The organism is Halorubrum sp. CSM-61, assembly GCF_003781945.1.
In the GTDB taxonomy this organism is placed as follows: Archaea; Halobacteriota; Halobacteria; order Halobacteriales; family Haloferacaceae; genus Halorubrum.
Genome location: NZ_RJJW01000006.1, coordinates 167,120 through 224,313, shown reverse-complemented (window position 1 = coordinate 224,313; position 57,194 = coordinate 167,120). Strand labels below are relative to the sequence as shown.

Annotated in this window: 52 protein-coding genes and 2 pseudogenes (1 of these 54 cut by a window edge); 23 read left to right on the top strand and 31 right to left on the bottom strand. The window is 65.6% G+C overall.

What is annotated here, in order from left to right:
- On the bottom strand, positions 1-587 hold the beginning of the coding sequence (dnaG, locus tag EDM04_RS12410; protein ID WP_123622546.1) for a DNA primase DnaG. It extends 985 nt beyond the left edge of the window; only the first 587 of its 1,572 coding nucleotides appear in the window; it begins with the start codon at positions 585-587; the stop codon falls past the left edge of the window.
- Positions 588-763: 176 nt separating this feature from the next.
- Here dnaG and EDM04_RS12405 point away from each other — a divergent pair, with 176 nt between their 5' ends.
- Positions 764-1,030, top strand: coding sequence for a DUF3311 domain-containing protein (locus EDM04_RS12405; protein ID WP_123622544.1), 267 nt, complete (start codon positions 764-766; stop codon positions 1,028-1,030).
- Positions 1,027-2,511: a sodium:solute symporter gene (locus EDM04_RS12400; RefSeq protein WP_123622542.1), complete on the top strand. Its 1,485-nt coding sequence runs from the start codon at positions 1,027-1,029 to the stop codon at positions 2,509-2,511. Before EDM04_RS12405 ends, EDM04_RS12400 begins: the two co-directional genes overlap by 4 nt.
- Before the next feature lie 80 nt (positions 2,512-2,591).
- On the opposite strand, the gene hemA is transcribed toward EDM04_RS12400, so the two are convergent.
- From hemA to EDM04_RS12370, 6 genes are all read right to left on the bottom strand, one after another.
- On the bottom strand, positions 2,592-3,935 hold the full coding sequence (gene hemA / locus EDM04_RS12395; RefSeq protein WP_123622540.1) for a glutamyl-tRNA reductase: 1,344 nt from the start codon (positions 3,933-3,935) through the stop codon (positions 2,592-2,594).
- Positions 3,932-4,624, bottom strand: coding sequence for a bifunctional precorrin-2 dehydrogenase/sirohydrochlorin ferrochelatase (locus EDM04_RS12390; protein WP_123622538.1), 693 nt, complete (start codon positions 4,622-4,624; stop codon positions 3,932-3,934). Before EDM04_RS12390 ends, hemA begins: the two co-directional genes overlap by 4 nt.
- Before the next feature lie 31 nt (positions 4,625-4,655).
- Positions 4,656-5,741 carry an Lrp/AsnC family transcriptional regulator gene (locus tag EDM04_RS12385; RefSeq protein WP_123622536.1) on the bottom strand — a complete coding sequence of 362 codons (1,086 nt, stop codon included), beginning with the start codon at positions 5,739-5,741 and terminating at the stop codon, positions 4,656-4,658.
- Positions 5,742-5,828: 87 nt separating this feature from the next.
- A complete protein-coding gene (locus EDM04_RS12380) occupies positions 5,829-6,296 on the bottom strand; it encodes a hypothetical protein (RefSeq protein ID WP_123622534.1) in 468 nt (155 codons plus the stop codon).
- 13 nt (positions 6,297-6,309) lie between these two features.
- Entirely contained in the window at positions 6,310-6,708 is a 399-nt protein-coding gene (locus EDM04_RS12375; RefSeq protein ID WP_123622532.1) for a 30S ribosomal protein S6e, read from the bottom strand.
- A gap of 104 nt (positions 6,709-6,812) precedes the next feature.
- Complete coding sequence (locus EDM04_RS12370) at positions 6,813-7,526, bottom strand: lipoate--protein ligase family protein (RefSeq protein ID WP_123622530.1); 714 nt, start codon at positions 7,524-7,526, stop codon at positions 6,813-6,815.
- A 128-nt stretch (positions 7,527-7,654) separates the two neighbouring features.
- Between EDM04_RS12370 and EDM04_RS12365 the strand changes: the two genes are divergently transcribed.
- From EDM04_RS12365 to EDM04_RS12355, 3 genes are all read left to right on the top strand, one after another.
- Positions 7,655-9,337: a histidine kinase N-terminal 7TM domain-containing protein gene (locus EDM04_RS12365; protein ID WP_123622528.1), complete on the top strand. Its 1,683-nt coding sequence runs from the start codon at positions 7,655-7,657 to the stop codon at positions 9,335-9,337.
- Positions 9,338-9,422: 85 nt separating this feature from the next.
- Positions 9,423-10,310 carry a hypothetical protein gene (locus EDM04_RS12360; RefSeq protein ID WP_123622526.1) on the top strand — a complete coding sequence of 296 codons (888 nt, stop codon included), beginning with the start codon at positions 9,423-9,425 and terminating at the stop codon, positions 10,308-10,310.
- 243 nt (positions 10,311-10,553) lie between these two features.
- Positions 10,554-11,015, top strand: coding sequence for a PaaI family thioesterase (locus tag EDM04_RS12355; protein WP_123622524.1), 462 nt, complete (start codon positions 10,554-10,556; stop codon positions 11,013-11,015).
- Here EDM04_RS12355 and EDM04_RS12350 read toward each other — a convergent pair.
- From EDM04_RS12350 to EDM04_RS12340, 3 genes are all read right to left on the bottom strand, one after another.
- A complete protein-coding gene (locus tag EDM04_RS12350; protein WP_123622522.1) occupies positions 10,985-12,979 on the bottom strand; it encodes a molybdopterin biosynthesis protein in 1,995 nt (664 codons plus the stop codon). The genes EDM04_RS12355 and EDM04_RS12350 overlap by 31 nt on opposite strands.
- Positions 12,976-14,220, bottom strand: coding sequence for a gephyrin-like molybdotransferase Glp (gene glp / locus EDM04_RS12345; protein WP_123622520.1), 1,245 nt, complete (start codon positions 14,218-14,220; stop codon positions 12,976-12,978). The genes EDM04_RS12350 and glp overlap by 4 nt, the downstream gene beginning before the upstream one ends.
- Before the next feature lie 73 nt (positions 14,221-14,293).
- Positions 14,294-15,214 (bottom strand): PHP domain-containing protein, encoded by a 921-nt coding sequence (locus tag EDM04_RS12340; protein ID WP_123622518.1) that lies wholly within the window; start codon positions 15,212-15,214, stop codon positions 14,294-14,296.
- A gap of 81 nt (positions 15,215-15,295) precedes the next feature.
- Between EDM04_RS12340 and EDM04_RS12335 the strand changes: the two genes are divergently transcribed.
- Positions 15,296-15,820, top strand: a complete 525-nt coding sequence (locus tag EDM04_RS12335; RefSeq protein ID WP_123622516.1) for a nucleoside deaminase — start codon at positions 15,296-15,298, stop codon at positions 15,818-15,820.
- Between the two features lie 30 nt (positions 15,821-15,850).
- The gene (locus EDM04_RS12330; protein ID WP_123622513.1) at positions 15,851-16,867 is read left to right on the top strand and encodes a carbohydrate kinase family protein; all 1,017 of its coding nucleotides are present in this window, start codon (positions 15,851-15,853) and stop codon (positions 16,865-16,867) included.
- Between the two features lie 27 nt (positions 16,868-16,894).
- On the opposite strand, the gene EDM04_RS12325 is transcribed toward EDM04_RS12330, so the two are convergent.
- Positions 16,895-17,722, bottom strand: coding sequence for a BtpA/SgcQ family protein (locus EDM04_RS12325; RefSeq protein WP_123622511.1), 828 nt, complete (start codon positions 17,720-17,722; stop codon positions 16,895-16,897).
- Positions 17,723-17,841: 119 nt separating this feature from the next.
- Between EDM04_RS12325 and EDM04_RS12320 the strand changes: the two genes are divergently transcribed.
- On the top strand, positions 17,842-18,300 hold the full coding sequence (locus EDM04_RS12320) for a hypothetical protein (protein ID WP_123622509.1): 459 nt from the start codon (positions 17,842-17,844) through the stop codon (positions 18,298-18,300).
- A gap of 57 nt (positions 18,301-18,357) precedes the next feature.
- On the opposite strand, the gene EDM04_RS18565 is transcribed toward EDM04_RS12320, so the two are convergent.
- Positions 18,358-18,519: a hypothetical protein gene (locus EDM04_RS18565; protein WP_164471126.1), complete on the bottom strand. Its 162-nt coding sequence runs from the start codon at positions 18,517-18,519 to the stop codon at positions 18,358-18,360.
- Positions 18,520-18,659: 140 nt separating this feature from the next.
- On the opposite strand from EDM04_RS18565, the gene EDM04_RS12315 reads away from it, so the two are divergent.
- The 3 genes and pseudogenes from EDM04_RS12315 to EDM04_RS12305 all read left to right on the top strand — a co-directional run bounded on the left by EDM04_RS12315 (position 18,660) and on the right by EDM04_RS12305 (position 22,001).
- Complete coding sequence (locus EDM04_RS12315) at positions 18,660-19,760, top strand: NADH:flavin oxidoreductase/NADH oxidase (protein WP_123622507.1); 1,101 nt, start codon at positions 18,660-18,662, stop codon at positions 19,758-19,760.
- 106 nt (positions 19,761-19,866) lie between these two features.
- Positions 19,867-21,086 (top strand): annotated as a pseudogene (gene eis, locus EDM04_RS12310) (enhanced intracellular survival protein Eis).
- Between the two features lie 69 nt (positions 21,087-21,155).
- Positions 21,156-22,001, top strand: coding sequence for a hypothetical protein (locus EDM04_RS12305; protein ID WP_123622505.1), 846 nt, complete (start codon positions 21,156-21,158; stop codon positions 21,999-22,001).
- Positions 22,002-22,030: 29 nt separating this feature from the next.
- On the opposite strand, the gene EDM04_RS12300 is transcribed toward EDM04_RS12305, so the two are convergent.
- Together EDM04_RS12300 and EDM04_RS12295 are read right to left on the bottom strand one after the other, a co-directional pair.
- Complete coding sequence (locus EDM04_RS12300; RefSeq protein WP_123622503.1) at positions 22,031-22,780, bottom strand: sugar phosphate isomerase/epimerase; 750 nt, start codon at positions 22,778-22,780, stop codon at positions 22,031-22,033.
- A gap of 138 nt (positions 22,781-22,918) precedes the next feature.
- Positions 22,919-24,154, bottom strand: coding sequence for an HNH endonuclease (locus EDM04_RS12295; RefSeq protein ID WP_123622501.1), 1,236 nt, complete (start codon positions 24,152-24,154; stop codon positions 22,919-22,921).
- Between the two features lie 191 nt (positions 24,155-24,345).
- On the opposite strand from EDM04_RS12295, the gene EDM04_RS12290 reads away from it, so the two are divergent.
- The 4 genes from EDM04_RS12290 (at position 24,346) to EDM04_RS12280 (ending at position 28,965) form a co-directional block, all read left to right on the top strand.
- Complete coding sequence (locus EDM04_RS12290; protein ID WP_123619147.1) at positions 24,346-25,512, top strand: ISH3 family transposase; 1,167 nt, start codon at positions 24,346-24,348, stop codon at positions 25,510-25,512.
- Positions 25,513-25,714: 202 nt separating this feature from the next.
- A complete protein-coding gene (locus EDM04_RS12285; protein ID WP_241154906.1) occupies positions 25,715-27,964 on the top strand; it encodes a PAS domain-containing sensor histidine kinase in 2,250 nt (749 codons plus the stop codon).
- Positions 27,965-28,099: 135 nt separating this feature from the next.
- Entirely contained in the window at positions 28,100-28,267 is a 168-nt protein-coding gene (locus EDM04_RS18560; RefSeq protein WP_164471125.1) for a hypothetical protein, read from the top strand.
- A gap of 257 nt (positions 28,268-28,524) precedes the next feature.
- Positions 28,525-28,965, top strand: a complete 441-nt coding sequence (locus tag EDM04_RS12280; RefSeq protein WP_241154905.1) for a hypothetical protein — start codon at positions 28,525-28,527, stop codon at positions 28,963-28,965.
- Between the two features lie 45 nt (positions 28,966-29,010).
- On the opposite strand, the gene EDM04_RS12275 is transcribed toward EDM04_RS12280, so the two are convergent.
- The 3 genes from EDM04_RS12275 to EDM04_RS12265 form a co-directional block, all read right to left on the bottom strand.
- The gene (locus tag EDM04_RS12275; RefSeq protein WP_206424462.1) at positions 29,011-29,832 is read right to left on the bottom strand and encodes a recombinase family protein; all 822 of its coding nucleotides are present in this window, start codon (positions 29,830-29,832) and stop codon (positions 29,011-29,013) included.
- A gap of 496 nt (positions 29,833-30,328) precedes the next feature.
- A complete protein-coding gene (locus EDM04_RS12270; RefSeq protein ID WP_164471124.1) occupies positions 30,329-31,783 on the bottom strand; it encodes a hypothetical protein in 1,455 nt (484 codons plus the stop codon).
- Positions 31,780-32,181, bottom strand: coding sequence for a hypothetical protein (locus EDM04_RS12265; RefSeq protein WP_123622498.1), 402 nt, complete (start codon positions 32,179-32,181; stop codon positions 31,780-31,782). Before EDM04_RS12265 ends, EDM04_RS12270 begins: the two co-directional genes overlap by 4 nt.
- 353 nt (positions 32,182-32,534) lie before the next feature.
- Between EDM04_RS12265 and EDM04_RS12260 the strand changes: the two genes are divergently transcribed.
- A protein-coding gene (locus tag EDM04_RS12260; protein WP_123622496.1) for an IS630 family transposase occupies positions 32,535-33,535 on the top strand; the annotation gives its coding sequence in 2 pieces (ribosomal slippage) (positions 32,535-33,027 and positions 33,027-33,535; 1,002 coding nt in all).
- Between the two features lie 647 nt (positions 33,536-34,182).
- Here the strand turns inward: EDM04_RS12260 and EDM04_RS19155 are convergent.
- Complete coding sequence (locus tag EDM04_RS19155; RefSeq protein WP_123622494.1) at positions 34,183-34,545, bottom strand: deoxyribodipyrimidine photo-lyase; 363 nt, start codon at positions 34,543-34,545, stop codon at positions 34,183-34,185.
- 93 nt (positions 34,546-34,638) lie between these two features.
- On the opposite strand from EDM04_RS19155, the gene EDM04_RS12250 reads away from it, so the two are divergent.
- Positions 34,639-35,463, top strand: a complete 825-nt coding sequence (locus EDM04_RS12250; protein ID WP_123622492.1) for an IS5 family transposase — start codon at positions 34,639-34,641, stop codon at positions 35,461-35,463.
- Positions 35,464-35,684: 221 nt separating this feature from the next.
- Here the strand turns inward: EDM04_RS12250 and EDM04_RS12245 are convergent, their stop codons facing one another.
- From EDM04_RS12245 to rdfA, 3 genes are all read right to left on the bottom strand, one after another.
- Positions 35,685-36,458 (bottom strand): inositol monophosphatase family protein, encoded by a 774-nt coding sequence (locus tag EDM04_RS12245; RefSeq protein ID WP_206424461.1) that lies wholly within the window; start codon positions 36,456-36,458, stop codon positions 35,685-35,687.
- A gap of 120 nt (positions 36,459-36,578) precedes the next feature.
- Positions 36,579-36,785 carry a hypothetical protein gene (locus tag EDM04_RS12240; protein WP_123622488.1) on the bottom strand — a complete coding sequence of 69 codons (207 nt, stop codon included), beginning with the start codon at positions 36,783-36,785 and terminating at the stop codon, positions 36,579-36,581.
- Positions 36,786-38,264: 1,479 nt separating this feature from the next.
- A complete protein-coding gene (gene rdfA / locus EDM04_RS12230) occupies positions 38,265-38,915 on the bottom strand; it encodes a rod-determining factor RdfA (protein ID WP_007992601.1) in 651 nt (216 codons plus the stop codon).
- A 118-nt stretch (positions 38,916-39,033) separates the two neighbouring features.
- Here rdfA and lhgO point away from each other — a divergent pair, with 118 nt between their 5' ends.
- Together lhgO and EDM04_RS12220 are read left to right on the top strand one after the other, a co-directional pair.
- Complete coding sequence (lhgO, locus tag EDM04_RS12225) at positions 39,034-40,236, top strand: L-2-hydroxyglutarate oxidase (protein WP_123622486.1); 1,203 nt, start codon at positions 39,034-39,036, stop codon at positions 40,234-40,236.
- A 291-nt stretch (positions 40,237-40,527) separates the two neighbouring features.
- Positions 40,528-41,994 (top strand): acetyl-CoA hydrolase/transferase C-terminal domain-containing protein, encoded by a 1,467-nt coding sequence (locus EDM04_RS12220; RefSeq protein ID WP_007992605.1) that lies wholly within the window; start codon positions 40,528-40,530, stop codon positions 41,992-41,994.
- A gap of 66 nt (positions 41,995-42,060) precedes the next feature.
- Here EDM04_RS12220 and EDM04_RS12215 read toward each other — a convergent pair whose 3' ends face one another.
- The 8 genes from EDM04_RS12215 to EDM04_RS12180 form a co-directional block, all read right to left on the bottom strand.
- Complete coding sequence (locus tag EDM04_RS12215) at positions 42,061-42,294, bottom strand: hypothetical protein (protein WP_123622484.1); 234 nt, start codon at positions 42,292-42,294, stop codon at positions 42,061-42,063.
- Positions 42,291-44,282, bottom strand: coding sequence for a TRAP transporter fused permease subunit (locus EDM04_RS12210; protein ID WP_123622482.1), 1,992 nt, complete (start codon positions 44,280-44,282; stop codon positions 42,291-42,293). The genes EDM04_RS12215 and EDM04_RS12210 overlap by 4 nt, the downstream gene beginning before the upstream one ends.
- Before the next feature lie 155 nt (positions 44,283-44,437).
- Positions 44,438-45,529 (bottom strand): TAXI family TRAP transporter solute-binding subunit, encoded by a 1,092-nt coding sequence (locus EDM04_RS12205; RefSeq protein ID WP_123622480.1) that lies wholly within the window; start codon positions 45,527-45,529, stop codon positions 44,438-44,440.
- A 167-nt stretch (positions 45,530-45,696) separates the two neighbouring features.
- Positions 45,697-46,125: a universal stress protein gene (locus EDM04_RS12200; RefSeq protein WP_007992609.1), complete on the bottom strand. Its 429-nt coding sequence runs from the start codon at positions 46,123-46,125 to the stop codon at positions 45,697-45,699.
- 59 nt (positions 46,126-46,184) lie between these two features.
- The gene (locus EDM04_RS12195) at positions 46,185-47,006 is read right to left on the bottom strand and encodes a fumarylacetoacetate hydrolase family protein (RefSeq protein ID WP_123622477.1); all 822 of its coding nucleotides are present in this window, start codon (positions 47,004-47,006) and stop codon (positions 46,185-46,187) included.
- A gap of 7 nt (positions 47,007-47,013) precedes the next feature.
- Positions 47,014-47,361, bottom strand: a complete 348-nt coding sequence (locus tag EDM04_RS12190; RefSeq protein ID WP_007992611.1) for a cupin domain-containing protein — start codon at positions 47,359-47,361, stop codon at positions 47,014-47,016.
- Positions 47,358-48,146, bottom strand: coding sequence for an SDR family oxidoreductase (locus EDM04_RS12185; RefSeq protein ID WP_007992612.1), 789 nt, complete (start codon positions 48,144-48,146; stop codon positions 47,358-47,360). Before EDM04_RS12185 ends, EDM04_RS12190 begins: the two co-directional genes overlap by 4 nt.
- 147 nt (positions 48,147-48,293) lie before the next feature.
- Positions 48,294-49,613 (bottom strand): DUF362 domain-containing protein, encoded by a 1,320-nt coding sequence (locus EDM04_RS12180; RefSeq protein ID WP_123622476.1) that lies wholly within the window; start codon positions 49,611-49,613, stop codon positions 48,294-48,296.
- Between the two features lie 134 nt (positions 49,614-49,747).
- On the opposite strand from EDM04_RS12180, the gene EDM04_RS12175 reads away from it, so the two are divergent.
- The 3 genes from EDM04_RS12175 to EDM04_RS12165 all read left to right on the top strand — a co-directional run bounded on the left by EDM04_RS12175 (position 49,748) and on the right by EDM04_RS12165 (position 53,375).
- Positions 49,748-50,857: a mandelate racemase/muconate lactonizing enzyme family protein gene (locus EDM04_RS12175; protein WP_123622474.1), complete on the top strand. Its 1,110-nt coding sequence runs from the start codon at positions 49,748-49,750 to the stop codon at positions 50,855-50,857.
- A 27-nt stretch (positions 50,858-50,884) separates the two neighbouring features.
- Positions 50,885-52,102 carry a mandelate racemase/muconate lactonizing enzyme family protein gene (locus tag EDM04_RS12170; protein ID WP_123622472.1) on the top strand — a complete coding sequence of 406 codons (1,218 nt, stop codon included), beginning with the start codon at positions 50,885-50,887 and terminating at the stop codon, positions 52,100-52,102.
- Positions 52,103-52,202: 100 nt separating this feature from the next.
- Positions 52,203-53,375 (top strand): acyl-CoA dehydrogenase family protein, encoded by a 1,173-nt coding sequence (locus tag EDM04_RS12165; protein WP_123622470.1) that lies wholly within the window; start codon positions 52,203-52,205, stop codon positions 53,373-53,375.
- A 36-nt stretch (positions 53,376-53,411) separates the two neighbouring features.
- On the opposite strand, the pseudogene EDM04_RS12160 reads toward EDM04_RS12165, so the two are convergent.
- Together EDM04_RS12160 and EDM04_RS12155 are read right to left on the bottom strand one after the other, a co-directional pair.
- Positions 53,412-54,372: pseudogene (locus EDM04_RS12160) on the bottom strand (D-2-hydroxyacid dehydrogenase).
- A gap of 93 nt (positions 54,373-54,465) precedes the next feature.
- On the bottom strand, positions 54,466-55,716 hold the full coding sequence (locus EDM04_RS12155) for an MFS transporter (protein WP_123622468.1): 1,251 nt from the start codon (positions 55,714-55,716) through the stop codon (positions 54,466-54,468).
- A 121-nt stretch (positions 55,717-55,837) separates the two neighbouring features.
- On the opposite strand from EDM04_RS12155, the gene EDM04_RS12150 reads away from it, so the two are divergent.
- Positions 55,838-56,626: an IclR family transcriptional regulator gene (locus EDM04_RS12150; RefSeq protein WP_123622466.1), complete on the top strand. Its 789-nt coding sequence runs from the start codon at positions 55,838-55,840 to the stop codon at positions 56,624-56,626.
- The last annotated feature ends 568 nt before the right edge of the window (positions 56,627-57,194 follow it).

The following is a 57,194-nucleotide window of genomic DNA, read 5'->3' as shown; positions in this document are numbered from 1 at the left end:
TTCGTCCCCTCGACGGCGACCGCGTTCTTAATTCCACACTCCAGCAGCGTCAGCACGTCCGCGCGCCCCTCGACGACGATGACGGCGTCGGAGTCGCCGACGCGGGGGCCGGCGGGGAGCCCCTCGTAGTCGACGATCCCCTCGACGCGGGCGGCCTCGCGGACCTCTTCGAGGATGTCGTCGCTCCTGAGGCTCGTCTCCTCGAAGCCGCCGGCGACGAGTTCCTTGGCGCGCTCGACGACCTCGCGGCGCTTCGCCGCTCGCACGTCCTCGATGCTCGTCACCTCCACCGAGGCGTGGCAGGGGCCGATGCGGTCGATCGTCTCCAGCGCGGCGGCGAGGATCGCGGTCTCGACCTTGTCGAGGCTCGACGCGACCGTGACCTCGCCGAACGACTGGCCGTTCTCGGACTCGACGGCGACGTCGATCCGCCCGACCCGCGAGGACTCCTGGAGGTCCCGCAGGTCCAGCTCGTCGCCGAGGAGCCCCTCCGTCTGGCCGAACACCGCGCCGACGACGTCGCTCCGCTCGACGACGCCGTCGGCCGCGATGGTGGCGTGGATGAGGTATTTTTCGGTGTCTTTCATGATGGGTGAATGGTGATGATCGGGCGGAGCCGGCCGCCCGTGCGTCGTTGTGCGCGTCGGCGAAAATAGTTATCGCACGCGCCTGCGTCGTCGTCGTTTGAAGAATAATTCTCTTCGATACTTAATATCGAACTAGTCCAATAGTATTTATCCGTCGGATTCCAACGTCGTTCCACATGAGTCGATCGCGGAGAGATCTCGTGTGGATACCGACGTTCGCGGTCCTCGTCGCCTTCGCGGTGCCGTGGCCGCTGTGGGGAGTCGATCGGGTCGTCGCCGGGCTGCCGGTGTGGATCTGGTGGCACGTGGCGTGGCTCGGGCTGTGCGCCCTCCTGTTCTCGCTGTTCGTCCGGAGCGGCGCGTGGGAGCGCGGGATGGGTCGCCGGCCGGAGTCGGAAGCGGACTCGGGCCGGAGGTCGGTGCTCGGGGGTGACCGGCCGTGACGCTCGGCCTGTCGCTCGGCGTCGTCGTCGGCTACCTCCTGTTCGCGCTCGCGGTCGGGCTCGTCGCCTACCGCGTCTCCGAGGCGACCGCCGAGGACTACTACCTCGCGAACCGGTCGATCGGGACGGTCGTGCTGCTGTTCACCACGTTCGCCACCCTGCTCTCGGCGTTCACCTTCTTCGGCGGCCCGAACCTCGCGTTCGCCGCCGGCCCGGAGTGGCTGGTCGTGATGGGGACGCTCGACGGGGTGCTGTTCGCGGTGCTGTGGTACGCGATCGGCTACAAGCAGTGGCTGATCGGCGACCGGCACGGGTACGTCACGCTCGGGGAGATGCTCGGCGACCGGTTCGGCTCCACCGGGCTCCGCGCGCTCGTCGCCGGGGTGAGCCTCCTCTGGCTGTTCCCGTACGTCATGCTCCAGCAGATGGGCGCGGGCGAGGCGCTCGTGGGGCTCACCGGCGGCGCCGTCCCCTACTGGGGCGGCGCGGCGCTGGTCACCGCCTTCATGATCTGCTACGTCGTCCTCGCCGGGATGCGCGGCGTCGCGTGGACCGACACCGTGCAGGGACTCTTCATGCTCTCTGTCGTCTGGATCGCCGCGGTCTGGGTGGTCTCGGCGGTCGGCGGCGTCGGCGCGGCAACCGGCGCCATGCTCGACGCCCGGCCCGACTTCGGGAGCTTCGGCGGCGGCCTCTACTCGCCCGGCTTCATCGTCTCGACCGCGATCACCATCGCGTTCGGCGTGACGATGTTCCCGCAGATCAACCAGCGATTCTTCGTCGCGAGGTCGGGTGAGACGCTGAAGCGGTCGTTCGTGCTGTGGCCGGTCCTCGTCCTCCTCCTCTTCCTCCCCGCGTTCATGCTCGGCGCGTGGGCGGTCGGGATGCCGATCGAGGTGCCCGAGGGCGCCAACGTGCTCTCCGTCGTGTTGAACGAGTACACCCCCGCTTGGTTCGCGGCGCTCGTGATCGCCGGCGCGATGGCCGCGATGATGTCCTCCTCGGACTCGATGCTGCTCTCCGGGTCGTCGTACTTCACCCGCGACGTGTACCGGCCCGTGATCAACGCCGACGCCTCCGAGCGCCGCGAGGCGTGGATCGCCCGGATCGGCGTCGCCGCCTTCGCGCTGGCCGCGTTCGTCGCGAGCCTCTTCCGTCCCGGAACGCTGATCGAGGTCGGCGACACCGCCTTCTCCGGGTTCGCGCTGCTGGCGCTCCCCGTGATCTGTGCGCTCTACTGGGACCGGACGACGCGGACCGGCATGATCGCCGGCGTGCTCGTCCCGCAGGTCGCGTACCTCGCCGTGGTGCTGTCAGCGGTCGTCGCCGCCGTGCCGACGCTGCCCCGCACCGTCGCCGGCGGCTGGGACGTGGCGCTCGGACTGATGGTCCTCTCCGCGGTCCTCACGGTCGTCGTCTCGCTCGTCACCGCGCCGACCGCCGAGGGCGACGCCTCGCGGTTCGCGGTCGCCGGGGACTGAGGCGAGTCGTCGTCGCTCACGGGTCGGTTACGTCCGCAAAACCGCGTCGCGGTCGGAGAACCGCAGCCGGAGAATCGTGCTCAATCGTCGAGCTCCTCGGCGACCGAGTCGGGCGGGACCTCCACGCCACTGGGGGCCGCGTCGCGTCCGGAGTCGCTCGTGCCTGGCCCCTCCGGGAGCATGTCGAACTCGGGGTCGAACAGCCGGAGCGCGGTGCGGATCGTCTCCCAGTCGTCCTCCCCCGCGGCGTCTCGAAGCGACCGGGTCGGAGCGGCGAGCAGCTGCCCGACCAGCGCGTCCGCCAGGTCCTCGACGGTCTCGCGCTGCTCGTCGGTCAGGTCCCCCTGCGCTTCGAGCTTCGAAACGGCGCGGTCGACCTCACGGGCCTTCACGCGGTCGGCGCCCGCGTACATCGCGGAGATGGCGTCGTCGGCGCGCTTGCGCTTGTACGCCTCCAAGACCCGGTCGAGCTCCTCGTCGATGATGGCCTCGACCTCCCGCGCCTCCTCCTCGCGGCTCTCGCGGGTCTTGCGGGTCACGTCCTCCAACGCGTCGATGTCGTACAGCGCGATACCCTCTCGGTCGTCGAGCGCGGGGTCCACGTCCCGGGGCTGCGCGATGTCGATGCAGACGAGCCGGTCGGCGCCCGCCACGTGTTTCGACCGGATCACCGGGTCCGGGCTGCCGGTCGCCGCGATCACGAGGTCGGCGTCCGGGACCACGGTCGAGAGGTCGGCGAGCGGTACGGCCTCCGCGGGCGTGTCGACCTCCTCGGCGACGAACGCCGCGTTCGGCACCGTCCGGTTCGCCACGACGATCTCCGAGACCGCGGTGTCGTCGAGCGTCCGAGCCGCGAGCGTCCCCATCTCGCCGGCGCCGACCACGACCGCGGAGCCGTCGGTGAGGTCGATCTCACCTGCGGCCAGTCGCACCGCGGCCGAGCCCAGCGAGACGACGCCCTCGTTGATCGACGTCTCGGTCCGCGCCCGCTCGCCGACGTGGAGCGCCTTCGTCACTCCGTCTTTCAGCACCGGGCCGATGCCGCCCGCGGACTTCGACTCCTCGTACGCCTCGCGGAGCTGGCCGATGATCTGATCCTCGCCGAGCACGAGCGACTCGAGCCCGGAGGCGACCCGCATCAGGTGTTCCAAGCTCTCCTCGTGGTCGAGCCGGCGGACCGCGCCGCCGCGGACTTCGGGGGCGAACGACTCCAGCGCGACCGAGCCGTCGACGGTCCGGTCGGTGACGACGTACGCCTCCGAGCGGTTGCAGGTCTGGAGCGCGAACGCCTCCTCGACCCCGTCGCGCGCGAGCAGGTCCGAGACGGTGGCGCGGACGCCGTCGCCGCCCGCGGCCTCGATCTCGTCGACCGTCGCGCGGGAGTGGGCGACGCTCACGCCCGAGATTGCGCCCGTCTCCTTCATCTGGTGAGTACCTCCTCGATCACGGAATCCGCCTCTTTCCGACCGTAGGAATCCCCCTTTTGTAAAGCCTTCCAAACCCCCTCGGATCGCACGACGCGGCGGATCGCTTCCCGGCGCCTCTCGGGGGCGATACCCCGGTCTTTGAGCTCCGCGCGGAGCGTCCCCGACAGCTCCGCCATCGCGCCGGCGCCGTCGATCTCCGCCTCGATCCGCTCGCGGAGCGCCTTCGCGAGCGCCGGGCTCGCGCCCCCCGTCGAGAGCGCCACCCTGACCGGGTCGTCCTCGACCGTCGCCGGGACGACGACGCTCCGCGCCCCTCGACCGCCGGACCGGTCCGCGGCCGACACGTCGGTCCGATTGACGAGCGCGCCCGCGTCGAGCGCGGCCGCCTCGGCCGCCGCGTTGACCGCCGCGTCGTCGGTGGCGGCGACGACGAGCGCGGGATCGAGACGGTCGACCCAGTCGCTGACCGCGTCGGGGGCGGGCGCGGCGCGGACCAGTTCCACCGACCCCACGTCTCCCTCGGCGGCGTCCCCCTCGCCGAGATCGGCTAGCCGGTCGTCGAACGCGGGGCTCGCGACGACGACCCGCGCCTCGTCGGCGAACCGGGACGCCTTCCGCGACCCGACGGCGCCGCCGCCGAACACCAGCACCGTCTCGCCGGCGAAGTCGTGGTACAGCGGGATCATGCGTGCCCCCGTGAGACCGCGGTTCGGCGGGTCACGCCGTGTTGCTGTCGGCGCGGTCGGCGATGCGGATCCCCGTCTTCTTCAGGATTCGGGTCGAGAACAGAGTGTCCCAGTCGTCCGCGCCGACCTCCCAGTACTCGTCCATCAGCTCTCTCACCTCCGCGATCCGGCGCTCGCTCTCGGCCTCCGTCCGCCCGTGGGTCATCGCGAAGAAGTTGTACTCCCAGACGCCCGCGTGTCGGGGGCGCTGGTAGCAGTGGGTGACGAACCCCAACGACGCGACCGCCGGGCCGACCTCGTCGAGGGCCTCCTCGGGCACGTCCCAGACGGTCATCCCGTTCTCGGTGTACCCGAGCGCGTAGTGGTTCGGGATGACGCCGACGCGACGCACCTTCCCCTCCGCGTCGAACCGCTTTACCGTCTCGATCACCCACTCGGTGTCGGCGCCGATCGCGGCCGCCACGTCGGCGTACGGCGTCTCCGTGATCGGGAGCCCGCCCTGGATCTCGACGACGAGGTCGCGCTCCGCGGGCGTGAGCGTCGACCGGTCGCTCGGCGAGACGGCGGGGCCGAGATCCGACAGGTCCACGTCGCCGTCGGGGACCGGCCCGTCGACGAGGAACTTCGCGCCGACGTGGAACTCCCGAACTTTCGGGAGGTTGTACGTCTCCTGGCCGGTCGCGGCCTCAATCTCCGCGAGCACCTCGTCGACCCGATCGCTCCCGTCCTTGTCCGGGTCCGGGTGGTCCGCGACGCTCACCACGAACCACATGTTGAGGTGCGGGTGCTCGCGCTCGTAGTTGTGCGCCACCGCGGTGAACTCGTTGACCGTCTCCGCGAAATCGTCGTACCGGTCCTCCGGCGCGTGCATCGCGACGAGCGACGCCGCCCCGCCGATCTCCTCGGCGTTGACGAGCGCGCCGAACCGGGATAAGATTCCCTCCTCGTCGAGCTCGCGCACGCGCTCGCACAGCTCCGGGCCGGTCACGTCGACCCCGCGCTCGCGGAGCGCGTCCGCGGCCGGCTCGAAGGGACGCTCGGTCACCGGGAACCCGCCCTGGAAGGCGTTGATAATCCCGCGGTCGAGCGCCGTCAGATCCGCGTCGACCTCTTGCATGTATCGAGGTCGGGCGCGCGCGAGAATAAGCGATCCGGCCTGTCCGTCTCCGTGGGAACGGCCGGCGTCTGGCCGACCCGCCCCGCCTCACCCGTCGAGGTCGCGGGCGATGTCCGACAGCGACGACGGAGGACCGCGCGTCGCGTCGTACACCGTTCGTTCTCCCGGAATCCGGAGCCCGTACTGCTCGCCAGGAACGACGACGTCGAGGACGACGACGTCGCCCGGCTCGCGGCCGTTGGCGTCGAGCCACTCGGCGAGGCGGTTCGCCCCCTCGCCGGGCTCGCGCGCGAGCCGTCGGTTGTCGAACGCGCCCCGGACGAGCCGGCCTTCGCCGTCGCTCCGAACCGGGGCGTAGTACTCCTCGCGGTCGACGGCGACGCGGACGATGTCGCCCGCGGCGAGCGACAGCGACTCGCGGCTCCCGGACTCGACGCGCCCGTCGAGTTCGTCGTCGTTCGGAATCCGGACGCATGGGCGGCGAGTGCCGCCGCTCCGGGCGAGCGAGACGCGGATCGCGGCGACGCCCTCGTCGTCGGAGGGGACGCGAGGCATCGAAAGGGGGCGCTTACTCCTCGTCGGCGTCGCCGTCGTCCTCGCCGAGCGCGGCGGCGACATCGTCGCCGTCGACGACCGAGACGTTGATCTGGGCCACGTCGTCGTCGATCTCGCGGCCGCGGACGGTGATGCGCTTGCGCTCGCCCTCGCGGGACGGCTTGAAGCCGACGCCGCCCTCGAGGAGGAGCTCCTTCAGGCGGGTGCCCGAGACGTCCTCGCGCATCGGGCGACCGGTCTCGTCCGAGCCGCCGGTGATCTCGACCGTGTGCTCGGAGAGCCCGAGGGCGTCGCCGCCGATCTCGTCGCCGATCTCGCGACCGAGGAACCGGTTCGCGTCCTGTCCGTCGACCTCTCGCTGGAACGTCTCGCCGGAGTCGGGGTCGGCGATGACGACTTTGAATTCGGCCATGGGCGAACCGAGACCCCCGCGAATAAAAAGCACGTCGAAAGCGCGATCCGTCCCGATCGCCCCGCGAGCCGTCGGTGGACCGTGTCGCAGACGGCGCTCGCGGCTCAGTCGTCGCGGTCGACCCGATCGATCCGCGGTTCGCCGTCGCTCCACGGACCGTCGATGAACGCCTTCTCAAGCGCCAGAGCGACGGGTTTCGGTCGATTCGGGCCGTCAGCCTCCGCGACGCTCCCGACCGCCTCCGGGTCGAACGGGACGCCGAGCGCGCCGTACACCGCCGCCGTACCGTCGGCGATGTCGCGCGCGTCGGCTCTCGTGACGACCAGACAGCCGGCCACGAGCGCGGCGTCGCCCCGGACCCGCTGGGCGATCCCCGCGACTTTGCCGCCGCCCGCGACGCGGACCGAGTGGTCGCCGGGACAGAACGACTCCTCGGGCTCGCCGCGCGTCACGTCGGCGCCGAGGCTCCGCAACGCGTCGACGACCGCCCCCGTCGCGCGCTCGTACCGGGCCGCGATCGACCCGGAACCCGAGCCGTCGCCGAGCGGGATCGCGTGGGCGAACGCGAGCGTGTCGCCCGGATACGCGACGGCGCGGCCTCCAACGTCGCGCTCGATCGGCTCGAACCCGCGCTCGGCGGCGATCCGCTTCGCTCGCTCGAAGCCCGGTTCGCGGGCGTCGCGACGGCCGAAGGCGACCTGTCGGGGCGGCGTCCACACGCGCAGTCCCGGCGTCCCGTCGCTCGCGCCCGCGAGCAGCGCCGCCGTGTGCCCCCGGTCCGCGCTGGGGCGAGAGTCGCGACCCCTGAGCACGCGCATACCCGGCGAGAGGGGTCGGTCGAACAAGCCGCTTGCGACGCGCGGCAGACGCGCGTCGTCCGCGTTCGGGGCCGTCGCGAGCGCGTGACACAAACGTTTTGCCGACCCTCTGACTGTGTCAGGTAACGATGACCGATCTCGGCGCGCTACCGGTGCAGGCGTACCTCGCGGCCTGCCTGCTCGCCGGGGCCATCGGGATCGGGCTCGGATACGTCGCGTGGACCGACCGGGAGGAGCCCGGCGGCACCGAGGTCGCGCTCTACCTGCTCTGTGGCGGCGGCGTCTCGCTTCTGTACGCGGTCAGGGTCGCCAGCTCGAGCGAATTGGCGATGATCGTCGCGCTCAACCTCTCGACTCCGCTGGTCGCCGCGGTTCCCGGGATCTGGATGGCGTTCGTGTTGGCGTTCTCGGGTCACGACCGGTGGCGAACGGAGAACCGGACCGTCGCGCTCGCGGCCCCGGCGTTCGTCTGGGTACTGACCGCTTGGTCGAGCGGGACGCACGGGATCTCGCGCCGCTCGCTGGCGGCCGTCGTCGACGGGCCGTTCGCGCTGCTCTCGTTCGACCTCGGGGTCGCGGACGCCGCGTTCGTGCTGTACGCCTACGGGCTGTGTATCGCCGGCGTCCTCGTCGTCGTCGACCTGTACCGCCGGACGGGGAACCGCTACCGGCTCCAAACGTTCGTCATACTGCTCGGAACGCTGTTCCCGTTTCTGGGCGGAATCGTCACGATCGTCGACGTGGGGAGTTACGCGAACCTCGCGTGGTACCCGACGGGGATCGTGGTCCACGGCGCCTTCCTGTACGGGACCGTCTTCTGGCTCGGGACGCTCGACGCCGCGGTCGTCGCCCGCGACACCGCCGTCGAGGTGATGCAGGACCCCGTGATCGTCGCCGGCTCCGACGGCCGGATTCGGGACCTCAACCCGGCGGCGGAAGAGCTCCTTCCCCCGGACGCGGTCGAATCGTCGCTGTCGGACGTGTTCCCGCGCTTGGAGATCGGCGTGCAGCACCCGATATCGATCGGGGGACGGCAGTTCGACATCCAGGAGGACCCGATCACCGACCCTCGCGGGACCGACCGCGGGCACGTGTTCCTGCTCCGCGACGTGACCGAACGCGAGCGCCGACAGACCGAACTGGAGCGCCGCGAGGCCGAGTTAGAGCGACAGAACGAGCGGCTGGAGGACTTCGCCGGCGTCGTCTCACACGACCTCCGGAACCCGCTGGCGGCCGCGACCGCGGCGGTGGAGCTCGCCCGCACCGACGCCGGCGACCAGCGCGACGACGCGCTCGACCGCGCCGCCAACGCCCACGAGCGGATGGACGACCTGATCGAGGGATTGCTGTCGCTGGCGACCGCCGGGAAGTCGGTCGACGAGTTCGACCGCGTCTCGCTCGACGGGACCGTCAGGCGGGTCTGGTCGCGGCTCGAGACCGCGGACGCGACCCTGTCGGTCGACGGTCCGGACGTGCCCGTCTCGGCCGACGGCGACCGGCTCGAACAGCTTCTCTCGAACCTGTTCCGCAACGCGATCGAACACGCCGGCGACGACGTGGCGGTGCGGGTCGAGTTCGAGCGCCGAGAGGACGGCATCGCGCTCGCGGTCGCAGACGACGGCCCCGGCGTGCCGCCGGATCAGCGCTCGGAGGTGACCGAGCGCGGCGTCTCCCTCGGCGGCGGGACCGGGCTCGGGCTCGCCATCGTCGGCGACATCGCCGAGGCGCACGGCTGGGAGCTCTCCGTCGAGGAGTCGGCGTCCGGCGGCGCGCGCTTCGTTATCACGGGGATCGAGCCCGCGGACGGCTGATCGGGGGGTGGCGGTCGTCCCAGAGGCGGGCGGCGATGGCCGGCTCCGACGCCCACTTGCCCGTCGAGCCCGTCGTGACGGTTCGATGGCCGTCACGCTCCCGGCGTCCGTGTTCGACCGCTTCCGGAAGTTCTCGCGGTTCAACTCCCCGTACCCCGCGCACCACGAGGGGTGCGCGATCGACCTCTACCCGGACGGCGAGACGGGGATCTCGCCGGTCGCCGGCGTCGTCCGCCAGACGCGGACCGTCGGCTGTCCGGACCGCCCGTACGCCGCCGACGAGGACCACCTGATCGTCGTCGAGCTCGACGACGACTGGTGTCGGCGTGCGGGCGCGGAACCGGGGACGCTCGCGCGGATCCTCCACGTGGTCCCGGAGGTGTCGCCGGGCGACCGCGTCGCCGTCGGCGACTCGCTCGGCCCGCTGACGCGGTCCGGCTTCTTCGGGCGGTGGGTCGACGACCACGTCCACCTCGGGTTCAGACCCCCGGGCGCGAACGCGCTCCGGGCGAGCGGGTCGCTCCCGGTCGACGTCGACGTACCGGTCGAACCGATGCGATGGGGCGGGACCGGTACGGTCGCCGAGCGCGGTCCGACGCACGTCGTCCTCGACGCGCCGACTCATCCGGCACCCGGTCGGCGGTTCGCGGCGCTCGCGAGCGACGACGGAGTTCCCCTCGACGGCGGGCTGGCACACTACGCGGGCGGCGGCGCGTTCGACGCGCTCGCGGACGGGACGGCGCTGTCGCTGTGGGGGACCCGCGTCGGCGTCGCCCGGGGTCGAGGCGTCGCGTGGGAGCCGGTCGACGTGCTCGCGAACGGCGAGCGCGTGGTGGGGCTGTCGCTGTTCGCGGCCAGAGACGGCGGATTCGGGGCGAAGATCGTCTGTCCGGACGGGCGGTTCGAACTCGGGGAGAGCGTGTCGCTCGCGCTCGTCCCGAGCGACGACCCGATCCGGCTCGGTGTCGGGTGAGTTCGGGGGACCGGCGGGTGGCGAGAGGGGTGGCGAACAGCCGGTGCGAACGCTCCGCCGCGGCGGTGCACCGGACTCCGGCCTCGGCCGCCGCGGGGCGACGCGTCAGGGCACGGGGCGGATGGCGCGGATTCGTTGATAAGGGCCGGGCTGGCGGGTTGCGTTCCGTCGCGACGGCCCCAACCTCAGTGTCGTTGTTGCGAGTTCCGAGGGCTACAAGCGGGGGGACGCCGACGGTGGGGTATGGACCGGAGCGAGGTCGAGGCGATGGAGCCGCTGCCGGCGGAAGCGGTCGAGCTCGTCGAGCGGCGGATCGAGGAGGAGCACGGCTACCTCTCGTGGCTGAACACGTCGGTCGACGTCGTCGAGCGCGGCCGGGTCGTCCTCTCGATTCCGTTCGACGACAAGTTGACGAACAGCGACGGCGGCACCATCCACGGGGGCGTGGCCGCGACGCTCGTCGACACCGCGGGCGGGATCGTCCAGCGCACCGCCTTCGAGGACCCGCTCTCGGGCGGGGTCGCGACGGTGAACCTCAACGCGAACTACCTCCGGCCGGCGACCGGCGACCTCCGGGCGGAGGCGACGGTGGTCAGGTCCGGCGGCTCGATCGGCGTCAGCGACATGACGGTCACCAGTTCGACGAACGGCGACGCCGCCGAGGTCGTCGTCGGTCAGGGATCGTTCCGGCTGTTCCGCGAGTAGCCCGCCAGATCGTCGAGGAGGTCGTCGTCTGCGGTATCGACGAGGTCTTCTAGCGCACCCGCGAGTTCCGCGACCGCGTCGCGCTCGACGCGGTCGGGCGCGGCGCGGACGGAAACGGGCTGCTCGCCCAGCGAGACGAACCCGCAGCCGAGCCGCTCCGCCGTCTCGCGGAGCCCGAGCCCGGCGTCGGCGTCGCCCGCGATCACCTTTCTGACCGGGCTCTCGAACGCCCGGACCGTCAGCCCGTAGCCGTCTATCCGGTCGGTGAGGTTGCGGCGCGACGCGTCGCGGTCGGCCGCGAGACCGTCGAGCGCGTCGTCGAGGCTCCGGCGGAGCCCCGAGTCGGTCGACCGGTTGACGAACCGCAGGTCGCCGTCGACGAGGTCGGCGAGCCCCGTCACGCCGTCCGGGTTGCCCTCGGGGACGACCAGCCCCCACTCGCGGCGCCAGCCGCCGAGGTCGACGGCGTCGACCTCGCGGTCGCCCGGGCCCGCGACGACCGCCGCGTCGGGCACGCCGTCGCGCAGCCGACGGAGTCCCTCGCGGGAGCCGACCGGCAGGTATCTGGGACTTTCGAGGCGGTCGAGCAGGCGGTTGAGCGCCGGGTCGTCCTCGCCGACGCCGAGCAGGGTCGGCGGGCGCACGTCGGGCGAGAACAGCTGCACCGAGACGCGCTCGCCCCGGTCGAGGTATTCCGTGTCCGGATCGACTGCGACGACGCCGTCGGCCTCGACCAGGCTCGTCGTCGCGCCAGACCCCTTGTCGACCGGGTAGACGAGCGGGAGGTCGCCGTCGTTCAGGTCGAGCAGCCCGACCGGCATCAGCCGCATCCGGCCCTCGCCGTAGCGCTCGCCGACGGCCATCCGCCCTTCGACCGTCGCCGTCGCGGGCTCCGGCCGGCCGGCCGCCTCGCGGATCGCGGGCGCGACGAACGTCCGGAAGATCGTGAGCGCGGAGACGGGGTAGCCGGGGAGACCGACGTACGCGGACTCCCCGGGGCTCTCGCTCGTCCCCTCCTTCGCCCGCCGGTCGAGCCGTCCGATCAGCATCGGCTTACCGGGCTTGACCGCGACGCCGTGGAGGAGGAGCTCGCCGCGCTCCTCGATCACGCGGTAGATCACGTCGACCGCGCTCGCCGAGGTCGACCCGGACGACAGGGCGAGGTCGCACTCGTCGGCCGCGCGCCGGAGCAGCCGCTCCATCTCGTCGTAGTCGTCGCCTGCGTGCGGGTAGAGGACGGGCTCGCCGCCCGCCTCCTCGACGCCGGCCGCGATCGTCGTCGAGTTCACGTCGTAGATCTCGCCGCGCGAGGGGTCCAGGTCTTCGCCCGGGCGCACCAGCTCGTCGCCGGTCGAGACGATTCCCACGCGCGGTTTCCCCTCGACCGGCACCTCGTCGACGCCGAGCGCCGAGAGGAGGCCGATCTCTCGCGGAGTCAGCCGCGTTCCGGGTCCGAGCGCGCGGGCGCCCGCGGCGATGTCCGCGCCCGCGCTCATCACGTGGTCGCCCGGCGCGACGGCGGTCCGGACGGCGATCCGATCGGGCTCGTCCCTCTCGACGTCCGGATCGCCACCGGCCGCGTCCAGTTCGTCGGTCCGCTCGACCATCACCACGGCGTCGGCGCCGTCCGGCATCACGGCCCCGGTGGAGATCTCGGCGCAGGTCCCGGGCTCGACGGTCACGTCGGGAGCCGCGCCCGCGTGGACCGCGCCGACGAGATCGAGTTCGGCCGGCTCCGCCTCGTCGGCGCCGAAGGTGTCGCGGGCGCGGACAGCGTAGCCGTCCATCGAGGCGCGGTCGAACCCCGGCACGTCGATAGCGGCGTCGATACGCTCCGCGAGGACTCGGCCGCGGGCCTCTCTCAGGGGAACCGTCTCCGGCTCCGGCGAGAGGTCGAGCGAGCCGATCGCCTCGCGGGCGGCCTCCGGCGTCGCGAGGTCGCGGAACTCCTTGCGGTCGCTCATGGGCTCGCCTCCCACAGCTCCACGTCGACGACCTCGCCCGCGTCGAGCCCCTCCCGTGGCTCGGGGACGACGACCCAGCCGTCCGCGAGCGCGACGCTCGACAGGATCCCGGAGCCGCTGGCGCGGGTCGGGGTGGCGGCGGGGAGATCCGTTCCTCCGTCGTCAGTTTCGCTCTCCGAGAACGATACCCGCGCGAACGTCCGCGTGCCCGGCTCGCTCGGCACCTTCCGGGCGAGCCGCGCGCGTCGCGTCGGGAACGGGTCCGCGGTCGTCCCCCCCACCCGCTTCTGGAGCGGCCGGAGGAACTGCGCGGCGTTGACGATGCAGGCGACCGGGTAGCCGGGCAGCGAGACGATCGGCGTGTCGTCGGCGACGCCGAGACACACCGGATGCCCCGGCTTCAGGGCGACGCCGTGGACGAGCACCTCGCCGAGCGAGTCGACCACCTCCGGGAGCAGATCGCGCTCGCCCACCGAGGAGCCCCCGGTGGTGACGACGGCGTCGGCGTCCAGGTCGTTCTCGATCGCGGCCGCGAGCGCGTCCTCGTCGTCGGTGACCACGTCGCGGTAGCGGGCCTCCCCGCCCCACCGCTCGACCAGCCGAGAGACCGTCAGCCCGTTCGTCTCGATCACCTCGCCGGGGCCGGGATCGGACTGCACCAGCTCCTCGCCGGTCGGGATCACGGCGACGGTCGGGCGCTCGTAGACGGGGACCGCGTCGAGTCCGACCGACTTCAGGAGGCCGAGGTCGGAGGGCCGGAGGACGTGGCCGTCCTCGAAGAGCCGCTGACCCTCCGCCACGTCCTCGCCGGCCTCGCCGACGTTCTCGCCCTCGGCGACCGCGTCGAACGCCTCGATCTCGTCCCCGACCGCTTCGATCTGCTCGATCATCACGACCGCGTCGGCCGCGTCCGGGACTGCGCTCCCGGTGTGGACGCGCGCCGCCTCGCCCGGCGCGATCGCGTCGGCCTCGGCGTCGACCGCCCGCAGTACCGCCGGCGACCGATCGGACGCGCCGAAGGTGTCCTCGGCGCGGACCGCGTACCCGTCCATCGCGGCGCGGTCGTAGCTCGGGACCGGCGCCGGCGCGTCGATCGGCTCGGCGACGACCCTCCCGTCCGCGTCGGCGAGCGGCGCCGACTCGGTCCGGCCGTGGGGGTCGGCCGCGTCGAGCAGCGTCGCCAGCGCGTCAGCGACGCGGGTCCGCCGCTTGAAGCCGGCCTCGCGTCTGTCGTGGCTCATGGCCGGTCGTTTCGCGCCCGCGGGCAAAAACCCGTCTCCGGCGGACCGATCGGACCGTCGCCCGTGAGGCCCGTCAGATCACCCACGAGAGGACGCGTGCGGTGCGATGCGCGCCCTGCGAGACGGCGACCCGGGCGGTGGAGACGGCCTCGGCGACCCCGCGGTGCGCGGCGGTCGCGCTCCGAACCGCGCCGGTCCGCGCGTAGTACCCCGACTTGCGGCCGGCCGCGCCGGCGTAGTGTTTCGCCGCCATCGGAACCGGGGCGCGGCGGCCGTCCACCCGCGTGGTCCCGTTCCGGATCGCGTCGAGCACGTCGTCGGCCGTGACCGCGTCGACCGACTCGCGGCCCTCGATCTCGACCTCCGTGAACGCGCGCCCGACGTACTCCAGCCGGTGAGCGTCGCTCGCCGCGATTCCCGGATAACCGTGCTCGGCCGCGAACCGCCGCGCGCGGCGGTTGCGGTACCCGGTGAACAGCCACGCGTTGAACACCTCGATCGCGTCGACCTCGGGGGTCTCGACGGTCTCGGCGGTCGCGCCGCCGTCGCCGACCTCCCCGGTGTCGACGATCTCGTCGTTCGCCTCGCCTTCGCCCTCCCCCTCCGCCGGGTCCGGCACGGGGATGTTCCGCTCGCGGACCCCGTGGCGCGACCGCTGGAAGGGATGCGGCACGATCGCGACGCCGCCGCGCTCGTGGATCCACGCGACCGTCTCGTCGTAGGGACGCCGACGCGGCGGCATGCGCTCGACGCCGACCGCGAGCAGGTGGCCGTGCGCGGTCGACACCTCGACGCCGGGGACCCCGATCAGCCCGTACTCGTCGGCGATCTCCGCCGCGCGCTTCGACTCGCCGATCACGTCGTGGTCGGTGATCACCACCGCGTCGAGCCCGATCTCCGCGGCGTGTTCCAGGATGAGCTCCACCGGTTCGTGGCCGTCGTAGCTGTCGTCCGAGTGGACGTGGGGATCGATGCTGACGGTGACGCGGGACACGGCCGAGCTAACGCCGGGAGATATATAACGCGACCGACGCGCCAGACGAAGGATTAGGTGCCCACGGGCGAACAGGGGAGTATGAGCGATCCGGCAGACGCCGGCGGTTCGAGCGGCGGAAACGAAACGGGTTCGACCGACCGCGAGTACGTCGATCGCGCGATCGAGCTCGCGGAGGAGGCCGTCGAGATGGGGAACACCCCGTTCGGGGCGCTGATCGTCCTCGACGGCGAGATCGTCGCCGAGGGGCACAACGAGACGCTGTCCGAGGACGACTTGGCGGCCCATCCGGAGCTGACGCTCGCGCGGTGGGCCGGCCGCGAGCTCGACGCCGACGAGCGCGCCCGCTGCACGATGTACGCCAGCACCGAGCCGTGCCCGATGTGCGCGACCGGGATCCACTACGCCGGGATCGGCCGGGTCGTCTTCGGCGTCGCGGGCGAGACGCTCGACGAGCTCACCGGCGACGTGGTGTCGATCCCCTGTGCCGAGGTGATCCGCCGGGCCGGCAGCGAGACGGCGGTCGAGGGACCGATCGCCGAAGCGGCCGCGATGGAGCTCCACGAGTCGGTGTACGGTGACGAGTCGGCGGACGGTGAATCGTAGCGTGAGCGTGAGAGAGGAGTCGCGGCGCCCATGACGGGCCCGCCCCCGATCCTCGCGGTCGGCGCCGCGGCGATAGACGAGTGGTACGCCGTCAGCAACCTCCCGGAGCCGGACGGCGGCGCGTTCGCGAGCGAGGTGACGACCGCGTTCGGCGGCGTCGGCGCCAACGTGAGCGTCGCGCTCGATCGGCTCGGACGCGACGCGGGGCTCGTGAGCCGCGTCGGCGACGACGAGTACGGCGAGCGGGCGCGCGAGTACCTCGCGGACACCGGCGTCGACGCCTCGCGCGTCGCCGTCGGCGGCGACCCCTCGACGCGGTCTGTGATCCTCAGCGATCCGGCGGGCGAGCGCGCCATCGTCACCGCGGGCGAGAGCTTCCGCCGCCTCCGACTGAGCGAGGCCGACCGGGAGGCGCTCGCCGCGGCCGAGACCGTCTTCCTCACCGGCTACGCGCCCGACGCGGTCTCGCGGGCGGTGCTCGACGCGGTCGAGTCGGCCGCCGACCCGCCCGCGCTCGCGTTCGACCTCTCCGGCTCGGTCGAGGAGCTCGTCGGGCGGGGGACCGAGCCGGAGACGATCCACCGGCTGCTCCACGCCGCGGACCTGTTCGTCGCCGACGACGTGGCGGCCGCGGCCTACTTCGACGGGCCGGACGCGGCGGTGGACCGCGTCGCGGCCGCGCAGCTGGCGCGGGAGGGAAGCGGTCGAACCACTCTGGCAGGCGACGGGTGGCCCCGCGCGGTCCTCACCCACGGCGCCGACGGGATGACGGTCGTCGCCGGCGGCGAGGTCACCGAGTTCGACGCGTTCGAGGTCGACGTGGTCGACGCGACCGGCGCCGGCGACTCGTTCACCGCGGGGCTGATAGACCGGTGGCTCGCCGGGAGCGACGGTCGCGGGAACCCTCGCCGCGACCGCGCGGGAGTCGCCGACGGGGTCCGGTTCGCGGCCGCGGTCGCCGCGATCAACTGCACCTCCCGGTTCGCCCAGCCGGGGCTCCCGACCCGGGACGAGGCGGAGGCGTTCCTCGCGGAGCGAGAATCCTGAGTCTTCCGAGCCGCCGTCACCGATCCCTCACCGCGCCTCGTCAGCCCGCGCGACGAGCTCCGCCACCCGGTCGGCGTCGACCGGGGCGGTCGTCTCGCCGCCCTCCTTGAGCGCGGTGCCGACGATCGCGCCGTCGGCGACCGAGAGCACGTCGCCGACCGTGTCCGCCCGGACGCCGCTCCCGACGAGGACCGGCGTGTCGAGGCCGTGCGCGTCGCGGTCGGCGACGACCGTCTCGAGCGTCTCCGCGTCCATCGCCTCGCCCGTGCCGCGCCCGGAGGCGATCACGGCGTCGGCGAGGCCGCGCTCGGCGGTGTCGGCGAACGACTCCGCCGTGTATCCGTCGGCGGAGAGCGGCGCGGAGTGTTTCACGTCCGTGTCGGCGAACACGCCGACGTCGACGCCGAGGCGGTCGCGGAGCCGGAGCGTCTCGTGGGCCTTTCCCTGCACGACCCCCTGGTCCGTGACCCGCGCACCGGTGTGGACGTTCACCCGGACGTAGTCGGCGCCGACCGCGGCGGCGACCGACAGCGCGGCCTCCGCGTCGTTGCGGAGGACGTTGATCCCGAGCGGGAGGTCGGTTTCGGCCGCGATCTCGGTCGCGGACCGCGTGACGCTCGCGACGACGTGTTTCGGCGCGTCGTCCGGGTAGAAGGGGGCGTCCCCGAAGTTCTCGACCATGATCCCGTCGACGCCGCCGCGGTCGAGCGCGCGGGCGTCGGCGGCGGCGCGGTCGAGCGCGTCCCGCATCGCCGCCGCGCCGTCGTCCGGCGCCTTCGGCGCCCCCGGGAGGGGCGGGAGGTGTACCATGCCGATCACGGGCGCGTCGGTGCCGAAAGTGGCCTCGAACTGCATATACCGGGCGGACGCCGCCTCCGCGGATAAGTCTCACCACACGGAGGCCTCGGGGCCTCGCGGGCGACTCCGACTCCCCCACACGGTTTACCCGATCGGGCTCGAAGAGGCACCGAGAGATGAGCATCGACGTCGACGATCCCGAGGACCGCACCGGCGAGGTGACGCTCGCGTTCTCGCTGGGTGCCGCCCGGCGCCTCGCGGACCCGGCGGCGACGTTCGCTGACGCGCGGGAGTGGAGCCGCCACGTCGGGGTCGTCGCCAACGACGCGGAGGCGGTCGAGCGATTCGTCGACGAGGCCGGCATCGACAACGACTACGCGCTCCGGAACTGGGACAAGTGGGGGACGCTCGGCGACGTCTACGAACAGACCGACGCCCCGCGGACGGTGTTCGTCGGCACGTCGGCCGCGAACCGGCGCGTCGCGACCCACGTCGGCTTCGAGTACGTGCCGATCGACGAAGCGGCCGAGAAGGCGGGATGGGCGCTCTCCGATGTCGAGCGATCGAGCGAACCTGGCGGGGTGTCGGGGTTCGTCGATCGGCTGTCGCGGGCGGTGCGGGACCGGTTGGGATAAGCGGTGCTGTGCGGATATGCCGAGACGGCGGCAGAGAAGGAGGGAGAAGGCGGACCGCTACCGTTCCAGTTCGACCGTCAGATCGGTCGCGATCCACGCGTCCGTGTTCCCTTCCTCGGTGAAGACGGTGCGTTCGGGCGAGCAGCGGCTCGCCTCGACCCGCGGCCGTGCGTCAGACGACTCCTCGACGTCGCGTTCGATCCGGTCCCCAGCGCTCATTACCGGTCCGTCGGGGGTGCGGGGGGTTATAGGTTTCGGTCGGCCTAAACCAGCGAAAATCCGACCGGGGGCGTTTCGGCGGCGGCGAGCCGGGCGGGGGATCGGATCCCATTACTCGGTGGGGGCCGTCGACGTCCACGATGACGGACTCGCTTTTCACACCGTTCACGCTGCGCGACACCGAGTTCCGCAACCGCGTGATGCTGTCGCCGATGTGCCAGTACTCCGCGGACGACGGGTTCGCGAACGACTGGCACCGGGTCCACCTCGGCTCCCGCGCCGCCGGCGGGGCCGGGGTCGTGATGACCGAGGCGACCGCGGTCGAGCCGCGCGGCCGAATCACCCCGAACTGCCTGGGGATCTGGTCGGACGAACACGCCGAGGCGATAGAGCCGATCGTCGACTTCGTGAAGTCGCAGGGCGCGACGCCCGGGATCCAGCTCGCCCACGCCGGCCGGAAGGGCTCGCACAGCCCGCCGGCCGAGGGCGGCGACCCGATCCCTGCGGACCGCGAGGAGGGCTGGGAGACGGTCTCCGCGACCGACGCGCCCTACCCGGACCCGGGCGCCGCCGACGGCGAACTGGCGGCGACGAGCCGGCTGGACGGCGAGGGTATCGACGAGGTGGTCGACGCGTTCGCGGCCGCCGCGGAGCGCTCGCGCGACGTCGGCTTCGAGGTCGCCGAGATCCACGCGGCGCACGGCTACCTCCTCCACCAGTTCCTCTCGCCGGTCACCAACGACCGCGACGACGAGTACGGCGGGAGCTTCGAGGACCGCACCCGCCTCGTCCGCGAGGTCGTCGCGGCCGTGCGGGACGTGTGGCCCGACGACAAGCCCGTGTTCGTCCGGATCTCCGCGACCGACTGGCTCCCCGAGCACGACTCGTGGGACGCCGACGACTCCGTGCGGCTGGCCCCCCTGCTCGCCGAGGCCGGCGCCGACCTGATCGACGTCTCCGGCGGCGGGATCCACCCGGACCAGCAGCTCCCGGGCACCGGCCCCGGCTATCAGGTGCCGTACGCCGAGGCGATCCGCGAGGGGACCGACGTGCCGGTCGCCGCGGTCGGCGGGATCACGGAGCCGACCCACGCCGACGCCCTCGTCCGGAACGGACGGGCCGACCTCGTCGCGCTCGGCCGCGAGATGCTCCGGCACCCGTACTGGCCGCTGGAGGCCGCCCACGAGCTGGGCGCGGACGCCGACTGGCCGGTGCAGTACCGACGCGGTCGGTTCGACTGAGCCCCCGCCGCCGCCGCGTCAGTCCGACCGAGAGCGTCACCCACGAGGACGGGACTCCCCCGCACGCTCCGGGAAGACTTATTCCGCTCCCGCGAGCCGACGGGACATGGAGTACCGATCGTTTCCCGACGAGCGCGCCGACGAGTTCGACGCGTTCATGCGATACGCCTTTTCGCCCGCCGAAGGCCCGTACGACCCCGAGGAGGCGGACGACCACGACACCATCGCGGAGACGCGGGGCCTGTTCGACGCCGACGACGACCCGGTCGCGGTCTGCGCGCACCACTACTTCCCGCTGCGGATCCGCGGTACCGACCGCGAGGTCGCCGGGCTCTCCGCGGTCGCGTCCCCGCCGGAACACCGCCGGCAGGGGAACGTCGGGCGCATGCTCCGCGAGTCGCTGGCGGAGTACCGCGACCGGGGGGTGTTCGTCTCGACGCTGTGGCCCTTCGAGTACCCCTTCTACGCCGCTTACGGCTGGGCGACGGCGAGCCGCTACCGCCGCCTCGCCGCGCCCCCCGAGCGGTCGGGTTCGTCGACGACCTGATCGCGACCGCGGGCGACGACGCCGGGAGGTTCCGCCGGCTCGGTGAGGACGACTACGAGGCGGTGAGACCGGTGCTCGCGGAGATGGCGGACCGGTACGACCTGACGATGGACTGGACCGAGGAGTGGTGGCGCGAACGCGCCCTGCAGGGCTGGAAGACCGACCCGTTCGTCTACGGCTGGGAGCGCGACGGCGACCTCCGCGGGCTCTGCGCGTACAGCTTCGACGACGACTCGGACGACGCGGACGACACCGTGATGCGCGTCACCGACGTCGCCGTCGCGGACGACGAGGCGTGGTTCCAGCTGCTCCGGTTCTTCCGCAACCACGACTCGCAGGTCGCCGAGATCCGGATCCGCGCCCCGCCGGACGCGCCCCTGCTCGACCTCGTCGAGGACCCCCGCGCCGTCGACTGCGAGGTCCGGACCGGGCCGATGGTCCGTCTCGTCGACGTCGCCGCCGCCCTCGAAGCGCTCGACCCCGACCCCGCGGTCGAGGCCGCGTTCACGCTTTCGGTCGCCGACCCTCTCGTCGATTGGAACGACGGGACCTTCGGTGTCGCCGTCGCGGACGGGGACGTCTCCGTCGAACCGCTCGACTCGGAGGCCGCGGACGCCGACGCCGCGGTCGACGTCGGGGCCCTCTCGCAGCTGTACGTCGGGTACAGATCGGTCGACGAGGCGGTCCGGGGCGACGGGCTCGCCGCCGACCCCGCGACCGCCGCCGACCTCCGCGCGCTGTTCCCGCCGCGGACGACACACCTGCGCGAGGGGTTCTGAGCGCTCCGCTCGAAGGCCGCCTTCGCGACCCGGCCGGGCTTTTTATCCGCGGACCGCCTACGACGCGGCATGAGTTCCCGCGACGACCGACGCGACGACGACCTCGAAGAGCGGCTCGACGAGCTCGAGGACGTACTGAGCGAGCTCCGCCGCGACCTCCGCGAGACCGAGCGGGACCGCCGCGGCTCCCCTCGGCCGCCCCGCCTCTCCGAGCTCCTCCGGTTCACCGAGCGGTACACCATCCCGACGGTGATCGCCCTCCTCGAGACGACGATCAAGTCGCTCGAACTGGTACAGGGGACGCTCCGGCTCGCCGACCCCGATCGGGCCCTCGACGAGGCCGGCTCGACGGCCGACCGCCTCGGCGACGTGCGGGACGGCGCGAGCGCCGGGCTGTCGCGGTCGCTCTCGGAGCTCCGCACGGCGCTCTCGGAGGCCGACCTCCCGGAGGAGGCCGCTTCGCGGTCGATCATCGAGGAGGCGCGCGACCTCACGGCGGAGATCGAAGCCCGGATCGACGAGGGACGCCGCGAGGCCGACGCGGCCCGGCGCGGGCGGCGGGGCCGGCTCGACACGCGGAGCGGCGATCGATGGGACGAGACCCGAACCACCGACGAAGCGACCGACCCCGACGACTCGACCGGGAGCGACGACCGCGGCGTCCGGATCGACGTGACCGACCCGGACGAGGAGGGAGATGGAAACGACCCGGACGACGACCCCGCGCCCGAGGTCGACGTGGAGTCGGAGCTGGAGTCGATCAAGCGCCAGTTCGACGACGAGTCGGACGAAGCGGACGAGGAGGCAGACGCCGAAAATAGGTCGGCTGACGGCGACGAACCGGCGACGGACGCCGACGACGATTCGACCGACGACGGCGGTTCCGCCGACGACGCAGACCGCGACTCGCCCTGATCGCCCCGCCGTCGCTCGGCGGTTGGATCTTAAAAGTCGACGCCGAGCCGCGCCGCCACGCGCTCGGCCGAGTCGAGGAGCAGCGTCTCGTCGTCGGTGAACACCTCCAAGGCGACCGTGCCGTCGAAGTCCCCGAGTTCGGACTCGACGATCCCGTAGTCGACCTCGCCGGCCCCCACGGGGAGGTGCGTGTCGCCGCGGCGGCGCACGTCGTGGCAGTGGAGGTGCGAGATCCGGTCGCCGTGACTGCGGAGGAACCGCTTTACGGCCTTGTTGTCGCCCTCCATGTACGCGTGGCCCACGTCGAAGCAGATCGGGGTGTCGGTCTCCCGAGCGAGGTCGCCGAGGACGGACAGTTGGAGCCCCGCGTGCTGGTGGCCGACGTTCTCGACGACGACCTCGACGCCCGCCTCGCGGCCGGCGTCGGCGACCCGCCGGAGCTGGTCGGCCGCGACCTCGCGGAACTCGGTGTCGTCGCGGTCGGCGGAGGTGGCGTGGAGGACGGCCTTCTCCGCGCCCAGGTCGCCGGCCGCTTTTAAGAGTCGACGCTGGTAGTCGACGATGGCGTCGTTGACCTCGGGGACGTACGTCGCCAGTCGCTGGCTGTACGGGAGGCGGACGAGCAGGTCGCGGCCGTCGAGGGCGTCGTCGAGTCGGTCCGGGTCGATATCGCCCGGCACGAGCGTCGGCTCGCCGACCCCGAGCTCGTAGAAGTCGAACCGCGCGGGCGACGCTTCGAGCCGATCGAGGTCGTCGCCGACGGTGAGGCCGATGTCCATGTCGGGTTGTGAGTTCGGCGAATTTTTATAAATGAGGGCATCAGTCTGATGGCGCCGTCGAGATCGACGAGCGATCGGCGAAACGATCGATGACCGCAGTCGGGACACAGGTGAGTACGAGCCCGGAGAGTAGAGGTCCTACTCACCGAGGTCGATTCCGAAGAATTCCAAGATCATGACCGCGACGGAGCCGGCAACGAGCGACAGCACCGTTGCCAGCGCCATTTGGCCGACCGTTACCCATGAACCGCCGAAGAAGAGCGCGATGAGAGTCCATCCCACGAGGCCGATCCCTCCAGCCAGCATACCGATTACGGAAAAGAGGAGAACAACGCCCGCAGCGGGAATGAAGATCAGCGCCAGCAATCCGTAAAGCAGCGGAAGCAAGAGCGATTTCTCTCCGAAGCTCCGGGCATACCCACCGACGGTCGAAGCCGACAGAGAAGGCGGGGACACCGAAACGGACACCGACTGCGTGGGGCTTTCGTCGTCGAAGGCCACTCGTCTGCTGACGAGTTCGCCGTCCCCGCCGGTGACGGCAACGGTGGCTTCTGTGACGTTCTCGGAGAACGCGATCTCCGTGTCGTGACCCCCGTCGAGGGCTCTCCTTTCGCGTACCGAGTCGAACGACCGCCCCGTGTCCTCAGCGGCGCTGACCGTGACATCGACGCGCGGTTCGAACGGGGAGAGCCATCCGAGCAGCCCGGACTGAGTGGCCTCAATCTGAACGGTGCGCGTATTGTGAGTCTCGTTTTCCGGGACTCGGCCACGCATTAAGAGGAGACTGTTCAGTTCCGATAACACGGCCCGGGAACCACCGGACTCGGGGAATCTACGAGAGATGTGAGGCGGAATATCGTATAAGACAGGCGATTTTGACGTATAGGTGGTTTTATGTGTACTGGTTTCTGCTTCGAGCTTCTCGAAGTCCCTACCCACGGCGGTCTCTGCCCCACGATTGGAATCGAAATCTTCTCGCCTGATCACTGCTACCTCGTCGTGCGAACCTTCACGAGGAAACTTTGGTGCGGCCTTCCAGTCCCCATTCAGGTCCTGATTTGTCGGGTGCATGAGGGCGTGACAGTCGACACAAAGCCCCACGAGATTCTCCAGTCGGTTCGTGCCCCCGTCGGCTAGCCAGTTGACGTGGTGGACGTGCCCGCCGTTACCCGTGTCACGGCCACAACGACCACAGAGGTCGTCCTGTAACCACCAGACTGCCCTCCGTCGTTGGTCCCAGTCCGGCGGGTAGTCCCCGTTTCCACCGTAGGAGTTTCGTTCCCCGTAGCTGTCCGGTAGATCGAACCTCGGGTCCGCCCCGAACTTCTTCAACAGCGCCGACGCGTCCTTCACCTCAGCTCTTATCTGGTCCATTGTCCTTGATCGTACTCGGCGTGGTCTCTAACACCGGTACCGAAGCCATGCCGGTAAGCGGGTGAATTAGGTTTCTCACGGTTCCTGGTGAGTGCTCTGGTCATCATCGCACGTTCGGGCCCGGGCGTACGCAGCGCCGATGATCAGTACATCACAAAGCCGGTTAGTTGAGACGTCTGCTTGCTGAAGGTGTGTCTAATACCAAGCAAGCAGACGGTGAAATTCACGAGGACCAGCTTCTTAACTTCCTCGTCAACTCCCTTGACGAGGAAGTTGCCCTCACACTCGCTGAAAACGCTGAACTCGATGCTGAAGACATCTACGAGGTCCTCGTCGGCGCGTGCGCCGACGGGACCTCGGTCTCAACGCTCTGTGAGAAAAGCGAAGATGCTCCCCACGAAAATTCGGTTCTCTACCATCTCCGCACCAAGTTCGATCTTGAGACGCTCGAACAAGTCGGAAACGCGCTCCTTCAGAAGGACGTCCTCGACGTCCTTCCCCAGCAGGTGGAGGTCGTTTCAGACCTCCACCTGCGGCCCTACTACGGCGACGAAGATGGGACAGACGGCTTGTATCACTCACAAGCGAAGCGTGGAACGACTGCGTTCCACGCCTACGCCACACTCTACGCGCGTGTGAAGAACAAACGCTACACGCTGGCGGTGCGCCGTCTCGAAGACGGCGACACCGCCAGCAGTGTCCTCGCAGAGTTTCTCGGTATCCTCGACGGCCTTGACCTCGAGGTCAAGGCCGTCTTTCTTGACCGCGAATTCTACGACAGCAAGTGTTTGACGCTGCTTCAGGCACACAACCACGCCTACGTCATGCCGATCGTCCGCTGGGGACAGACGATCAAGCAAGAACTCTCGGAAGGCTGGAGTCGCGTGATTCAACACGACATGACGGCGAAACTCGACGGTCACAGCTGGACCGTCGAGTTTCCCGTCTACATCGACTGTACGTACCAAAACGGACGGTACGACGAACATGGAGTGGCGCGTCACGGCTACGCCGCTGACGCGCCGTTCATCAATTCACCACGAGACGCTCGATACCACTACGCGAAACGCTTTGGTATCGAGGCCAGCTACCGACTCTCCGAGCAAAGTATTGCGACGACCTCGACACAAAATCCGGTCGTACGGCTGCTGTACGTCGTGGTGAGCTTGTTGTTACAGAACGTCTGGCGGTATTTACACTGGGAGTACGTGGCGACGCCCCGCCGTGGAGGGCGTCGCCTCTGGAAGTGGTCGTTCAAGGAGTTCATCAACATGATTCAACGGGCAGCGTGGACGGCCCTCGCGACGCGTCGGGCCGTCCCCGCAAACCGACCACCAGACGACCGGTTTACTCGCTAATCTCCGACCGGGCTAGCCTCCGCCAGGAGTGGCGACGCTGTCGCGTCGGCGGCAGCCGCCGCCGACAGCGACAGCTCTCCGTCGGTTCGTCGACGATCTTCTCGTCAAGACCACCCAGCACAACCGCTCCACCACAGAACTCAGGCTTCAGAAACAGCTAGCTGAGGATGCTTTGTGAGGTACTGATCCTGACCTCCCATTTGTGCTGTTTACTGGCAAGGGTTCTGAGGAGATTGCAGGTGAAGCTATCTCCGCTGGCGTGACTGACTATCTCCAGAAAAAGCGTGTATCTGACCAGTATACTGTATTGGCGAACCGACTGCGAAACGCCGTCGACCGATATCGTGCAGAAAAAGAGCGCAAACGGCAGCGCAAAGCCATTGAAACGGCGCAAGAAGGCATTAGCATCCTGAATGAGGACGGTGAGTATATTTATGTCAATCAGGCCTACGCAGACATCTATGGATATGATCCCGACGAGATGGAGGGGGAGCACTGGGAACTGATCTACCCCGACAGCGACACAGCGATCGTACGGGACGTTATTTTGCCGACTGTCGCCGAGGACGGCTACTGGAGCGGGGAAACAACTGGGCTCCGAGCCGACGGAACGACCTTCGTTGAGGATCACACCGTTGCTCAGACGGAGACCAGTGAGCTAGTCTGTTCGGTACGGGATCGCTCTGTGAAACAGGAACAGGAGATCGCACTCACTCAATTTCGAACCCTCGTCGAGACTCTCAACGACCCGGTCTACGTACTTGATGAAACAGGACACTTCGAATACGTGAACGACGCGTTCATCGAAATGGTTGGGTACGAGCGTGAGAGAATTATTGGAGCATCACCAACACTAATCAAATCATCGGAGGTGGTCGACCGCTCGAAAAGTCACCTCGGGAGGCTTCTTTCGTCGAACGGCCCCGATAGCGTACAGTTCGAGATTGAGATCGAGCCCGCCGAAGGGGAGCCAATCCCCTGTGAGGATCATATGGGCGTCTTACCCTACGAAGGGGAGTCTTTCGAGGGGTCAGTTGGGATTTTGCGTGATATCAGCGAGCGTAAAGAGCGTAAACAAGAGCTTAAGCAGACAAATACTGTCCTCCGCACAATCGTCGAGAATCTGCCGATGGGCGTACTCGTTGAAGACGCTGAACGTGACGTACTCATGGCAAACGACCAGTTGGGCGAAACACTTGGCGTCCCGATCGATAGTGAGGAAGTAATTGGACGCGACTGCGCCACAGCAGCTGAAGAATTCAAATCCCGATTCACCGACCCAGAGGCGTTCATCGAGGCGATTTCCGAGCGACTCGAACAACGGGAGCTGGTTCAAAACGAAGAACTCCAGCTCACAGATGGCCGCGTGGTAGAACGTGATTACGTACCGTACACCCTGCCCGAAGGTGAAGCGAATATATGGTTATATCGTGATATCACGGCACGCAAGCAGCAACGCCAGGAACTTGAGCAGGCCAACGAGTTCCTTTCACAGACCCAGACCGTCGCAGACGTCGGTGGCTGGGAGCTTGACCGCCGAACAGAGTCACTCCGGTGGACCGATGAAGTCTACCGGATTCTCGGCGTCAACATGGACTTCGAACCACCAGTTGAGAACGCCGTCGAGTTCTATCATCCCGAAGATCAGACGACGATTCAGGATGCTGTCGAGCGGGTGTTAACTGACGGGGAACCATACGACTTGGAGTTACGCATCATCACAGCTGACGATGAGGTGCGATGGGTTCGTACCGGCGGCGAGCCTTGGCGTGAGGATGGCAAAATCGTTGGTGTGCGCGGCACGTTTCAGGATATTACTCAGCGGATAGAACGCCAACAAAGACTAGAGGAGTTCGCCAGCGTTGTGTCACACGATCTTCGGAACCCGCTAAACGTTGCTACCGGGCATCTTGACTTGGTGGCCGACGAGTGTGATAGCGACCATCTCGACAGTGTCCGCCGAGCACTGGAGCGGATGGAGGCGCTGATTGAAGATCTTCTCATTTTGGCCCAGAATAATAAAGAGGTGAGTGACACTCAGCCGGTTGATCTCGCGATGATAGCAGACGGGTGTTGGGAGAACGTTCAGACGGAGCACGGACGTATAATTACTACCGTCGATCGAACCGTGTGGGCAGATAGCAGTCGTCTCAAGCAAGTATTTGAGAACCTGTTTCGAAACGCGGTTGAACATGGTGGAGAAGGGGTGACAGTGACGGTCGGAGAACTAGCCGACGGGTTCTATGTTGAAGACGATGGGGCAGGCATTTCGACCGACGAACGCAACGCTATCTTTGACGTGGGCTACTCGCAGTCGGCAAATGGAACTGGGTTCGGACTAAATATCGTCAAACAGATTGTCGATGCTCACGGCTGGCAGATTCGCGTTACGGACGGGACGGACGGTGGAGCACGGTTTGAGATCACGAATGTTAATTTCGTAGATGAATAGACATTATTGATATCCTACCTAGTTTAACACGAGCCCCGCACTACGATATCGCGTACATCGAGTAGCATGCCGACACGCTGCTCCGGAGGTTCGAGAAATGGCACGATCCGAATCAGGATCCGGCGGAAGGTGTCTATGAGTGACGCCGAACTCAAGTCGTTCGAGGACGCCGTCGGGGGCCTTGGCGATCGCGTGAGTGAATTCCTCGCTGAAAGGTCGGACCTCTCTGCGGAGGAGATCAACGCCGACGTTGAGGACCTCTCCGTGCCCGATCCGCTTGACGACCGCGCTGCCGACAAGTAAGACCTCGGCCACGTGGGGCGTACGGCGGTCACAGGCCGGTTGTCTGATGTGGCTTTACTTACAGTGGATTCTATAGGAGCGAGTGTGGGAATTCTCATAAAGAAAAATATATTTTCAACAAATAGGACCCTCACTAGGTCCCACGTATTCGGATAGAACGTATGGGCCCGAATAGTGGCCCCAGTACGCACCCACCGGCGGACATCGACCCCGACGCAGTCTCGGGTGTTTGATTCGATACGTAACTGTAGAGAAACGTGTCTGACACGACCATTGAGCAGAATATCTCAGGTCAAAGGAGTACCTGCCCTCAGTCGAAAGTTGACCGCTCCGACCCTGACGATGCCCCGATTTCAAATGGGACCGACAAGACCGACTACGTAATGTATGAGTCAGATCTTCAGGACAGGGTATCGAGCAGCATTATTGACGGCGAGGTGTCGTCGTTGAACCTCAGTATCACCGACAACGAGTTTGCCGTTATCGTTGATATTGGCGAGACTGACGCAGCTTACACGGCTGATGAAGCCCGTGAGCTAGCGACGAGTCTCAAATCCATCTCGGACCAGCGATGGGACGTAGAAAACGATGACATCGTAGAGTACCTCCGCGACTTAGCCGACGTGGTTGACAACGAGAAATCAGTGGATGAGGTAGAAAAGAAGTGGGAAAGTAGAGAGGTAGATATCTCGGTCTGATAGGAATGTAAACCGATGAGCCGATTGAGGGGGTGGGTAGAGGCGCTAGCGGTTGTTGACGTCCGTGGCCTCCTCTAACCGTTCGACGCGTTCGCGCAGCTCTTCGAGGTTGGGATCCTCGGCCCGCGCATCCTCCAGCGGACGGACGTCGGTGAGCGCTTCGTCGACGCGGTCGTCTTCAGCTTCGCCGCCGAGGTAGAGGTCGCGCCGATCTTGGTGAAGACTCCGGAGCGTCGACTCGGCGATGCCGGTGTCGCTGGCGACAGTCGCGAACGACTCACCGCGGTCGACACGGGTGAGGGCCTCCCGGACGTGTAGGAACTCGGTCGGATCAACGCGGAGGTAACCGTCCTCGACAACGAACCCCGCAGGCGGTCTGCCAGTCCACTTTCCGGCAGACTGTGCAGCGCGGACGCCAGACCGTATCCGTTGGAGTTTTTGCTGGTGTTCTATCTGAGCGAGGTCGCCCATCAACCGAGCGACCATGCTGTATATCGTCTGCTGGAGCTCCCCGTCGTCAACGTGGATCTTCAGACCAACGTCGAGGGCCTCGACACCAGTGTCGTGTTCCAAGCAGTGTTGGATGAACTCGTGAATCTCAGTCGGACCGAGCCGGGAGAGTCGGCTGATCTCGTGAACGACCACGAGGTCGAACTCCTCACTCTCGACATCATCGAGGAGTTGGTTGTAGACCTCACGAGTGTCGGTGTCGGCAGCGCCGGAGACGATCTCTGGATACTCCTCGATGTCTCCCACACCGAGACGTTCCAAATGCTCGTGCGCCTCGTCAAGCTGCCGAGATACGTCCTGATCCGATGTCGAGACGCGGGCATAGATCGCCGCGGTCGCGGGTCCGTTTTCGCTCATGTTTTCGAGGACACGCTATCAACTTAAACAAGTGGGGGTTACTGCGGTTTTGTGTATAGCACTACCTTCTCGACACATTTGAGATTATGTATAGTAGAGTATACGCCCTCTCTCGTTGGCCGAACTGAACTAAAGGCTCTTCCTGAACCTAGACGAGATTCGTTGCGCGAGCGCGCTCGCGCAACTCATTAGAGAGAAACGCTCTTTTGATCCGGTCAACAACTCCTGAATCCGGTTGTTGGTAACTCACAGCAGCTACCGGGTTTCCCTGACAGGTAGCCCCAACGGAATTCAGATCAGGAGACAGCGCTGGCGTGAGGCGTTAAACTACAACGGATGCCGGTTCCTCAGAGTTAGAGTTGACGTCGAACACACGACACCCAACACGAGAAACAGAGACTGCTCACAGAATTGACTGTACGGTCAAACTGCATCGGGAGCTAGTTGTGGCTAGTTTCTTTCAGGAATTTACCAAGTGTTGATTTTTGAATAATTATCAGGACGGCGTTATCTGATATGTTGTCGAATCCGTGGTACCATCATCGAATTCGTATACGAGGGTGATTGTAAGCTGTTCCCCACTCATATCTATATTATCGTTTTGATAGTAAGGGAAGCCCCCTCCACCCTCCTCGTAAAACTCATACATGCTAAGTTCAAGTCGTTGCCCAGACTGAATTCTGGATAATGTGTCAGAATTTATATCCCCATCTATTCCCGGCGACATTGTTACTTGATCATCAATCGCAAGCGCCTCATTATCAGTAAATTGTCCAGGACTGGTGGTCCACTCTGAATACTGAATGCTCCCAGAACTATTTTCAGTCCAAATTTCGACTTCGTCAGCATAGGGGTCACGGTTGCCGGTAAAATCATTGGGCACGGCGTCATCTAGTTCATTGATATCAGGGTTATCTGGATCGATTGTCATGCTTGTTATGGTGACTGGCTGCTCATATTGATTCGTGACTGAAAATTCCACCCCACCACTCCTATCTGGACGAGGGTCATCATTTCCATCTATCGCGATAGCATCATTATTGTATACTAGTCCCATGGGCGGCTCACCATCGGAATCATCCCCGCCGTCGCTACCGCCACCACCAAGACGTGCATTATCATTCTGACTCGGCTCTTCAGGTGCTTCCTGTACGCCGACCGTATCTACGGTCAGGTTGGTAGTGGTTGTCTCAAGCGTTAAATTATGTACATTGTCTCCATTTCTGTCGTCCGTGATACTGTAGATGTCGCTTGAGATGTCAGTACCATTCCAGTACTCTTCATCACTCAACCGCGTCGGAATCGTGACGTTGAGATCACCCTCGGGAATATCGCCAGTGATGCTCTCTGCTGGGCGGAGTTCAACTGTAACCCGACCGGTCCCGCTTCGCCGAAACTCGTTCTGGAGAGCTGTAATTTGTACCTTCCCGTCATTAACAAGACTCTGATCTTCGATCACCGCGATACCACCCCCCTCTTGACGAGCGTCAAGGTAGAGCACAGACGCGTCGTACCACGTTGGGGACTGATCGAGCTCGTTGTAGCCCGGCCGGTACTCAATGAACCGCGTGGGGATAGTCTCGATCACCGTACCGTTTGACTCGTACGCAATTGTGATCGGATACGACTCCGTCGTCCGGATTGTTCCAGCTGGCGGTGGTGGATTTATTGTGAATACGCGGGTTGGATAGCTAGTACCTAACTGAACCGTCTGGTACTGCGGCTGGTCGATGCTCCCAGCTTGTAGAATACCCGCTCTGAGCTCGACAAGATCGTTGCGGACCTCTCCGGAGTGTTGGAACTCAGCCTCGGCATTCTGCTGTGGAACGATTTCTACCTGGTATAGTGAGAGCGCAAGGATCAGGAACCCAAACAAAATAACGACCCCGATTACTGTCGAGACAGCACGATTGTCGTCTCTCATCGGCGTGCTAGTTGGCTGGTTGCTCATTGTGGGTTCATCTGAACACGCTGTGTATCTTCTACCGACGGCCAAATGGCTAGTCGAATATCTGTAGGGCTCGGGATGATATAGAGGAACCAGTACGCTATCATAAGATGATGGAGATAGTACGGGTCGGCGATTTTAATCTGTTGCCAAATACCGGTTTGAATAGCGATGGCAGCAGCCACGCCGCCGACAAATAGAGGGGCAAGTGCAATCATCCGGAGTGTGGCTTTTGCCGGCAGTCTCTCAAAATCAAGGCGAAGTCGGAACGGGACCCATGAGGTCTGTTCAATCGAAAGCGGGCAGGCAATCCGGGCGACTGCTACGTGGGTCAGTTCGTGGAGTCCTATCGCAAGAGCTGGGAAACAGATAGCAAGAAAGGTTGCTTGAACTCCAGCCATACCAAGTCACTATTTGCTAAGCATTTAAATCTGGTACTGAGATTTGACATCCGTGATAATCGGCTACAGTACCAGATTTCGGGCTTGCGGCCCCTATCTCGAAATCTAGTCAGACCATCCCAGACTGTCGACCTTAGGACGGCTCCCAGCCAAGGTATATTAAACTCACAAATCTAGCATAAACAAGGATATGCCCTGTTCTGACTGTAGCCATCTTCTCATCTTGGACCATAACAACGAGAAACTGGTGTGTCCGAATTGTCTCGATATCCAGATCGCGGACCAGGACGAAATTGAGGAGAAAGTTATAGTAGTCGGTAGAACTTTTTACTCAAAGACATATGCTGCCTGTAATGGATCACCTCAACGAGATCTCCGTCGAAGAACTCCAAGAGACGCTTGACAATGTTGATGGAAACAAGCCGACTCAACGGCTGTTAGCTGCGATCGCGTACAAAAACGGCGTCACGCAAACCGAACTTGCCGAGTGGTACGACACAGAGCGAAAAACGATCTATAACTGGCTCAACCGACTTGATACCGACGAACCGCTTGAACAAGCTGTTACAGATGCTCACCGATCTGGTCGAAGACGAAAACTCCCAGAAAAACAGCAACAAGAGTTTGAACAAACAGTCCACGAATCACCCGAAGAGATCGGCGTTGACGCGCCGGCGTGGACGCCGGCGCTCGCACAAGAATATCTTGAAGAAACGTACGGCGTCGACTACTCAATCCCAAGCTGCCGGCGGTTGTTGAAAGAGGCGGGATTGAGTTATCAAAAACCACGCCGTTCAGCCGCTGAATCCGACGAAGACGAGCAAGATGAGTTTTACGACGAGATCAAAAAAAGCGGCGGGAAATGGACGCCACAGTAGTCTGTATCGATCAAACCAAGAAATCGGTCCAAGTTGAGCCGCGTGCCGCGTGGTTTCCGCGCGGCACGCGGCCGTCCGTCGAATTATCTAGTCAACGGGACTGGACGTGTCTGCTGGGCGCAATCACCGAAGACGGTGATCGCTTTTTCTCTCGGTTTACAGAGTACATCACCGCCGCCCACGCAAAACATTTCATATTAGCACTATGTGAAGAATTTGAAGACGATCTAATTGTTGTCCTCGATGGTGCACCGTATTTTCAGGCATCGGCCGTCACGGACCTCGCGGCCCGTGACGACCTCACCTTCGTGACGCTTCCTTCATATTCGCCAGAACTGAATCCAGTCGAAGAATGCTGGAGACAGCTCCAAGCAGCTCTCAGCAACCGCTTTTTCGACTCACTCGACGAACTTATAACAGCGATCGACAGTGCTCTTGATCAACTCTCGATTCCAAAAGTGAGTAATTACTTCTAGTGGATACTATAGTCAACGTATCTAAATCTCGTGTTTTGCGCTACTCTGAGGTGGTAATCTAGTGTATACTGAAGAGAACACGCAGACCCCGAATAGAAACTCCTCAAAAGGCTAGCAGGCCAGATCGCTCAATACAGGAGATCCACATACCGACCCACAGTACTGATCTACCTACATTATGTCAGAAATCTCGGCGAGATACAGAGGTTGAACTCAGTGTGAGATATATTAACGCACCTGAATAAGCGAACGGAGAAAGACTCCCCCCGGATATTGGTCGTGAAGCGCGTTGACAATATCAAATATCGATACGACTGGTAGAACCCGCCTCATCGGCTGTTATCTGACCGGTGCCAAATCGTTCGAACCCAGTCGAGTGCCGTATCATGCTGAGTGACGTACTATCCGGTGTCGTCACACCGACGATACGTTGTTCCGTTCGATAGGGCTCGTAATCGCTTTTGAGCAGATTCAGTACCGGCGGTGAGGGGTGCTGAGTCGTATTCGTCTTCACGAAGGTCTGAGAGTCGTGGCACGGCTTGGGTCTTAATCTCCAGTGTATGTGGGTTAGCCAGATACGCCTCTGGGTTCGAGGGCAACGTTGTAGATGAATTCATTTTGCTCGGCTGTTCGTTTGGAACGGACGTCTAGGCGACTCCGGTGCGGGTGAGAGCACGCTGAACCGCACGGTCACGGGCACGGGCCAGTTGTGAATGGTCTTTGTTCCACACGACTTGTTCGACTCCGATGGTCCGCGCAAGACAACCTACGACGTCGGTTGGGTCTCCGTGCTGTATCACGATATCACCGCCATGGCCTCGGTACCAATCTCGAAGTTCATGAAGAGAACCGAGCATGAACGCGACTCCTAACCCGTTGGCCCGTGACAAAATCGCGTCATCTAACACGAACACTGGCACCACACAGCTATTATTCTGTTTAGCAGCGGTGAAGGCGGTCGAGAGCGCCGGATTCGGACTTGGCTGAAGCGTACGGCGGTGCCAATACAACTACATACATGTCCATAGTGCTGTGTTGAATAGCGATCTTATCTGCCGATATCGACGGTTTAGAAGGGTGAAGCCGAGGAAATCGAAGTTGGTATGGAAATCGATATCCTCGACTTCATCGAGCAGTGTCGTGACCTAGCTAAACAAGCGTTGGGGAAGCACGCGGGCGAGCCCGCCAGCGGCGGGTTCGCCCGCTGGGTCCATGTCGTTCTACACTGTTTTCGGGTCGAAGACGGCCACAGCTACCGCGAAACGCCGAATCGACTACAGTACATGACTGAGATTCGTGACGCTCTCGACTTAGATCGGGACGATCTCCCCGATCACACGACGATCTACAAGTCGTCCGATCGGCTGAAAATGTGGGTGTGGCGGGCGCTGCTGCGCGTTTCCGCGCAGCAGCACCCGCAGTCCGGCCACGCTGCGCTCGACAGCACGTTCTTCGACCGGCGACGTGCGTCCTCGTACTTTCGTCAGCGGGCAGGACGGACGATACAGACGCTAAAAGTGACGACATTGACTGATGTGGAATCGCTGGCTGTTCTTGACGTTCACATCGCAGCTCGGTGGAAGCACGACACGAAGACCGGACCGCAGGTCGTCCGCCGAAACGTGGACGACCTGCAGTCCGTCGCCGCCGACAACGGCTTCCAAGACTGGTACACTGAGTACGAGATCGCCGCACACGACATCGACTACCTCGTTCATTATCGCGGCTCGTCAGCGAACGCAGCTGCGAATAACGCACTCAACCGGGCGAAGGGCTACTCTCAGCGGTGGATGGCCGAAACATCCTACTCGACAACAAAGCGCTCGCTCGGCGATGCCGTGCGAGCGCTGGGCTGGTATCGACAGTTCCGTGAGATTGTCTTGATGTTTGCCATCATCAACATAGAACCGCTGTGTGAGCCGCTGTGACCGTGACTCAGCATCTATTCAACACAGCACAAAGCTCAAAACCGCAGGACGTGAGTCAGGGCTTGTGTGGACAGCAACATCTCAGAGAGTGTTTGGAAGCGGAACAAATCGCACGACACAGCAGCCATCTAGTGGTGGAATGAACTATTGTGCGTTGGCTGTCCGTCCCTCGTCGAAAGATCTCCTATAGTGGACCAAGGTATTCTCGTTGGGAGGGGTAGCTACCGCACGTCGCTCGTCGCTTGCCACAGTGCCGTTAGCGTCTCATCGTCGCAGGCAGCAATATAGAGGGGCCCATCCCGCCGGGTAGACGCACCGGCTTCTGTTGCCAGCAGTTCTGTGACTGTCTGTTCCTCTTCGTCGGGATGAAATTGCACGAGACCTTGGAGTTGACCTCGGGAGAACAGGCCCGAGTGAACCGTTGGTGCCCAACTGTCAATGACTCGTTTTACTGTCTCGTCCACCGCCGCTTGGATGTCGTCAGCTTGCCGAGCAAGGTCAGAATCACGGGGCACGTCGCGCCCAACGATAGTCGCTACTGTGGCAGCTTCTACGTCTATGTCGCTCTCCGCAGTCACCTGTTGGTCTTCATAGCGGACGCCAGCACCCCGGCGAGCGAGGTACGTCTCGCCAGTAGCGGGCTGGTGGAGAGCCGCCAGCATCGGTTCTTCATCCTGAAGGACTGCTACTGAGGAGGCGAACGTTGGAAGTCCAGCAGCGAAGTTGTTGGTGCCATCCAATGGATCAATTATCCATCTGTAGGGAGCACTCCCGGCGAACGTGCCTGCTTCCTCAGCAAACACGGCATGATCCGGAAACGCCCGCCTCACAACAGGTAACATCTTCTCCTCTGCGGCCTCATCAGCAGCGGCTTTTACGTCATAGGTGCTATAATTGCCATCATTGTCACCGTCGCGGTACCGCTGGCGAAGTTCTGCGCCCCCAGCCTGTACGACTGCACCGGCAACGGCTTCAATCTCGTTAAGATCAGTCACAGCTCGCAATCTCATAAAGATGATAAAAAAGATACCGATGAAAGAATGACACCCGCAGTCTGCTTATTGGTTGTTGTAGAGCGAGAAAGGTGTGATAAGTACAGGTGACTAATTTATCGGCTACTTTTCGGCATACAGGAGGGTTCGTCGACAGTTGGGGCAAACGTATGGAACTGGCGTGAGAATTTCGTCCGCCCGCATACTACTAAGGAATCCGTCGTCTGACGCTTTTGAGACGATAGAGAGCGTCTCCACGACGTCGGTCCCCTGTAACTCCATCTGCTCTAATACTTCTTCGCAGTCCGGACAAGCCTTCTCAGAGGACATGTGTGTGGTACGCCCACTACCCTCAAAACTATTGGTGTTGTGCTCTCACTCGATTTTGGTTGGTCTTATTTCACGCCGCCAATACGCAGTCATCACCGAACAGCTGTTTCGAGAGAGGATATATCTGAAGAAGAGGATTTCACCTATGGAAACGCTGCTACCCGGGCAAACCACGTCTAACGACAAAATAATTACGCCGTCCGGGGATCTGCTGTTCTCACAACCGGCAGGCGGTCGGAACGTGTCTGCGGTGCGGTCGCTGTCTAGCGATAGCAGATGCTAAAGAAAGGCTCCGACCGACCGCTGAGGGCCGCCAGCTCGGCGGCCCTCAGCTCCCTCGTCTGTCTGCCCGGCCAGTGGTCATCATCGTTCGGAGAGGCGATCTTGTGACTCGGGACGCCAGCACGTGAAGTAGAGATTCACCTATTCGGGCTTTCCCGGATGCCGCGCTGCGCGGCATCCGGGCTGTAGCGCCCATGGCTCGACTTCTTTCGCGCATGGACCAGTCAACAGAACGTGCTCGATGGCACGGAATCCTTATCGGTCTCTTGCGCCCCATATCTTGTTTCACGTTCTCCAAGGATAGCAGCGTTTCCATCGAGTCAACAGAGCCAGATCTACCTTTTGACCCAGCGGTGAATACTGGAACGGCACTGGTTGACCCCTAATATATCGGAAATTAAGATTGTATCTATAAGTGGTGATATAGCCAAATGCGGTCGGAGATTAAGGTTCGTCTCTATCGCTGTTTGCACTCGTCAACTAGTCGATGACGACGGCGATTAATACGCACATGCTCTCAGCAAATACCCTCCCAGTAACTGTGAAAATAAGGCACGCATCAAACACATCCTCCAAAATTGTGTCCCGCGCGTGAACACGCGGGAACCCCACGGCACCGCACCGCTGGAATAATACCTTCCAATGAACGAAAGGTAGGTATCAGATCCATCTTCCGGGATTGTAGAGTTGCCATATTTATTCCGCGGACTCGGGTTGATCGCCGTAGTCTAAATCTCAAACAAGCGCTCAAACAATAATTCCGGCGCAGTCATCGGACTCAACTCGCCCTGAAGTCTGGAACGGTGACGCTGAGTGGCGGATTTACCTCCCACCCAGAAGGTTCGAAGCTGAGTTCATGGACAAGCCTCACTTCTACGAGCGAAGTCGTAAGACTGAGCGTAGTTGGATAGCAGAAGCCAGATCTGATGTTCAGTGATGCCTCTCGTCTTTACCGAAGTTCTCTCCCACCAAAATTGATTGGAGCTGCTCTGGTGGATCGAGGCCTCGCTGTTTCCACGTCGCCAACATCGTGTTATCGTCTCGTGGATCTGGAACACTACTACTATTACGGATGTATCAGGGGTAACGTCACAATATCGCTGTCGGTCACGATCGAGCCCGACGTGCACGTGCCGGGGGCGGCGACCGGGAGACGACGGGCGCGGTCTGGAAGTAACTCGCGCACGGTCGGCGTGCCTACCGCTCCGTCTCGGCGTCCGCCGTCGCGTCTCCCGTGTCGGCGCAGTCACATCCGCCCGACGAAAGCAGTTCTTCGACGCCGTACCGCGAGTCGCACTCGGTACACAGTACCCGCACGTCGATCGTCACGCGGAACTCGCCGAGCGTGAGGTTCGAGGAGTTCCGGAGCCCGTTGAGCTTCGTCTCGATCACCGAGAAGAGCCGCCCGCGGAGCTTCTGGATCGCCTTGGCGGCGGTGTCCATCCGGTCGCCGGTCTCGCGATCGTAGTCGGCGCCGCGGTACTCCTTGAGGTAGCTCCGAACGGCCTGGTACGAGAGCATATCGCTGTCGAGCGCGTCGATGTCGACGTCGTCGCGTTCGAGCCGTCGCCGGAGTCGGGTCCGGTCGGCCGCGCTCACCTCGTCGCCGGTCAGCGACCGCACCACCCCGTCCACCTCGCGCTCCGACAGCCGCACGTCCGCCTCGTCGAGCCGCGCCTCGATCAGCTCGCGGTTGAACATCGCGGCGAGGTCCCGCAGGCTCCAGTGGTCGTCGCCAGTCGCCGTCCACCGCGCCGCCAGTTCGTCGCCGACGCCGCTCAGATCGTACTCGTCGATGAGGCGGGCCACCTTGTTCCGGCGGCCGCCCGCGCCGTCCGTGTCGGTCATTCGTCCCAACCACCGTCGAGCAGCGACATAGGCGTTGCCGTGAGGCCCGACCGCGGCACAGCCGGTCTGCGTCGAACAGCATCTATAAGCCCCCACCCTCGGATCCGATGGACAAGAAATGATGCGTCACGACGTCGCCATCGTCGGCGGCGGCTGCGTCGGGCTGTCGGTCGCCAAACACCTCACCGAGCGCACCGACCTCGACATCGCCGTCTTGGAGAAGGAACACCACCTCGCGTCCCACCAGAGCGGCCGGAACTCCGGCGTGCTCCACCCGGGGTTCAACTACCCGCCGGACTCGAAGAAGGCGCGGTTCGCCACCGAGGGTACCGCCCGGATGAAGGCGTACTGCGAGGAGCACGACGTACCCTGCGAGGAACTCGGGGTCCTCGTCGTGGCGACGGACGACGAGGAGGAGGCGCGGCTCGCCGACCTCGCCGAGCAGGCCGAGGCCAACGGCGTCGCCTACGAGCTGCTCGACTCCCGCGAAGCGATCCGCGAACACGAACCCCACGCGGAGGGGCAGGCCGCCCTCCACGCACCGGAGGCCGCCTCCGTCGACGCCGAGCAGTACGTCTACGCGCTCGCGAGAGAGATTCGAGAGGCGGGCGTTACGGTGTACACGGGATACGAGGTCTCGCAGATCGAGGCGGCGGCCGAGGGGTACCGACTCGACACGAGCAACGGCCGGTTTGAGGTCTCGTACCTCGTCAACGCCGCGGGGCTCCACGCCGACACCCTGGCCCATCAGGTCGGCGTCGGCGAGGAGTACCAGGTGGTCCCGTTCCGAGGGGAGTACTACGAGGTGCGTCCCGAGCGCGCCGACCTCTGTGAAACGATGATCTATCCGACGCCGAACCCCAAACTGCCGTTCCTCGGTGTCCACTACACGCGCCGCACCGACGGAAAGGTGATCGTCGGCCCGAACGCCGTCCTCGCGTTCGGCCGCGAGGCGTACGACAACACGGACGTGAACCCACGGGAACTGCTGGAGACGCTCACCTACGGCGGGTTCCAGCGGCTGCTCGCCTCGCCGCTGATGCTCTCAGTCGCATGGTCGGAGCTGAACAAGTCCTATCGCAAGGAGAAGTTCGCGGCCGCCTCCCAGAAGCTGGTGCCCGAGGTGCGCGCCGAGGACCTCCAGAAGAGCTACGCGGGGATCCGCGCCCAACTCGTCAGCGAGGAGGGCGAGCTAGTCAAGGACCCGCTGTTCGTCGAGCGTGAGGACGCCGTCCACATCCTCAACGCCGTCTCCCCGGGCCTCACCTCCTCGCTGCCGTTCGGCGATCACATCGCGCAACGACTCGCGGCGAAAGTGTAAGCATCGCCGCCGCGCCGTTTCGCCGCCCCGCCGCCCCGCCGTCCCGCCCTCCCATACCTCCCGGTCGCTCCGCCGGATCTCATGGTTTAAGTCCCGACCGTCCGAGGGTTTGACCACCACTCGCGGGGTCGAGTCGGCGGAGCACTCGCGCTTCCCCTGTGCGACTCGCCCCGTCATCACACCCATGTCAACTCACACGTCCTCCCCGACGTACAGCGGCTGCACGCCCCTCGCAGCTACAGATCGCACCGCGACTCGCGAACGCTCCCACCGGCCGGACCGGGGGCCGCAATGAGTCCTGGCCCCGGCCCCGTCGAGAGCCGGCTCCACGACGACGTGCCGATCATCGACGCGGAGTCGGCGGCCGCCGCGATCGATTCTGACGCGACGGTGCTCACGAGCGGCTTCGGCAGCGTCGGGTACCCGAAGGCGATCCCGCTCGCGCTGGCGTCGTCGCCCCGCGATCTGTCGCTCACCCTCGTCGCCAGCGGGAAGGTCGGCGACAAGATTGACGTCGAACTCGTCGGCTCCGGTCAGGTTGAGCGGCGCTTCTCCTACCAATCCTCGCGGGTCGCCCGCGAGAAGACCGACGCCCGCGAGATCGCCTTCAGCGACCGCAACGCCTCTTCGATCGGCGACGAGGTCCAGTACGGGGGGCTCGTCGACCCCGACGTCGCCGTCGTCGAAGCGGTCGCCGTCGGCGAGGGCTGGTTCGTACCCTCCACGTCGCTCGGGCAGGTCCCGGCGTTCGTCGAGGCCGCCGACACGCTGTTCGTGGAGCTGAACCGCCACCAGCCGCTCGAACTCCAGACGCTCCACGACGTGTACCGGCCCGATGCCCCTCCGAACCGCGGGCAGATCCCGCTGTCGGACCCGGGCGAGCGCATCGGTACCGCGCACGTCGAGTTCGACTCCGAGAAGCTCGCGGGGGTCGTCAGGACAGACATGGCAGATTCGACGTACACGTTCCGCGACCCGACCGACGACGATCTCGCCATCGCCGTCAACCTCGGGTCGTTCCTCCGCCGCGAGATGGACCGATCCCCGGTGTTCGATGACGCGATCCACCTCCAGTTCGGCGTCGGTTCGCTCGGCAACGCTCTGATGGGCGAGCTGAAGGAGCTCGACTTTGGCGGCCGCGACGTCGTTTACTTCGGCGAACTCATCCAAGACGGCCTCTTCGACATGATCGATGCTGGACGGCTGGAGTCCGCGAGCGCCACGTCGCTCGCGCTTACCGACGAGGGGCAACGGCGGCTCTTCGACGACGTCGAGCGGTACGCCGAGGACGTGGTGCTCCGGCCGGCCGACATCTCTAACCACCCCGGTCTCATCGATCAGTTCGGCGTCGTCGGCGTCAACAGCGCCATCGAGGTCGACATCTACGGCAACGTCAACTCCACGCACGTTCGTGGCGAGCGCATGATAAACGGCGTCGGCGGCTCGGCCGACTACAATCGGAACGCGCTCGTCACCGTCTGTGCGCTCCCCTCCACGCTGAATGACGGCGCAGTCTCACGGATCGTCCCGCAGACCTTCCACGTCGATCACACCGAACACGACGTCGACATCTTCGTCACCGAGCAGGGCGTTGCCGACGTGCGCGGGCTGTCGCCGGTCGAGCGCGCCGAGCTAATCGTCGAGCGCTGCGCGCATCCTGAGTACGCGCCGGAGCTACGCTCGTACCTCGACGACGTCACCGAACGGGAGTCTCACATCCCGCAGGACGTCGAGCGCGCGGCGGAGTGGTTCGAGTAACGGGACCTCGCGAATCGCTCGTTACGGTTTAAAAAAGAAACGGACGGTCCGACGCCGACTACGGCCTCACAGCACTTCGAGGAAGATGAGTAGCCACCAGACGTAGCCGACAGTGAGCGTGAGCGCGGTGAGCAGCTCGAGGACGCCGACGTACTTCTCGCCGTGCGTCCCGCGGAACGACTGCACCTTCTCGACCTGATTCCACATCGGCATCAGCGGCTTCGGGACGATTTCGCCGAGACCGCCCGCCTGTTGTATGGACTCTTCTGCGATCGACTCGGGAGAGTTGTCGTCACTCATTGGCTTGCCTCCTTGCTGAACGGCAGTGAGAGACCGCGGATCATCACCTTCTCGGCGATGAAGACGGTGGCGAAGACGCCGATCCCCGCGATCTTCGCGACGTTGCTCGGGTACGCCATGATGAGGACGCCGAGCGTCGCGAGCAGGGCGCGCGAGCCGATCTTCCGCCCGGGGCGCATCTCGAACGGGTAGTTGAGCCCGTAGATGATGGCCACCGCGCCGAGCAGCACGAGCAGCCCGACGTACAGCGTGTTGAGTCCGGGCTCCATCGAGATCAGATCGGGGTTGTAGACGAATGCGACCGGGAGGACGAACAGCGGTGCCGCGATCCGAATCGCGGCGCCACAGGTCCGCCAGAAGTTCGCCTCCGCGATCCCCGCCGCGATCACCGCCGCGGTCGCCACCGGTGGCGTGATACCCGCGAGGATGGCCGCGTAGAACATCGTGTAGTGGGCCGTGATGGGCGCGACGTTGAAGTCAGAGACGAAGGTCGGCACGATGAGGATGGCCACGATGACGTACGCGGCGACCGTCGGCATGCCGACGCCCATCAGGATGGCGACGACCATCCCGAGCAGCACCGCGAACAGCAGCACGCCGCCCGAGATGTTGATGAGCAGCAGCGCGATCTTCGCCGGGATGCCGGTCGTGCTGAACAGGTTCACGACGCCGCTGATCACGACCAGGATGATCGCGATCGGCGCCAGGATGATGGCGCCGCGTCGGATCCCGTGGACGGTGTTTTTCACCTGCGTGACGAACTCCTCTCCGGGTCCGACCCCGGAGCTGTCCACAACTCGCTGGATCGGCGGCATGAGCGCGCCGGTGACCATCATCGCGACCACCGTGTACAGCGCAGACGTCATCACGGTGTACTGGACGACCCCGAGGAGGTAGATGAGTATCGCGAACGGGACGCCGAACCGGAGCGCCTCGAACACCTTCTTTTCCGTCGAGAGCTCGTCGTCGAAGAACTCGGAGAACTCCATCTCCTGGCTGCTGGTGTCGGAGATGGCGAGGTAGTGGACCGCGATCGAGTTCGACACGACCAGGATTGCGGCCGGCACGAGACCGGCGACGACGATGTTGAGGTACGGGACCCCGAGGTACGACGCCATCACGAACGCGGACGCCCCCATCACCGGTGGGAGTACCTGTCCGGAGGTCGAGGCGACCGCCTCGATGCCGGCCGCGCGGTGACCCTTCATCCCCGCTTCCTGCATCGTCGGGATGGTGAACGAGCCCGTCATCGCCGCGTTGGCGGTGTACGAGCCGTTGATGGAGCCGATGACCGCCGAAGAGAGCACGGCGGTCTGGGCGATCCCAGACTCGATGTACTTCGCCGCCACGATGGCGACCCGCAGGATGAGGTCGAACGCACCGTACGCGAACAGCAGACCGGCGTACAGCAGGAACGGCGCGATCCACGAGGCCGTGATCTGCGTGAGGCTCCCGTAGAACCCGTACAGGTCGGTGACCGTCGCCTGCAGTAGCGTCGCCTGATTCATTCCCGCGTGACCCAGCACTCCCGGGACGAAATTCCCGAACATCGCGTACCCGAACACGGCGAAGATGAGCCCGAGGAACACGTTCCCGAACTCGCGCCACGTGAGGTACATCAGCGAGATGACCACGAGGCGCGCGAGCATGTACTCGTGTTCGAGCGCGTACCCCTGCCGCTGGAGATACACGTCTTGGAAGTTGATCGCGAAGAACGCCGACGCGGTCATCAGCGCCAGCGACGCCGGGATCAACACAGCGCCGTCGATCCAGTCGCCGTCGGAGATGGCGAGCCGCGTCTCGTTGAGCGCGTACACCGTCAGGATGCCGCCGACGAACGCGGTGGCGTACTGTACCTGCGAGATCTCCTGCGTCTGCGCCCAGTAGAGCACCCCGGCCCAGAACAGCAGCGCTGCCGCCGTGACGGTCACGTCGAGCCCCCGCAGCAGTCCGGAGTCCCGCTCTGTCGCGTCCGTTTCCGTGCTCATTGGCGCCAGCGTACGTTAGATTGGATGTTTGTCTGCCCGGACATGTTTAGTCGTGTCATGGTTGGTGTCTGGGTTGTCGGTTACGCATTCAATGATTTTAAATTACTGATCGGTACGTCCCGGAGAACAGTGAGGAAAGACGGGTTACCGGCCGATCAGGCGCTGTCGCCCTCAGTCAGGCTGTCGTCCCACGCGTCGTTGTCCTTGTAGTACTGCACCGCACCGCGGTGGACGGGGATGTTTTCGCGGGCCGAACCGAGCATGTCCCCAGTGGACTCGAAGTCGTTGAACTGCGCCTCGCCCTCGTTGACCGTGTCGTTGTGTTCGTCGACGACGCGGCACAGCTCGTAGACGGCGTCGGGGGTGGCCTCGGGGTTGAACGTGTAGTTCACTTCGAGGTTCCAGTGGAACACTTCGTCAGTGCCGATGTCCGCGTCGGCTATTGGCCAGTCGTCGTAGGCCGTGGTGCCGGAGCCGGCGCCGGCGAACATCTCCGCGGACTCGCGGAGCGCGTCCGTCGGCTCGACGTAGTGGACGTCGACGCGCGAGGCGATCTCCTGGACGAAGCCGGTATACCGCACGCCGGGCGTCCCGTAGGCGATGGTGGCGTCGATGTTCCCCTCCTCCATCGCGCCGGGAGCGGAGTCGACGCCCATGTTCTGGATGTTCATCTGGTCGTAGACGTCCGCCGTCGGCTCCTGCGACCAGACGTCCAGCGTCGTCGCGCGGGTCGAGTACCCCGGCTCGGCGGGGTAGACGTTCTTGCCGGCGAGGTCGTCGAACGTCTCGATGTCCGTGCCGTCGCGGGCGATGACGTAAATGCTGTACGGGAACGCGTAGAATCCGAACTGCGGAATGCGCTCGACACCCTGTTCCTCGAACGCCCCCGTGTCGTTGATCGCCTTGTCCAGCGAGTTGTTGTCGGTGATGCCGGCGTTGAACTGGTTGTTGGCCATCCGGCGGATCGTTCCGACGTAGCCCGGGCTCTCGATCGTCGAGTAGCTCAGGGTGTCGCTCTCCTGGCTCACCGCGCGCTCGACGGCGAGTCCAACGTCCTGGGTCCCGCCGGCCGACGTCCCGACGCGCAGCGAGAGCTCCCCGCTGCCGCCGTCGGAGCCGTCAGAGCCGTCCGATCCGTCGGAGCCGTCGCCGCCGTCGCCGCCGCCGCTACAGCCGGCGAGTCCAGCGATGCCGACCGCACCGGTACCGTACAGGAACTTACGTCGATTGACTGAGCCTTCTGTCATGCTCAACCGTAATCAATCTGCCTACTGTTAACAATGTATCTGTTTGTTCCAGTTTAAACGCAGAGAATATTCCACGTCGTGACGGCAGCTTCACACGTTTTCGCGGTCGTGATGTCTGGGAGACAACATCCGATCGTGACCGCTACCACACACGTGTCGCCCGCAATTCACTCGTCGAGGATCACCGTTACCGGTCGGTCGGCCGCGAGCAACACCGACTGGGTCGTGCTCCCGAACAGCATCTTGCCGGTCGGGCTCCGACGCCGCCCGCTCATGGTGATGTTGTCGACATCCAGCTCCTCGGCGACCTCGATGATCACTTCCGCCGGATCGCCGTGCTCGCGCCGCTTGGACACCGAGACACCGGCCTCCGTGAGCCGGTCCTCGACGACGCCGACGCTGTCGGGGTAGTTCTCCTCGTTCCACACGTCCTCGGAGTCGACGCGACCACCCTCGCCGCTGACCTCGAACCCCTCGTAGACGTTGAGTATCTCTGCTTCGACCTCGGTCGTGGCATTCGGCAGCGATATTACGGCGTCGGCTGCGGACTGTACGTGCTCGGAGTCCCCGCCGACGGGGAGCAGTACGCGGTACATGCGAGACCTTAACTGAACAGCGGGTAATAAATGTGCCTGCCGGTGGGGCTGTCGATCCCTTATTGCGTGACCGGCGCCTCGACGGTCCCGATCGACTCGACGACCGCCCGCACCTCGTCGCCGGGCTCGATGTGCGCGGCGCCGGGCGTGCCCGTGCTGAACAGGTCGCCGGGCTCCAGCGTCATCACGTCGGAGTGGAACGAGACGATCTCCGACGGGGGAAACAGCATGTTCCGGATCTCGTTTTCGGCCTCGATCTCGCCGTTGACCTCCGTCTGTACGGAGAGGGTGTTGAGGTCGAGCGGCTCCTCCGGGACCGCAAGCGCGGCGCCGGGAACGAGGAAGGTATCGTAGCTCTTCGCCCGTGTGAGGAACCGAGGATTCCGCTGGAGAACGTCCTCAGCGGTCATATCGATGACAGGGAGGAAACCGGCCACCACGTCCTCGAACGCGGTCTCTTCGACGTTTCGGCACGTGCGCCCCATCACGACGGCCAGCTCCGCCTCGGCGGTCACCCGCTCACTCTGTGACTCCGGCGGCAGGCGGATCGGCCCGCTCGGTCCCGTCAGCACCGACGACGGCTTCATGAAGCTCGCCGGCTCGTCCGGGCGCTGCTCGTCGAGGTCTCCGGCGTGTTCCGCGTAGTTCAGGCCGATACCCCAGAGCTTCCCGAACGATTCGAGCGGCACGCCGAACGAGATGTCGGCCGCGGGGATGGGGACGGCAGACGCGTCCGCGACGTCGCCGAGCGTGCCCGCGGCGGCGCGTGGGAGTGCCTCCCGGACGCTCCCCAGATCGGGTTCGACGGCGCCGAGGGGGACGTATCCCTCGCCGTCGCCGAGCAGCGGGTCGCCGGTCGCCGTGCGTGCGAGGTACTTCATCGCTCGCTCACTCCTCGCGGTCCGTCCAGAAGTCGAACGAGCGCCCGGGCGCGAACACGTCGAGCCCGACCGCGAGCTCGCCGCCGGTGTTCTCGACTCGGTGGGTCTCGTTGGACTCTATGAGGACGGAATCGTTCTTCTGGAGCGTGACCGAGTTGTCCTCGGTGGCGACTGTGAGCTCGCCCTCTAAGCAGAGACACACCTGTTCGTTCTCGTGGTCGTGCATCGGCGAACTGTGGCCCGACGGCTTCTCGAACCACTCGAAGGAGAACTGGTCGCTGCCCGCCATCGACACGCGCCGCCAGCCGTCCTCGGGCTCGTACGTCTCGGCGTCGTCGAACGCGACCGGCTTCATAGGTTCGCCCCGGTGGAACCGCCGTCGATCGGAAGCGCGGTACCGTTGATATACCCCGACTTCGGCGACGAGAGGAACGCGACGGTGTTGCCGAGCTCCATCGGGTCGCCGATGCGGCCGAGCGGGTTCCCCGCCCAGTCGTCGAGCCCTTCCTCGTAGGAGTCGTAGTCACCGCGCTCGACGGCGGCTTCGACGAGATCGCGGATCCGGCTCGTCTCGTGAGGGCCCGGCAGGACAGCGTTCGCGCGGATCTCCGGGGCGAACTCCTTCGAGAGGGTCTTCTCCAGCCCGATGACGCTCATCCGGACGGAGTTCGAGAGCACGAGGCTGTCGATGGCCTCCTTGACGCTGCGGGAAGTGATGTTGACGATCGTGCCGCCGTCGCCCTCCTTGAGGTGCGGATACGCCTCCCGCGCCAGTCGGACGACGCTCATTACGAGCAGGTCGTAGGCGTGCTGCCAGTCCTCGTCGTCGGTGTCGAGGAACGCGCCCGAGGGCGGCCCGCCCGCGCTCGTCACGAGGTGGTCGATCGTGCCGAACTCGTCGACGGTCGTCTCGACGAGCGCCGCGACCTCGTCGGCCTCGGTCAGGTCGGCGGGCTGTGCGACGACCTCGCCGGTCGCAACCGCCTCTACCTCCTCCTTGGCGGCCGCCAGCCGGTCCTCGTCGCGGCCGTTGATGACGACGTTGACGCCTTCGCGGGCCAGCGCCTTCGCCGATGCCTTTCCGAGTCCGCTGGACGATGCCGTGACGAGGGCCGCGTTCCCGTCGATCTGTAGGTGCATGTCTCACTCATTCCGAGTGGTCCGTGAAAACGCTTCTCTATTGGCAAGGCAACTGATACCGCACCGGAGACGCGACCGGCCCCGACTGCGCGTCGACCGCGCCGCGGCGACAGTTGGACCGGTACGCGCCCGAGCCGTGTCGGACCGCTACGCGTCCGGGTCGTCGTCCGTCGCCGCCTCGAAGCCCGCCGTTCCGTCGTCGAACGCCACCGTCTCGCGTCCCACCACCCGCGCCGCCTCGGGGAGGTCGCCGACGACGGCGTCGGAGACGCGGAGCTCGCCGAGGTCTTGCGTGTTCTGAATCCAGACGATCCGAACCGTCTCGGCGTCGTAGCCGCCGAGTGCAGCCGCCCCGGTCCGGAGCGCGAACTCGTCGTCGGGCGCCACGACGGGGAGCTTCGACTTCGAAAGCGACCCGCTCGTGAGCGCGTTCGCGTACGTCTTCTTCATGTCGAGCTGATCGACTGCGGCCCGCCGGGTGAGGTCGGCGAGCCCGATCCCGTTGCCGTTCCCCTTCGTCGCCTCCGTGAGCCCTCGGACGTAGATGAGGTCGATGGCCGGCGTTTCGGGATCGGGAGCGTTGAGGACGCGGTAGCGGCCGATGACGTTCGTGTCCATCCCGGCGCCCGAGATCTCCTTGCCGATCTCGTCGATGACCAGCAGATCGATGTCGTCGACCGGGAGCGTCGGCATCTCCTCGTACGCGCGCTCCAGCAGCTCCGGCTCACGGTCGAGGAACGAGCGGGCGGGAACCGCCTCCAGGTGACCGATCTCCTCCTCGAAGTTCTCGACCAGCGCGATCCCGCCGACCAGCGGCGTCTCCCGCTCGATGACGTCGAGGGCCGCCGTCAGCGTCTCGACGTATCCCTCGGCGATCGCCGTCGAGTGAAACGACTTCGCGCCGCGCTGCTTGCCGAGACCGACGACGGTCATCTTCGCGAGCCCGCTCTCGATCGGCCCGGTGAAGTTCGTGTGGGCCTTCACACGATTTATCACGAGGACGGCGTCGGCTTCCAGCGCCGCCTCGGAGAAGTACACGGGCGTCTCCGCGTCGCCGACGGACACCGTCGCCAGCTCTCTGGCCGCCATGCGCGCGTCGATCGGCGCGCCCACGCTCTCCTCGGTGACCCCGAGCGCCTCCAGCACCTCGCGCTGCCCCTCGGTCGTCGCGCCGCCGTGGCTCCCCATCGCCGGCACGACGACCGGGTCGAAGCCGCGCTCGGCGAGTCCGGCGACGGCCGCCGCCGCGACTTCGTCGATACGGTCGATCCCGCGGCTGCCGACGCCGACCGCCACCGTCGCGCCCTCGGAGAGGTCGTCGAGGTCGAGCGCGTCGAGTTCGTCACGGGTCGCCGCGACCGGGTCGTCGAGGCGCTCCGTCCGCGGCTCGTACCGCACCCGCGCGAACTCCGGGAGCGGCTGCGGATCGATGAGGTGGTCGACGTCACGTCGGTCGGGGAACTCCATGTGCGGTCCCTCGCGGCGCCGGTACAAAAACTGCGGGTGAGGCGGCAGGTGGCGTACGTGTCGTCGAGGCGGCAGGCACTGAGAAGCTTGCCGATACAGCGGTCTACTTGTACCCGTGTGACGCCGCTGCACACATGGAGATAACCGAAATCGAGTCGTTTCCGATCAAACTCCCGCTGGAGTCGCCTGTGTCGTTCTCCAACCGGACGCTCACCTATCGGGACCACGCGATCACGTACGTCAGGACTGACACCGGCCACGAGGGGGTCGGCTACTCGCTCGGGTACGAGGGGGCCGGCCTCATCGCCGACGCGGTCGAGTCGATGCTCGAACCGCTGCTCGTCGGCGAGGACCCCCGCGACACCGAGCGGCTGTGGCACAAGATGTACGACGGCAACGTCCAGATCGGCCGAACCGGCCTCTTCTTGCGCGCGATTTCGACCGTCGACATCGCGCTCTGGGACGTGAAGGCGAAGGCCGCGGAGATGCCGCTCCACAAGCTGCTCGGCGGTCACTCGGAGTCGGTGCCGTCGTACGCCAGCGGCGGCTACTACCGCGACGAGAAGGGCCACGAGGCGCTTCGCGGCGAGATGCGGCGGTACCTTGACGAGGGCCACGACATCGTGAAGATGAAAGTCGGCCGCCTGTCGGCCGATGAGGAGGTCGAGCGCGTCGCCGCGGTGCGCGACGAGATCGGCGACGAGCGCACCCTCCTGCTCGACGCCAACGGCGTCTGGGGGTCCTCCACGGAGGCACTCCGCAACTGTCGGGCGTTCGAGCCCTACGACCCGTACTTCATCGAGGAGCCCGTGATGATCGACCGCGTCGACACGATGGCCGAGGTGAACGACGGGATCGACTACCCCGTCGCCACCGGCGAACTGGAGGGGACCCGACACAACTTCGCGCGGCTCGTCGACTCCGGCGCGGCGACGATCCTCCAGCCCGACGTCACCGTCTGCGGCGGGATCACGGAGTGGCTGAAGATCGCTCACTACGCGTCGGCGTACGACGTGCAGATCGCGCCCCACTACAACTGGAACATCCACGCGTCGCTGTTAGGCGCCATCGAGAACGGCCTCTGGGTGGAGTACTTCTACCGCGACATGGACGTGAAGGCGTTCGACGACGTCGTCGCCGACCCGGTGAAGCCGGGCGACGACGGCACTATCGACCTGCCAGCCCGACCCGGCCACGGCGTCCCGCTCGACAAAGACGCGCTCGCGAAATTCGCCGACGGCTGATCCCCGACAGACACAATTCAGATATACATGAGAGATTACTCAGACCAGATCGACACCCGCGACCCGGACCGAGACGTACAGATCACCAGCCTCGACGCCTGCGTCGTCGAGGGGAACTTCGAGTGGAACCTGATCAAAGTGGAGACGGACGCCGGCGTTACCGGCATCGGCGAGGCGTACCGGGGCGGCGGCGTCCCGGAGCTCGTCGAGTACACGAACCGGTTCCTCGTGGGCGAGAACCCGCTCGACGTCGAGCGGCTCGTTCGCTACATCTTCCAGGAGATGTCGGGTCACGGCGGCACGACCGGGAAGGTCGTCACCGCGGCGTCCGGCATCGAGATCGCGCTGTTGGACGCGGCCGGGAAGATCCTCGACCTCCCCGTCTACCAGCTGCTCGGGTCGAAGTACCGCGACGAGGTCCGGCTCTACTGCGACTGCCACGCCGGCGAAGCGTACGCGGTCGAGGACGGTGCGACCGCCTACGCCGGGGCCGAGGCGTACTCTCCCGAGGCGTACGCCGCCGAGGCCGCCCGCGTCACCGACATGGGCTTTTCGGCGCTGAAGTTCGACCTCGACCTCCCGGCCGACAACGAGAACGACCCGTACAACGGGCGCCTGAACAACGCCGCGATCCGGGAAAAGAAGGAGATCGTCGCGGCCGTGCGCGAGGAGATCGGTTACGACACCGATCTCGCCTTCGACTGCCACTGGGACTACTCCGTCGAGAGCGCGAAGCGGCTCGCTCACGAGTTAGAGGAGTTTGACCTGATGTGGTTAGAGGACCTGATCCCACCGGAGAACATGGACGCCCAGAAGGAGGTGACGAAGGCGACGCGGACGCCCGTCGCGACCGGCGAGAACCGGTTCCGCGTGTTCGAACTGTCGGACCTGATCTACGACCACGGCGTCGACGTCGTCACCCCCGACCCGGCGACGGTCGGCGGGCTCACGGAGACGATGCGCATCGCCGACCGCGCCGAGGAGAACTACATGCCGATGTCCCCGCACAACGTCTGTAGCCCGGTGGGGACGATGGCCTGCGTCCACCTCGGCGCGGCCACCCCGAACTTCGACCTCTTGGAGTACCACGCCCTGGAGGTCGACTGGTGGGACGACCTGCTGGTGCGCGACGAGCCGCTGATCGAAGACGGTCGCATCGCGGTTCCGGAGGCGCCCGGTCTCGGGATCGAACTCGACGAGGCCGTCGTCGAAGAACACCTACTCGACGGGACCGACGGGTTCTGAGGCGGGCGGTTCCGAGCCGGAACTCCGCCTCCACGCGCGACCCCGGCGTCCCGATCGCCGGAGACTATGGTTATTTATCGCTGCGATCGCAAGCGATCGTATGCTCGATTACTTCGACATGGAGTCGACGCTGTCCGAGGAAGAGCGAATGCTCGTCGATTCCGCCCGGTCGTTCATCGACGGCGAGGTCGAGGACATCGGCCAACACTGGATCGACGGCACGTTCCCCATGGAGCTCATCCCGAAGATGGGCGAGATGGGCTTTTACGCGCCGAACCTCGAAGGCTACGGCCTGCCGGGCGTCAGCGAGACGGCCTACGGCCTGCTGATGCGCGAGCTGGAGGCGTGCGACTCCGGGCTCCGATCGATGGCGAGCGTGCAGGGGGCGCTGGTGATGTACCCGATCCACGCGTTCGGCAGCGACGCGCAGAAGGAGGAGTGGTTACCGAAGCTCGGCACCGGCGAGGCCGTCGGCTGCTTCGGGCTCACTGAGCCGGAACACGGCTCGAACCCCTCCGCGATGGAGACGCGCGCCGAACGTGCCGGCGGGCACGCAGGCGACGGCTACGTGCTCAACGGCTCGAAGACGTGGATCACGAACTCCCCGATCGCGGACGTCGCCGTCGTCTGGGCGAAAGACCACACCGAGGACGGGACCCCCGTCCGCGGGTTCCTCGTCGAGACCGATCGGGACGGCGTCACCACCAACAAGATCGACGAGAAGCTCAGCCTCCGCGCGTCGATCACGGGCGAGATCAGCCTTCAGGACGTGTACGTCCCCGCCGAGAACGTCCTCCCCGAGGTGACTGGGATGAAGGGGCCGCTGTCGTGTCTCACGCAGGCCCGCTACGGCATCGCGTGGGGCGCGGTCGGCGCCGCGCGGGACTGCTTCGAGGTGGCCCGCGAGTACGCCACCGACCGCGAGCAGTTCGGCAAGCCGATCGGCGGCTTCCAGATGCAACAGGAGAAGCTCGCGGAGATGGCGACGCAGATCACGCTCGCGCAGCTGCTCGCCCACCGGCTCGCGGACCTCAAAGAGGCGGGCGAGATGCGGCCGCAGCACGTCTCGATGGCCAAGCGCAACAACGTCCGCACCGCCCGCGACCAGTCGCGGATCGCCCGCGAGATGCTCGGCGGCAACGGGATCACCGCTGACTACCCGCCGATGCGCCACATGACGAACATGGAGACGGTGTACACCTACGAGGGCACCCACGACATCCACACCCTGATCCTCGGCGAGGACCTCACCGGGATCCCGGCGTACCAGTAGCGCCGCCGGCTTTTCTCTCCCTTCGGACCGCGCTTCTCAGGCCACCTGATTTCGCAGCCCGTCGTACTCGCCGGTTTCGGCGATCCGTTCGAGGTTCTCCACGAGGACGTCCGCGCGCCGCTCCCAGTACTTCGGGGTGTGGCCCGCGACGTGGGGAGTCAGGAAGACGTTCTCGAACCCCCCACAGGTCGTGGTCGGTCGGGAGCGGCTCCGGATCGGTGACGTCGAGGGCGGCCCCGTGAAGCGCGTTCGAGCGCAACGCGTCCACGAGCGCCGGTGTGTCGATCACGCCGCCGCGCGCGACGTTGACGACGACCGCATCCGTCGGCAGCGCATCGAGCTCGGCCTCGCCGATCAGTCCCTCGGTCGTCTCCGTCAGCGGGCACGCGAGGACGAGCACGTCCGTCCCCGGTAACGCCTCTGGGAGGTCGTCGTAGCCGACCACCTCGTTCGTCGGCCCGCCCTTCTCCGGCGAATAGCGGACGCCGACCGTATCGACGCCGAATCCCTCTAACCGCTCGACGACCGCCTCGCCAATGGACCCGAGCCCGACGACGGTGACGGTGCTGCCGGCGAGCTCGGTGAACGACTGGAAGCGGCGCCACTCTCGGCGCTGCTGGCGACGGCGCCCCTCGTCGAGCCGCCGCGCGAACGTCAGCACCCAGCCGAGCACGTGCTCGGCGATGTTCGGGCCGTGGACGCCAGACGCGTTCGTCACCGCGACGCCGCGCTCGGCGAGCGCGTCCAGCGGGAGGTGGTCGACGCCGGCGGCGTTGTACGCGAACAGCCACAGGTTCTCGGCGGTCGCCACCTCCTCGGCGTCGATGTACTTCCCGGCGACGACCGTCACCTCCCGCAGGTACCGCTCGTGTTCGTCGGGCGTCGCGGCGAGACGGACCTCGCGGTCGGGGAGTCGTCGGGCGAGTATCTCCGCGTATTGGGCCGCCGGAATGCCGTGCGCGTCGTGATCGAGCACCGCGACGTCGATGGTGGACATGGTCCACGCGACGCGGCCGGCCGACAAAGCTCTCGGGGTGGCGGTAGGCGGCGGGAGCGGGCCGCGTCGAGCTGGCGGCGTCGCGCTATCGTCTCACTCGTCCATCCGGATCGGCGGCGACGTGCTCATCAGGAGGAGGCAGGCGATTCCGACGCCGGCGCTGACGACACCGGTTCCCACCCCCACCGCGCGAACCGCCGTTTCAAATCCGAGCGCGGCGCTCGCGACGGCGACCGCGACGCCCATGACGACCGGGGTCGCCGTCGCCGCCGCGCGCCCGCTGCCCTCGCCGAGGCTAACGAGCCCGCCGCGCAGGTCTGCGGGCGGGAGCGTCGTGATGACGCTCCGGTAGATGGAGAGCACGAGCCCGAACCCGGCCCCCATGAACACGACGCCGACGGCGGCGACCGCGATCGACGGGGCGAGAAAGGTGAGCGCGAGACCGGCGCCCATCGACAGGTTCGTCGCGATGAGCGGGTAGAGCCGGTCGTCGAAGAGGTCGGCGATGCGACCCGCCTGCGACGCCGCGAGCGCGTACGTGAGGCTCGCGAGAGCCGCGAGGATTCCGGCCTCCGCCGGCGTGTAGCCGAGGACGTTGACGACAAGTATCGAATTGTATGTGAGGAACCCGAACCACGCGATGTTCGCCGTTCCGCGGGCGGCGACCATCGCCCACGCCCGCCGGTGCGCGACGAGCGTCCGCATGTCGCTCAACTGCTCTCGGATCCCGGCCTCGGACTCCTCGTCGGCCGCCTCGTCGAGCGGCTCCTCGAAGTAGACGTAGACGACGGCCGCGATCGGGAACGCGACGGCGTACAGCAGGAACGGGTACTGCCACGCCATCCCGACGAGGACGCCCGCGGCCAACGGGAAAACCGTCTGCGAGAGCCCGGAGCCGGTGAATCGGAGCCCCTGCGCGGTCGCCTCCTTCGTCCCCGCGTACAGGTCGCCGAGGCTGGTGATGATGATGGGCGTGAGCGCGGCGAACCCGATCCCCTGGAGCGCGCGCAGCGCGAGCGCCGCGCCGAACGCGGAGACGAACGCGATCGCGGTGCCGGTGAGTCCGAACCAGCACAGTCCGAAGATCAGCACCGGCCGCCGCCCGTACCGATCGGAGATGACCCCCGCTATCGGGATGACGAAGATGGAAGGCGCGGTGAACGCCGACATCATGAGGCCGATGTTCGCCATCGACGCGCCGAGCGGCTCGACCAACGAGCCGAGTACCGGCGACAGGAGGGCAGTGCCGAGCGGCGGGAGCACGTTGATGAGCAGCAGCAACTGGAAGGGGCGTTCCCGAACGATCCCCGAGTCGGCTCCCGCGATCGACGAGAGTGATACCACGCCTGTTCGCACACGGCCTCCCGAATTAAACCTACGTGTTACGACAGACGAGGCCCGCTCGCCGGCCGGATGTCGTTCGACTATATCGAACACTTATATACGTGGACACCGAGTGTCGACCATGACCGAACCATCGATCGACGCCGAGAACGGGGCCGGGGGCGACACGGTTCGGACCGCAGAGACGATGTTCGACATCGTCCGACGCCTCGTCGACGACGACGGCGCGTCCCTGGCGGAACTGGCGAGCGAGCTCGATTACGCGAAGAGTACGGTCCACCGACACCTCCACACCTTGGAGGGGCTCGGCTATGTCGTTCACCGCGACGACGGCTACCACGTCGGGCTCCGCTTCCTTGAGGTCGGGGTCACCGCTCGGAGCAGCTACCGGGGGTACGACCTCGTGCGACGGAAGGTCGAGGAGATCGCCGAGGTGACCGGCGAGCGCGCGCAGTTCTTCGTCGAGGAGCACGGAAAGGCGGTGTATCTCTCCCGGGCCGTCGGCGATCAGGCGGTTCGCACCGATCCCGGTATCGGCAGCCGTATCCCCCTGTACGCGGCGTCGGCCGGGAAGGCGATCCTCGCGGAGCTGCCGGAGCCGGAACTGTCCGATATGTTCGAACGCATATCCTTCGATCCGGTGACTAAGTACACCATCACCGACCCGGAGGAGCTCCGCGCGGAGATCGAAGCCGGGAGGGAGCGGGGATACTACTTCAACCGGGAGGAGTCGCTCCGCGGGACCCACGCCGTCGGCGTCGCGATCTGCGGCCCGGACGACGACGTGATCGGCGGGCTCAGCGTCACCGGCCCCTCTCACCGCCTGAACGGCGAGCGACTTGAGTCCGAGCTCCCCGACCTGTTGCTCGGGGCGGCCAACGAACTCGAACTCAACATCGCGCACTCCTGACGCCGGCGACTGACTCTCGCTCACCGTTCCTTTTGTTCGAGCATATCGAACAAATACACGGCCAACAACTCAAAAGTGATTTTCAGCGAGTAAATAACAAAGGTACTGTTGTTATTTGGGTCGGTTTGTCTTCCTCTTCACCCCAACCACTACAAGCTCACTGCCGAGAGAATCTCGACGGTACAGTTCGGGTTTCGGCGTTGAATCTGTACCTACAAATTTTCATACATACATTTTAATTTGTATGCTTATTTAAATTCCGTTCTAACTGATGTTCGGCTGTTGATCGACGGTCGCCTTCGGCCACTGACTCGCAAGTTGTTAAAATAAAATTAGAATACATATTATTTTGATTTAAAACAAATTTTTCTACAACTAGACTCATATATTATAACAGATCCTAGTTGAGTCATCTTCTGGTTTAGACGTTTTCTGTGTATTATACCTCTATCCGTGAGATACCTCACCCAAAGTGCTATATTTCTTATTAGTATATCTTCTTGGTATGTAGGTCCTGTCCGTGAGCGGACCCAACATCCGACTACCCGATCGTCGCCGTCACGCTGGC

Coding starts and splice junctions, on each gene's coding strand:
- EDM04_RS12250 (WP_123622492.1), top strand. CDS start 34,639: ATGGAAATCGATATCCTCGACTTCATCGAGCAGTGTCGTGACCTAGCT.
- EDM04_RS12185 (WP_007992612.1), bottom strand. CDS start 48,146: ATGCACCTACAGATCGACGGGAACGCGGCCCTCGTCACGGCATCGTCC.
- EDM04_RS12165 (WP_123622470.1), top strand. CDS start 52,203: ATGCTCGATTACTTCGACATGGAGTCGACGCTGTCCGAGGAAGAGCGA.
- EDM04_RS12275 (WP_206424462.1), bottom strand. CDS start 29,832: ATGAGCGAAAACGGACCCGCGACCGCGGCGATCTATGCCCGCGTCTCG.
- EDM04_RS12300 (WP_123622503.1), bottom strand. CDS start 22,780: ATGGACATCGGCCTCACCGTCGGCGACGACCTCGATCGGCTCGAAGCG.
- EDM04_RS12200 (WP_007992609.1), bottom strand. CDS start 46,125: ATGTACCGCGTACTGCTCCCCGTCGGCGGGGACTCCGAGCACGTACAG.
- EDM04_RS12270 (WP_164471124.1), bottom strand. CDS start 31,783: ATGAGCAACCAGCCAACTAGCACGCCGATGAGAGACGACAATCGTGCT.
- EDM04_RS12305 (WP_123622505.1), top strand. CDS start 21,156: ATGAGTTCCCGCGACGACCGACGCGACGACGACCTCGAAGAGCGGCTC.
- EDM04_RS12365 (WP_123622528.1), top strand. CDS start 7,655: ATGACCGATCTCGGCGCGCTACCGGTGCAGGCGTACCTCGCGGCCTGC.
- EDM04_RS12205 (WP_123622480.1), bottom strand. CDS start 45,529: ATGACAGAAGGCTCAGTCAATCGACGTAAGTTCCTGTACGGTACCGGT.
- EDM04_RS12370 (WP_123622530.1), bottom strand. CDS start 7,526: ATGCGCGTGCTCAGGGGTCGCGACTCTCGCCCCAGCGCGGACCGGGGG.
- EDM04_RS12295 (WP_123622501.1), bottom strand. CDS start 24,154: ATGGACCAGATAAGAGCTGAGGTGAAGGACGCGTCGGCGCTGTTGAAG.
- EDM04_RS12375 (WP_123622532.1), bottom strand. CDS start 6,708: ATGGCCGAATTCAAAGTCGTCATCGCCGACCCCGACTCCGGCGAGACG.
- EDM04_RS12315 (WP_123622507.1), top strand. CDS start 18,660: ATGACGGACTCGCTTTTCACACCGTTCACGCTGCGCGACACCGAGTTC.
- lhgO (WP_123622486.1), top strand. CDS start 39,034: ATGATGCGTCACGACGTCGCCATCGTCGGCGGCGGCTGCGTCGGGCTG.
- rdfA (WP_007992601.1), bottom strand. CDS start 38,915: ATGACCGACACGGACGGCGCGGGCGGCCGCCGGAACAAGGTGGCCCGC.
- glp (WP_123622520.1), bottom strand. CDS start 14,220: ATGAGCCACGACAGACGCGAGGCCGGCTTCAAGCGGCGGACCCGCGTC.
- hemA (WP_123622540.1), bottom strand. CDS start 3,935: ATGAAGGAGACGGGCGCAATCTCGGGCGTGAGCGTCGCCCACTCCCGC.
- EDM04_RS18560 (WP_164471125.1), top strand. CDS start 28,100: ATGAGTGACGCCGAACTCAAGTCGTTCGAGGACGCCGTCGGGGGCCTT.
- EDM04_RS12385 (WP_123622536.1), bottom strand. CDS start 5,741: ATGCAAGAGGTCGACGCGGATCTGACGGCGCTCGACCGCGGGATTATC.
- EDM04_RS12390 (WP_123622538.1), bottom strand. CDS start 4,624: ATGATCCCGCTGTACCACGACTTCGCCGGCGAGACGGTGCTGGTGTTC.
- EDM04_RS18565 (WP_164471126.1), bottom strand. CDS start 18,519: ATGAGCGCTGGGGACCGGATCGAACGCGACGTCGAGGAGTCGTCTGAC.
- EDM04_RS12175 (WP_123622474.1), top strand. CDS start 49,748: ATGGAGATAACCGAAATCGAGTCGTTTCCGATCAAACTCCCGCTGGAG.
- EDM04_RS12220 (WP_007992605.1), top strand. CDS start 40,528: ATGAGTCCTGGCCCCGGCCCCGTCGAGAGCCGGCTCCACGACGACGTG.
- EDM04_RS12330 (WP_123622513.1), top strand. CDS start 15,851: ATGACGGGCCCGCCCCCGATCCTCGCGGTCGGCGCCGCGGCGATAGAC.
- EDM04_RS12195 (WP_123622477.1), bottom strand. CDS start 47,006: ATGAAGTACCTCGCACGCACGGCGACCGGCGACCCGCTGCTCGGCGAC.
- EDM04_RS12180 (WP_123622476.1), bottom strand. CDS start 49,613: ATGGAGTTCCCCGACCGACGTGACGTCGACCACCTCATCGATCCGCAG.
- EDM04_RS12350 (WP_123622522.1), bottom strand. CDS start 12,979: ATGAGCGACCGCAAGGAGTTCCGCGACCTCGCGACGCCGGAGGCCGCC.
- EDM04_RS12355 (WP_123622524.1), top strand. CDS start 10,554: ATGGACCGGAGCGAGGTCGAGGCGATGGAGCCGCTGCCGGCGGAAGCG.
- EDM04_RS12215 (WP_123622484.1), bottom strand. CDS start 42,294: ATGAGTGACGACAACTCTCCCGAGTCGATCGCAGAAGAGTCCATACAA.
- EDM04_RS12360 (WP_123622526.1), top strand. CDS start 9,423: ATGGCCGTCACGCTCCCGGCGTCCGTGTTCGACCGCTTCCGGAAGTTC.
- EDM04_RS12190 (WP_007992611.1), bottom strand. CDS start 47,361: ATGAAGCCGGTCGCGTTCGACGACGCCGAGACGTACGAGCCCGAGGAC.
- EDM04_RS12240 (WP_123622488.1), bottom strand. CDS start 36,785: ATGTCCTCTGAGAAGGCTTGTCCGGACTGCGAAGAAGTATTAGAGCAG.
- EDM04_RS12265 (WP_123622498.1), bottom strand. CDS start 32,181: ATGGCTGGAGTTCAAGCAACCTTTCTTGCTATCTGTTTCCCAGCTCTT.
- EDM04_RS12170 (WP_123622472.1), top strand. CDS start 50,885: ATGAGAGATTACTCAGACCAGATCGACACCCGCGACCCGGACCGAGAC.
- EDM04_RS12380 (WP_123622534.1), bottom strand. CDS start 6,296: ATGCCTCGCGTCCCCTCCGACGACGAGGGCGTCGCCGCGATCCGCGTC.
- EDM04_RS12320 (WP_123622509.1), top strand. CDS start 17,842: ATGAGCATCGACGTCGACGATCCCGAGGACCGCACCGGCGAGGTGACG.
- EDM04_RS12335 (WP_123622516.1), top strand. CDS start 15,296: ATGAGCGATCCGGCAGACGCCGGCGGTTCGAGCGGCGGAAACGAAACG.
- EDM04_RS12325 (WP_123622511.1), bottom strand. CDS start 17,722: ATGCAGTTCGAGGCCACTTTCGGCACCGACGCGCCCGTGATCGGCATG.
- EDM04_RS12210 (WP_123622482.1), bottom strand. CDS start 44,282: ATGAGCACGGAAACGGACGCGACAGAGCGGGACTCCGGACTGCTGCGG.
- EDM04_RS12405 (WP_123622544.1), top strand. CDS start 764: ATGAGTCGATCGCGGAGAGATCTCGTGTGGATACCGACGTTCGCGGTC.
- EDM04_RS12150 (WP_123622466.1), top strand. CDS start 55,838: ATGACCGAACCATCGATCGACGCCGAGAACGGGGCCGGGGGCGACACG.